This is a genomic window from Holdemanella sp. MSK.7.32 (assembly GCF_024460475.1).
Taxonomy (GTDB): domain Bacteria; phylum Bacillota_I; class Bacilli_A; order Erysipelotrichales; family Erysipelotrichaceae; genus Holdemanella.
The window spans coordinates 1-57,671 of sequence record NZ_JANFYN010000008.1; the positions used below are offsets into that span (position 1 = coordinate 1).

Genomic DNA, 57,671 nt, shown 5'->3' on the forward strand with positions numbered 1-57,671 from the left:
AAATGGCATTACAGACTACTGAAGAATTTTAACCTCTTCACGAATGAAGAAAGTATGATTCCAATTCATCTGTACTTTCGGCATTCCTGCCAAGGTCTGTGAATCGACCTTATATATAAATTAAGGCAATATGCCTTAAGAAATTTCTGATTCAATATCCAGTTTACGTAAGGCTTTAGAGCGTATTTTTTCAATCTCGATTTGATAGTCATAATAGGCAATCACAGCATTTTTGATCTCATTTAAAATCTTGCCAGCTTCCGTTTTATCACCATCGGCTTTCTGCAAAACATCTAATGCAATCAGGCATCCGCTTGGTTTATTTCCTCTTTCTAATTCCACATCGGCTAAAACCTCTTTTTCCAGTTCGTCTAAAGAATATTTATTCAACATTTCTTCAGCCACTGTAAAATCCATAACTTCAAGTTCTCTATGACCATAGTTGGTATATAAAATTTTTTGAGATGTTAGAAATTTTTCTTTTAACTCTCTTGATCTGATCTTATTCCATTCTTTTAATTCGTTTGCATCCATTGCAATTCACTCCTTTCTTTTCAAATTTATATCTACCTATATTTTACCATTTTGAATTCGCAAAAATGCTAGAAATTTGTGCGAAATGACAGGTATTTCATAAAAAAAACATACGCAAAATCTGCATATGTTTTAATTAAAGTAAAACACCCAGAGAACAAAGTTCTCAGGGTGGAGTAATAATTTCCCTAGGGTATGTAATATTTACTCTGGGGTACATCAACATACATCAATACTTCTTACATTCTTCACTACCATGTGAAAGTGTACTGTACTGCAACCTTTAATTTGATTTCCCTAATGTTCCTTTCCTTCACAACCATCTGAAATAGTGCTGTACTGTAACCTCAAATGGCATTACAGACTACTAAAAGATTTTAACCTCTCCACGAATGAAGAAAGTGTGATTCTAATTCATCTGTACTTTCGGCATTACTGCCAAGGTCCGTGAATCGACCTTGTTTAATACATCTATATTCTAACATATATCATACACAAAAATGCTAGAAATTTGTGCGAAATGACAAGCATTACATAAAAAAACATACGCAAAATCTGCATATGTTTTAATTAAAGTAAAACGCCCAGAGAACAAAGTTCTCAGGGTGGAGTAATAATTTCCCTAGGGTATGTACTATTTACTCTGGGGTACATCAACATACACCAATACTTCTTACATTCTTCACTACCATGTGAAAATGTACTGTACTGCAACTTTCAATGTTTTTGAGAAACCCTATTTCTTCCTTCACTACCATCCAGATTTGTGCTGTACTGTAACGAAAAAAACTATAAAAAGGCGGTGATCGTACCTTCACTACCATCCAGATTTGTGCTGTACTACAACCTTAAATGGCATTACAGACTACTGAAGAATTTTAACCTCTTCACGAATGAAGAAAGTATGATTCCAATTCATCTGTACTTTCGGCATTTCTGCCAAGGTCCGTGAATCGACCTTATTTAATACATCTATATTCTAGCATACATCCTACACAAAAATGCTAGAAATTTGTGCGAAATGACAGGTAACAAAATATATATCCTTAACCATTGAGCATATCGACATCTCGTATTGAATATTCTGCGTTCTTATCATATAAAAGAGGTGTGATACCGCCTTGATAGTCATATAACATTTCTCTAATACATTCATAATGAACAGCATCGACTGTTGGAAAAACAACAAAAATTCGTTTTATATCTGACATAGATTTCAGTTTCAACAAAGCAAACAATCCGGATGTTATAAAAAAATAGAGCGAATTATAAGACGGATTCATTAAATCCATTGTGTTTGAAACACAATCAGAACTATCCATAAAGGCTTTAGAAAAGCCTTTACTTATATTACACCAATCTAAAACTAAAGTATATTTTGCTTCTAATCCTTCTCGACGCATAATTGCATGGATAGATATTTGCTTTTCTATGTATGGTAGTCGGACTAAATGACTTTCAATAATAATATTGTTCTCCCAATATAATTTGTATTTAAAGTGATAATATAAAGATAAAGTGACAATTTTTAAATAGTCAGGACAATACTGGAAAAAGTATGGTGAATAAATATCACATAAAACATCTTCTGGTTTGCGTTGTAATGTTTTGGATAGTTGTTCCGTTAATTTTCTAGATGCGAAAATCGTATTATTTTGCATAGTATTTCCAATAATTCCGTATGTGACATTTAGAAATCTTGATAATTCTCTGTAGTTTTTTAAATTGTTTAGTTTCATTAAATTTAGAAAATATTCTTTTAATGGGTTGTTCACCATATAAATAGCACCCCACCATAATTAATCCAGTAAATCTAACATTTGTTTTTCAAGCTCTTCCTTTTTTCGTTCTAATTCTTCAGATGCTTTGACCATCTTTTTCAGATCGTCAATCTGTGCATTGATTTGTAAAATATCTGGGTCCGTTTTTAAAATTAGTTCAATCTGTTCATCTACTTTTCTTTGTCTGTCTTTTTCTAAGACACTGATTCTTGTTTTTAATTTTTCAATTGTTGATTTTCTAGCCATATTTTATATCTCCTTTTATCTAGTACATTTGTCTTGCATAGGCTTCTCTTTGTGCATTGCGTGTAGCTTCCTGCACTTTCTGCTTTATGTCCAGATTTGCATAATAAGCATTCTGGATTGCATTGCTCATATCATTTACAGTCGCATGACATATCATGTTTGATCTTCGATGAAAAACAGATTTTATAATCTTTTTTCGAGAATTTCTTTTCAAACTATTTTTTGATTTTTCGTCATGAACTTTGTTCACTGCGTATTCATTGGAATACTTTTTAGAATTGATCTCCCAATCCAAATTTGTTTTTCTATTTTCTAACTCATGTAATTTCTTTTTATCTTTTTCAATTCTGTCAACATCTTTTCTTCCATTAACAATCGTTTGTAAAATCATATTTCCTAAACGTGTTTCAAGCTCATACATCTTTCTACGATAATACTCGTCCTGTCTTTTTTCATCATTGCCTTGACCATGTACAATACCGCCATCCTCATCTTCGTACTCATCTTTACCCGTACCATAAAGTTCCTTCTGCATTTCCTGTGTTTCTTCTAAAATATTACGATATTCATCCACAAATGGTTTGATTTCATCCAGTTTATAGATATCCTCAATGATGTCACGAATCTGGTTGTGAAATGGACGGATATTTTTTGAATTGTATTTCATGCTTCCCTTTTCTGGAAGTACATTATTTAATGCAATCAACTTTTTATAAATATGTTCCAGGCCTTTCTGAGAACTATTTGACCTTTGTATCATATCTTCATACCCACGCATCATATTTTTACTGAATCCTATTCCAGCCAAGGAATCCATCAAATGATTCATGGCTTCATCACGTTTCACATACAGCAGTGTATTGATTTCCATTTCACTTGCAATAGACGATCTAAGGTGTTCTATCTGATGTTTAGATAGAGTCTGTTTTCGCTTTGTTTGTTTCTTTTCATAAAAATTAATGTGACAATGCGGATTATCCGTATTTGTATGATATGAAGATGTCCAAATAACATTATCAGGTTCTAGGTTCATTTTTTTTAAAATTGAATTCATAGATTTTGCAATCAGTTTATCCATGTTCCTTTTATCAATAATTTGATTTTTTACTGCAAAATCATGATCAAAAGAAATTATCATTCCATACAATACAGGTGGTTTGTACTGGTCACATATCATCTGCATACGTAATGCATCAATAGGCTTACCGCCATTTGTTATACTGCCCGCACTTCCTAATCGGTAATCTGCATAATTGAATGCTTCGCCTGTTGATACTAAGGTCTTATCGCAGGCTTCATCACGATCACAGTATTCAAATGCATCAGCTGTATTTACTGTGTTATTTTTTTCTACCGCATTGAGATTTTTGTTGGAGTACTGTGTATGCTGGAATCTATATTTAACAATTATACCTGCCATAGATTAACTCCAAGCATCCGAAAAAGCATTATCGTTATCAGTGATTTCAATATCATCTAAATTTCTTTTCACTTCATCCAAATCTTTATCAGAAACGTTGGTATCAATAGAGTGTAACCATTCAATGAATTCGTCTGACTTCATATAATTACGAATCAACGTCTGAACTGAAATCTTGGATTCTAAAAGATCTATCTTTTTTAAATATTCAATAACATGGGAAAAAACTGATTCCTCTAAATCATCACGTGAAGACCAATACCAGTACATATTTTTTGATAATAATGGTTCTTCTTTTCCGACTCCTCTTGGTGAAACACGAGAGGAGTCATTCAATCGCAATTTGATTCCTGCACTTGCCAAAATGGTTGGTGACAATACAATATAACGTGGAATTGCATACTCTAACTCGAATCCATCTTTGCGTACACGTACAATTTCATTTTCCATTTCCTTATACCATGAATATTGAGAACAGTCAGGCAAATAAACTTTGCATGGACCTAGCTTAGAACGATATACAATAATTCCATTTCCATCACTAACATCCATATTCTGAAGTTCGTCCGGTGTAATCAAAGGTTTTTTCTGATGTCCAATATTTACACCACTACCAGTGGAAGTAACATTGTTATTAAAATTATTACTGTACGATTCAACCATAATATCTTCTTCACCAATATTATCACTGATTGATTTACAAACATCATGGTCAGCGCTTGAAATAAAATACCACAAGTTACAGTTTGAACGAATGATGTGTGCAATATGATCACCGTACTTTTCGTTCATCTGTTCATAGTCCTGCAAATATAAATGGAACAGGATATTTCGTGAACGTGCTACAGTCATTTTCCCATCAAAGTTAGGGATCTTTGCCATGTTTCCAAACTCATCTAAAATAAAATGAACACGCTTTTCCAATTTACAGTCATCACGCTGGTTTGCTTCATAAACAAGTGTCTTATATGCACTTTCAATCATCATCGCTGTTATCGGATTATATCTTTTCTTTTCATCTGGATCCACAATAAACAGTGCATGTTTTCCATCCTTGAAACTACGGAAATTAAAATCTGATTTACTCATCACCTTCATCAATTTTCGACTAGTGAATGGTCGAATAGATGCAAGAGATGAAGTTATAAATGACCCTCTTGTTTTGTCTGGTGCAGTGGCGATTGTAGCAAAACTTAATCGAGATACAGATGTTTCATCCAATGACTCCATATATGCGGATAGTACCATCTTTTCTTCTCCATCAATTCTTTTTGTCTTACCAAGCAGAGATATCATTTGTACCAGTGAATAATAATTTTTTTTAGCACGTGCAATGGGAGCCGATGCGACTTCTAATAACGAAGAAATAATCAATGCCTTTTGTCCATCAATCCATATTGGTTCTGAATTTGAATTTCCATCAACAATAGATTCAACCTGATCCTGAGCATATTCATCTGCTTCATCCGGATCTTTAACGGCCCAGTCTGTAATATCATCCAATGGATTCCAATGATCTGAATACTCAGGATTACGGAAATCAATCACATGTACCTTGTAACCTTGCTTCTTCGAAAGGTATAAATGAAAATCGTTATACATTTCTTTTTTTGGATCATGGAAAATCATACTTTCACTTGCCATGCTTGCAAGCATGACCAACTGACGAACAATCTTTCTAGATTTACCAGATCCGGTAGTACCAACACAGTAATCATGAAATGAATCTGTTTCATATAATAAAGTTTTATCTGAAATCATATGCACGGGAGCACCGCCAACATCTAGATGTTGTGTTGTATCAATTGGTGCTTCACCAAAATATTTTTTTTGTTCTTTCAGGGTTCGCCAGCGTGCAGTAGCAATCACGTTAGATTGCTGAGGTCGATTTATTTTCAAGCCAAAAGCAACATAATAAAAACATAATGCCCACATACAAATACCTGTTATTGCACCATCCCTTTTATGATTTAAAAAAGAATCAACAAAAGAAACATCGAGCTTCAAAAGCATAGTATCAATCATGTAGAAAATCAGATAAGAAATCAAAAACATGACTGGAAAAAGACATATCAAAGATAAATAAAGACTTGTTGAAGTTGTCGTAACTGTACTTTGACTTTTGTTTTTTGACATGGAATAAGTCTCCTTTCTAAAGAAATTAAAGAAAAAGTGTGAGCACAAGGCTATTTATACCTTGAAGCTCCACTTTTGGGTCAAGAAAAGCGGGCAAATGCCCACTATAAGGAAAAATGCACCCTGAAGGCTTATTTAGCCTTCAGGAAGCACTTTTAAAGAAAAACAGAAGTGAGCAAATTTTGAGCATTGCCCAAAATGATGCACAAGAGGAAAATCAAGGAAGAAGGCTAAATATGCTTGCAACCACTGGTTGCAAGGCCCTTAAATGCTCACTGCTGATGCAGTGCTTATCCTGATGACTTTTAGAAGCGTGTTTTGCTCACTAAATTAAGCGAATAAAAGTCTAGAAATATGTGCTCTGTTTGAACCATTAGAGCACATCATAAGAAGATTAATTAAGGATGACAAACAAGGAAGATATTTAATAATTGAGTACATTAAAATACGAAAAAGAATATCAGGAATTGTTTGGTTTCACAGAAATTAAGGTACTTAATATCTGTGTTCATCCAAATTTTATAGAAAATAAAAAAGGTACAATATTGTACCAACAAGAGAAAGAAAAGCAGGCTGAACAGTTAACTGTTCATGTACTGTTTTTCAAGTTTTTTTATTTTTGATTGTGATAATTTAGGTAAAGTATAATCATCCTGCGATACATTAAAAGCATTCATTAGAATGGTTTTAAGTTCGTCTGTATCGTAGGCTAAGAAGCCTAACTTCTCCTTTACAATACGATTACAGAAATAAAGATGTGAAGCGTAAGGTTCATCCATAAAGAACACAATATTTGTTTCAGGATGAAGCAGTTTTACATACTTACAGATGTTAATACAAGTTGGATCACTGTACCATGATTTCTGTATTAAGAGTAAATAAATATCTTTTATACCATCCACTGGATTAAAAGCCAAATTGATAAAATCCTTGTCTAATACATGAAAATTGTCAAACTCATCTTCTGAAAAAAGGCTTCCAATAACAGCATCATTCTCGCTGTATTTTGGAAATGCCATGTTTAATTTTCGATAAAGATACTTATCACAAAACATAACGATTTTCATTTCAATCACCTCCTCAATCAATACTTTTTAGAATGTTTAATGTTAGCAAGATATTGTTCGATGTCGGTACGTAATTCATTTGAATTCGTGCCATATTTATCATCAAGATACTGTAGTATAAGTACATCCATCTCATGTGCATGGGAAAGCTTATCCATTTCCTGAATGAATGTGTTTACGATAGCTTCACGTACATCAATCATGATTTCAGTTGAAACATTTGATTTTGAAATATCATTTAATGTGTATTCAATGCAATATTTAATTGTTTCAGATATACTGCTGAAACCTTTGTCATCCTTCAAATGCACAAGGTCATTTCTTTTCTCTTTAGTTATATTAACTGTTAACCTAAACACGTTCCTGTTATTAACAAGTGTAAAATAATCAAGTTCTAAAACCTCAGCCAGTTTTCTTAACAAATTATCATCCACAGAATTCATCATACAACTTTCTATTCTTTGATACTTCTGTCTGGATATACCTACTAGATTTGCAATTTCATCTTGTGATAATTGCTTATGCGTTCTAGCATCTTTCAATTCGTTAGCCAGTACAGTATCCAACTCGATATTCATTTTATCCGCCATATCATCACCTCATCATTTATCTAATATCTATAATCTTTAAAATTAATTATATTTTGCTGACCTTAACCTTTCGTTCATCGTGTCTGCCCATTGCTTTTTTTATACACGAGCAGTACAGCTTACTGTAATAAAAATAAGTGACGATGCAGTAATCTTCGTCCCTGAATTTGCAAATGTTTATTTCACTTTTTAAGTCGATATTTGAACCAGATAAGTCGTTGATATTTTGTATCAATGCACATATTCTGCGTACCCAGTATTCTTTTTCAAATCTACCTTGGTATTGATTATGCATCCCCATTCTCCTTTCATTAGTTCAAAAACACACACTCATATCCAATTAATTCACCATTCTCATCGAGTGCAGGATTGACTGTGTAATTCTGTGAACTTTCATGTCCATAATTGTCTGCTTCCGCCATTGCACGTATAGCAATTTGGTCATAATCAGAGAACAAAAATATTTTATTTTCCTTTTTAGGTGCGTTACTCAATGCACCGTTTTGTTCTCCTTCCGGTGTGTAATTTACAGTCTTTACTTTTTTTAAAGTCAATTCCTTCTGTACAAAATGTCCCTTATCATCTGTTAAGATGTAAATGACTTTAACACTTTTTTTCCCTTTGTTTTTGACTTTATATGCAAGATGCTTTTTATCATTGATGTCCTTACCACGATAATCTTCAGCTTTAATCACATAATAATATGGATTAAAATTATCTTCCGCTACAGTCCTTAGATCCTTGTCCACAAATACAAGTTCTGGTTCATGACTTTTCTGTATACGAGTATAAATATCATAACCCCCAAAGCATACAATTATCAGGACTACAATTCCTATTAAAATCTTTTTTAACATATTTTTATCATCTACTTTCCATAAAAACCATTCAATTTAGTTCCCGCACCAAGGGTACGTTCTGCCCATTCTTTTACGCTCTTCCATTTCTGACAACGGAATCCATATTTTGGTTCGTTTCTGTTTGCGTTGCATTCCGAAATCACAACAGAACCATCTACGTCTACTCCTTCGATAAATGCAACGTGCATAGTTCCACCGCTCGATGAAGTAATCGAAACGATGGATTTAGGAATCGGATTGTTGATATCTTTTGAATACTTCCCACTGCCAGGTGCTACATGATCTACCGTTAATTTTTGATCCCAGTTTGTCGGCAATGGATAAGGTGAATCATGATAATTTACATCCCAGTATCGTCCAGAAGCGTATGAAGAACAAATCATTTTGTTAAATTTACCTGTTATTGATTGATTTGTACATGCTGCACCATATGGCCACCACTGTGGCTTATTTACCGCACATACGTTAGGGTTTCCTTCGTTAATATCGGCACTGTAAGTGTAGTACTTTGAATCAAAATCAATCATTACACCTTCTGCTGTAAGTATTCCACCAGAGCCTTCAGATTCACACGCTGAGTCTGTACTTGAGCCTGTATGAGTATCACGTATCATGTCATAGATGGTCTTGTAGGTTGTACTTGTATAATGCAGTCCGTCATTTGTTTGAATATTTCCTAAAAGTGAAGTATATGTATCAACATAAACGATTTTCTTTCTCAGATTCTTTTTGAGATATGTATTAAATTTTTCGATCTGGCTATTTTTTATAACATAGTTTCCTGCACATTTTGCTTCGTCGACTGGGTTGACTGACATAACCACAATACTTTTTGCTTTCTTCCAGTCTGAGTCAACTAATGCATTCAACTTAGTTACATATTTTTCGTAATTATTCAGATCATTGACACCTAGATTGACAACAATGGTATCTGTATCTTTCAATTCCTTGTTCACTTTACTGATTGCTGTATTTACTAGCCAGTTGTAACCTTTTCCTACAGAACATATCCACTTGTTCTTTCCTTCGGTAATTGCACTTTGCATACCTACAGTCCGTGAATCGCCTACCCATAATATTCGACCACTGATACCTGTTGAAGCAGAGTCCGCATCTGCACTCTGTCCACGAAACTGGTTGTATACTTTCATGCTGTACTGCGATCTTCTCTCTACAGTACATGAAACATAAGATGTGTTGCAACGCTCAAAACAGTTCATGAACGCTTCTGTCACCTTTGTAACGCTGTTACTTTTTTTAAGTTCTTCTGTATCCTTAAAATAAGTGGTTCCTCTTACAGACCATTTGAAAGTCGGCAACTGCTGAATACAGAGAAAGTCAAGCTGTAATTTTAAATCACTCGTTTCCTTTCCCTGCTGTGCAGCATAGTTTTTTAAAGCTGTTTTATAGCCTTGTGTTGTCCATTGAACAAGTCCGTACCCAGCTCCGCCAATCTCAGAAGCACCCGGCTTGAATCCACTTTCTGCATACATATTTCCCATGATGCCTGCTGTTGCTTCATCCGAATACCCAGAAGCTTTAAAGTAGTTCCAGATTGCCTTTTTATTTTCTTCTACAGTACCATCTGATGATACATCAATACTTCCAGTTGCTTCAGATGAGCATTTATCTTCCTGATCCATCATTATCATCTGTGATAAAACGATAGGTGGTATCATCATCGTTGCAACAGTTATTCCTGTGGCAATACCGATACATGCTTTCTTTATTTTTTTCGCATGTTTTATTAGACTTCCCATTATTGTCTATCGTCTTTCATTCGTGTGAATTTAGCAAAGGCTTCATCCCCAATTTGAATACGAACTCGCATGGCTGTACTTGTTCCAATCTTGGCATAGCATTCACCAATATTGGCAAACTGCACGAATTCCTGTTCTGATTCTGGAATCAAATGTGTTTTCTTGAAGTATTCGATACCCTCTGCACCTAATCCAAAATAAAACTGGTATACGGAGTTTTCAATGATGGCTTCACCCTGTTCCTTTACCGAATCTTTTAAAACATCACTAATCTGCTGAGTTGCGGGAGTCAAGCCTGCCATATATTTACGAACACGTTTGATAACTGTCTGGAAATACATCATGATGTCAAGATAACGAGGATCCATAATAACTGAGAATTCATCCGCATAAAGCTGTTTTCTGCGGTTGAATGGGTCAGAGATGATATCAGTCCAGATATAAGACAAAACGTTGTAATACTGCGTTGCAAGCACACGTGAGCCTGTGTTGTCCTGCAATGCACTTAAATTAAAGTTGATAACATTTGCTGATAAATCTACGTTCGTATGACCATTGAAAAGGTTGGCATCGGCACCATAGGCAATCGGCTCTAAGAATGCTAGACAAACCTTATGACGCTCAATTTCAGCACGATCAGGATGAGGTTGCTTTTCGATCTCTTTCAGCCATGCCTGAATCGTGTCATAAACATCTGAAAAGATAGGATAATCTTCGCTTTTGAAATTATCCAGAATATATTGAGCTGTTGTCTTAAAGTCTATGTTAATAAGCCCGTAAACGTGTGTTAAAGCACGTTCAATCAAGTTGGTATGAAGGATACCAATCTCATCAGAATCGCCTTTATATGCATTTAAAAATGATCTCAGGAAGCGGATATGCTGTTCAAGCGGATAAATCTGATCTAAAGGTACTTTACCATCCCCTGTATCACTGTCAGGTACGTTGAAACGTATCTGTAATGGATTGATACGACCTTTTTCACCATTTGAACAGTCAATATTCGCACCACCTAATTCATAAGTCAGCTTATTCAATTCCTTACCTTCTACATCCAGAATATATTGCTTGTAGCCTAGACCACAACGATTGTAGATCAGCCACATCAAAAAGAATGTTTTACCCATACCGGAGTTACCGACAACAAATTCGTTGTAGTTGGAACGATCGTCTTTCTTCGTAAAGTTGTCATAGAAAACAACACCATTAGTTTGTATCGTATTACCTATATATACTGGCGGGTAATGAACATCCTGAGAATACTGTGTAGAATCGTATAGAGCTTCAAAAACAAACGGATACATCCATCCTAGTGTAGCTGTAGTAGTAGTTTTGTAGAATCTGTCCTTTAATTCATAATCATATAGAATCGGAGCTGTACAGTTAAATAATTCCAAAGGTTCAAACACACCATCGCTAAATTGAATCCCCATCGAAACAAAAGAATCATCTAAATCCTTACAAATTTCATTGACCTGCTGAACACTGTCACCTTTGATACGCAAGAATACTGTGAAATCAAATGGTGTATCTCCTTCAGCCACCATCTTTTCAACCATTGTCTGTGTCTTATCAAACTGTTTCATCAGCTTTGATTGAGTAGATGCATCTTTTGCTTTCTGCATATTGCGTTCGATATTATGAATTTCCTTGTCAAGACTTTTTGTTAATGCTCCACTTTCAGCTGGCTTGAAATGCATAGAAAAATCAATATCACCTGCTGTAGCTAAATAACTCATTAATGCAAATGCCGGTTCTTTTCGATAAATATGAATGAATTTTGTTCTACAAAACACTCTGTCAAGTTCAACACATTGTCTAAAGCCTACATCTACCATACCAATGCGTGTTGGATATAAATAATCCATGATATCATCGGCTTCTTTTGCCATTTCAGTAAACAATTTCGATGCCTGTGGGTGATAGAAGTTATAGATCACAAGAAATGTATCCATAAAATCTAATATGCTTGTCTTTTGATAAGAACCAAGTGTAGCAACAATTTCCTGGCATCTCTGTTCTAATTGAAAAATATCCTGTCCTTTTAGGATAAACACAAAACAGCGATCCACAAGTTCTTTTGTCAATGCTGTATATTTCAATCTTCTTTGTGCTTCATCCAAAATTTCATATCGAATGCGATCCTGTGGGTTTGATAAATTTAAGCTATCTTTAAAATACTGAAAATCAGCTACATATCCATCCACATCCGCACCAACCATATACGAATAGATCTGCCCTGCACCAATCGAATTGTTGAAGATCCTTGAAAACGCACGTATAAATGCATACTGGTCATTGTCCTTGAAACCGAAAATATTTGTTCCTGCTGTACGAACCATCATGATATAGTTTCCATCAAGGTCCTTGAACATATTCTTTTCTTCGTCATATGCAAAAGGGATGGCATCTCTGATGTCAAATCTATCAATCTTCGGCTGTTTTTTCTTTTTCTTTTTTTTCTCCTTTTTGGAGTTTTTGATACTGTCGTTGACAAGTTTCTGTTTTTCTTTAACAGGATCTATATCCTTATTTTTATTTTTTCTTTTAAAAATCCCAAACATTAATGTACTCCTTTATATTAAAAAAAGAATGACTCAATCGGTCATTCTCTGCTTTCTTTAAGTTAAGGCAGATTGCCTTAATTTTCATTTGACAATCTGTTTTCCTGAATCATATTCTGATATTCAATCCATTCCTTTGAATCCTCATCAGAATTTGTTTTGACTGTACCATGTGTTCGTTCCTTTGGAATGTAAAAGTATTCTTTTGGCTGTTTATAACGGTAGTTATACCACATCTGTATATGCTGGATAATAGATAAATGATCTGGCATTTCAACAAGCAGAACACCTACAAGAGCAAACATAGCAACTCCCATAATCAATCCAATAAAATCATTGAAAAAGAATTTTACTGGATAATACACTACAAGGTATCCTGCAACCATGAACACACAATCTAAGCCAGAAAATTTCCAAATCAGAATCGGCTTGACGGATTCTTTATCAACGATGATTGTAGTTTTATTGTATCCCATTATTTTTTACCTCTACTTTCATTACTATTGTTTCTATTTCCTAATGAATTTCGAATTTCACCACTGCTTTTCATTGTATATGTACGTACACCTGAAGCACTTGGCTTTTGAGCTTGACTGCGAGGTTTAGTATTACCATTTGTACCAGACGATCTAACAGCAGGCTTTGTGCTTGATGAAGGCCTTTGACCTTGTGGCTGTGGCTTTGGACCTGAAGATTGTGCTCCGCCTAAACTGTTACGTGTCGAAGCACTGCTATGCATCTGGAAAGAATGAGCACCACCTGTACTGCCACCAACACCAGAAGAACCACCAGAACCTCCGCTTGTTCCGCCTGAACTTCCTCCACCAGAAGCACCGCCACCACCGGAATTAAAAGAAGTGTAATTTGGTGTGGATGTATCACTTCCGCCACCATCACTCGACTGGTCGCTACCTCCACCACCAGAGAAGCGATTACCTAAATCGCTTAAAAACATAGGCACTGGTCCTCTTTGATGTACTGGATCGCCCATCTGAGCACCGGTTTCTGGGTTAAATGCTATAGTATCTGACCCTCTGAAAGCCGATAATCGTCTTTTCTGCATTGAGCCTGTTTGTTGCCCTGCGGAGTTGAAAGAATCTGTTCTTTTCTTACCGCCAATGTTCGCCATACCACCAGCTCTTGTACGTTCAATACTGCCACCAACACCAGATGCCAACTGATCGTTACCAAAAATGGCACCACGAATACCACCTTGTCTACCAGTAACACCACCCATATTCATGGAATTACCTAATGCAGCACCTTTTATACCACCTGTACGATTACCATTACTATCTGGATTACCGAATATTGCTCCACGTGCTCCACCGACACGGTTTCCTTGACCGTTGACATCACCTAAAATCTTGCCACGTGCTCCACCTTCCAAGTGTCCTGTATGTGGGTTACTGCGACCAATTACAGAGCCAACAGCACCTGACACCAAGCTTTTAGCCATACCAAGTCCACCTCTGAACTGATTTAAAGTATCAAGAATACCAGAAGCATATCCACCAATCATAGCCTGTACAAAGTTTGGTGCAGTCATGATAAGAGAAAATGCACCAAAATAAAGTGCAACGGACGCTACTGGCATGGTTGATGTTGCTGATGATATAGATTCGAGAAGTCCTACAAACAGTGACAACAGAAATATCTGTGTCAGATTCTGTGCCCATGCTCCAAATATCGTCGCTTTCCACACATTAAATGCCTGCGGATTCTGAGGGTTTGTCATACTTGTACAGGCGAGCGGTCCTATGACATAATAAAAACCTATGGAAATGACTCGCACTGCAATCTGTATACATATGACAAAAAGCATTACTACATATACACACATTCCAACAATTGCCATAAAAATACTAAAGTCCCATACGTAATTATCACCATCACGTTTTGTGATCTTTAATTCATTTTTGTTGTACTGCTCTACAAATTTTGAAGCTCCATAATCTCCGTCTTTTGGTAATCCACCAAAGGAGATCAGAACAGATTCAATCAGAGAATCACCTAATTGGGATGTAGCTGAATCCGCTTTTACTTCATTTGTCAGATTTACATTTAAAATTGCTTTTGATGCATCCTGCATGACTGGATTGATAATTTTTGTAATTCCTACAGTCAGTGAACAGGCAATCGCAATACCTAAAGCAGTACTGCCCAATTTTTTATGTATATCCATACCTGCATCATCATCACGTATCATAGCTGAAACAATCTCCCATGTGATCTTAGCCGGAATTGCAAGAAACATCAGTGCTAATGAGCAGTTAAAAGCAGTCGATAAAAACTCATTGTGGGAAAACAGGTCAAGACCAATAACACCATTTACAATCGAATTCAAAAGTGAATTGACCATACCTAAAAGACCACTTAGAATACTCCAAAAAAATGACTGTAACAGATCCTGTGCACCACGAACAACATTATTTTTTACACCTTCAATCAATCCACCGAAAAGATAGTGGTTATTTGGAAGTGTTGCCACAGCAAATATTACATTATGTATCATATAATCATCCTTTCTTAGAATGCTACTTGTACAAGCTTTATAAGCAATACTGCTGTACCTAGTCCAGCAAAAAATGCTTTCGTAAGATCAAAGGCTGTAAACATCTTTTCCACTTTTTTAGGCAAAGCTTTATCAATTCTATCAACAACTGTCTTCATGGATTCAGATTTATTTATTAATCCTTTTACATCATTTGATAAACCTTCCACCTGTTCAAAAGAAGCTTTTTTCATCGTTTGCTTCTTCATCTGTTCCTTTAACAAACCTTCCATAGAAACAACAACACCATATGTTTTAGCACTGGCTTCTTCCTTTCTAAAATCCTGTACAGAAGTATTTGTATCTTTGGCTATCGTTGTTAAATCGGATAAAGATTCCATGATCTCACTGTTATCTACATGAACACAGGCATTTGATTCATTTTCATCCGCTGTGTCATGGTACAAATCATTTGTTGTATCCTGTTCTTCAGCCATTATTTCAACTTCTGTGTATTGTTCACGCTTTTTATCAAAAAACCAAACATAGAATTGTTTTAGAAGCGATGAAACATTGGATACATTAAAATTTCTCACATCAATGTCATTTTTTTCCTTATCAAACCAATCCATAAACCCACATACCTGTTTCGTGTTTTCCAGATAACCAATAACATTTTGATAATAGGTAATGATAATATTATTATCTTTATCCCATCCAAGTTCACTGATTTTCTTTTCGATCGGCTCAAATTCAAATTTCTTTTCCAGAGCCACTTTCGCAGTTTCAAACTTATTTTCTTCCATTACCGGCATATTTCTTATCCTCCTTGTAATATATGCACCTCAAAAATTAAGGCACATTGCCTTAATTTTAAGATTTATAGAACAACAGAATAATTTGTCCTATAAATCTTAAAAAAGAGAGTAGCGAAAACCCGCAACCCTCTTTATTTAAAATTAACTTTTCATAAATAATGTTTTGAAGATGTTAATCAACACTGGAATAATAAACACGAAAATCAATCCTATAAATACACCTTTAGTTTTCTGTGAATACATTTGATCTTCCTGTGGACCAGCAAACATCTCACGAATTTTGTAGTATGCAGCAAAGCATCCTGCTCCTAATACTGCAATTGCCTGCAAGAATGTCTGTAAAGATGTCAATGCAGGATTAAAAACTTCAAACAATTGACTCCAAGCTCCCATAAAAACCTCCTATAAGCTCATCATAAAGCTGACAACTAGTCCAGCAACGATACCGATAACAATACGTAACAATAAAGACTGACCACCTTCGATATCTTTTTCTTCTAATGGTTTTTTTAAGAAAACCCAAGAAACAAGTGTCATCATGGCAATGTCAAAAATAGTAATTGCAAGATTCATAAGTATATCCTCCTTTTAATTTAAAACAAGTCGCATTCCAAGATAGATGCCATTGCTATCCTGTAATGGTGTACATGACCCTGAACGTCCAGATGCCATTAATGCGGATTGACAGGCACTCGGTGCTGATGACATATCATACCCCTGTGAAAACAAATAATCCCTTGTAACAGGTGTACTGCTACTTGGCTGTTGAGTCTGGGCGGAAGAATTAGATGTTGCAGGTGAATTTGATACATTGTTATTTGTATTCGTAGAAGGTGCTTGAGATTGCTGAGCACTCTGCTGTTGTTGCTGTTGCCTTTCCGCTTCTCTTTGCTTTTCTTCTTCCTCTGCTTTTCTCTTTTCTTCCTCTTTTTTCCTTTCCTCTTCTTTTTGTTTTTCTTCCTGTTCTTTTTTAGTGTCTTTAATAATAACTGTTAGTTTTTTGGATGCTGTGTTTCCTGATGTGTCCCAAGCTTTGATTACTAACTTATAAGTCCCTGTCTTATTTTTATTCAATTTATCAATGTTTTTGACTTTTACCTTTACATCCTTGGAAGCATCATAATTGTCCGACACAGAATAATAGTTGTTGATACCTTTCATTTCGCCTACTTCAAAAGTCAAGCTATTGTCCTTGACCTTGATTACAGGTTTGACGCTATCAACAATATTTGCTTCTACTGTGTATTTTTCATCGCCAATCGTATAGATAAGCTCCTGCTTGCCTAATTTTTCCAGATCCCCTTTTTTTAACGATGGACAGACCATTGTAATGTTACTTACATGTATCTTGTTTCCGTCAATAGATGAGCCGGATATTGGGTATGAATCAATACGCTTCACATACTCTGCTGTATTTACATCCTCATCCCCTAAATCAATACGGATTGAATCTTGAAAAATCACATCGTGTGTCTGAGGTGTAGATGAGCTACAGCCAATAAGTGTCAAAAACATCATTAAGACACAACATAATCGTTCTAATTTTTTCATAAACTCCCCCTTACACATCAATTTAAAACATTAAAAAAGTCCTCACCATGAGGACCTATCATCTAATCTTAATCTATTTAGGTATATCAAACCCCTTTCAGTTATTATTAATTAATCACCGCATTTAATCAGTCACTGCAACTAAAAAAAGTCCTGTCAGGGTACAGGACTTGAACTATCTGGACTTACATCATGTGGAAAAAAGTCGATATAAGACATGAAAGCCAGAATATAAACTAATGCAAAACAATTAGTTAACTTTTTCTTTTAATGATTTTGAAGGTCTGAATTTAACATTTTTAGACGCTTTGATTCTGATTTTTTCCTTTGTTGCAGGATTGATTCCATCACGTTCTCCACGTTCAGTGACTTCAAATTTACCAAATCCAAAAACATCTACTGTTTCTCCTTTTGATAAGGCTTCTACCATATTATCAAACACACTGTTTACAATTTCGTCCACACTCTTTTTTGTTAATGTGGGGTTGCTCATAATAATATTTTGTACTAGATCTTTTTTGTTCATTTTAATTTCTCCTTCTGTTATGAATTCCTTTTTTACTTTAATATAAGATTAAAAAAAATACAAACAATTCAATCGTTAAGGCAATCTGCCTTAACGATTATATTCCTTTATACATAGATTTTAATATGTTTTGTTTTACATGACTTATCTGATCTTTATAACGATTATAACTATCTATGACATCTTTAGGTGCGTTAGGCAAAGGTTCATACATATCATCTAAATATATCCTGTTCTGCGATTCTCTCCAGAACGTATCAAATTTGATTTTTGAAAAATCGTACATACATTAATTTCCTTTTACCTGCAATACAGTGTTGCTAATTGGCTGACTATCACCATCTAAACCGGATATGGTATTGGATGAAATTTTAAAATCAAAAGTCTTTAAACATACATCCTTTAGGTCAGCTTTTACAATTTTATAATCTCCATCAGGAAGAACCACAGGCAAGACACACATGCCTTTTTTTAATGTAAATGTACTTATCCAACGTACACCGTCATACATACTGATATACCCTTTTTTATCTGTTTTTAAATAGTCATTTTTATAATTTTTCAACACCATCCCTTCACTGTTCAGCATTTTGATTTTAAATGTTCCATTATCTTCAACAAGCTTATCATTCTTATTTTTCAAAATGATTCTTGTTGCTGACTTAATATACTGGTTGCTTTCAATTATTTTTACTGTCCCTGTTTTATCAGAAGAAAACTCATATCTATTATTTAGATGGATATACGTATATGGAATGTCTTTGTTTCTAGTTACTATCAGCTCAAAAGGCTCAGATTCAGATTCATCATCCAATTTTTTAATAATGTAAGTGCCCTTTAAAAAATCTTTCGTTTGAAGTACTCCATTTTCATCAGACTCTAAAATTTGATAGTCATTTTCCAAACCATTTTCTTGTGCTAATTCAATAGCTTCTTCTATATTCTCATCTGTTTCTTCATAAAGGCTTTTTTTAACACAACCATATTTAACATAACCTGGCATTACTTCACCATTTTCATCGGTAGTAATTGATGTGATTTTAAAACGAGAATGCATCTCAGTCAGATTTATAGTCAAATTGGTATCCATATCCTGTGTCTTATAAGTAAATGTATAATCTTTTGCAGATATCTTTTCGATTTTTTTACCATTTTGTTTTAAGACGGAACTATCATCTTGTACGGAGTCGATACCATATTTTGAATGAATCGTTATTTTTAACTGTGTCCCCTTGTCAAAGGAAAAAGAATCATCTCCACCATCCACTGGATAGGTTATATCTTCATCCGTCATGATTTCTGCCGTTCCCAAACCACCCGTCAATTCTATGTGCAATGTACTGGTACTTTTCGCCTGTATGCCAAATGACGAAGATACCAACATTATTGAGGATAACATTCCAGTACATAAATATCTTTTTAAATGCATTCTTTGCACCACCTTCCCTTCATCCTGCATATTTCATAATGACAGTAATACCATCTTTACAATTTATTGGTCTGGATCAATATAATCCAGAACCATATGGAAATGACAGAAATCCCTAGGCTGATCGTTATGTACGATGATAAGAATCGGATAATAGTGCTTACACATCATATCCTTGATAATTTTCTGCATTTCCTTATGCATATTTTCATTCCATTCAAAAATGTCATCTCTAGGACATTCCACTACGGAAAAATAGAGATGATTTATATCCTGCTTCCACTGCTTATAGAAATTCTCTTTTATTGATTTGCGTGTATCCAGCTTAAAGCGAAATACACCTGTATCTGTTGGATCGCCAAGTGTAAATAATTCATTTTTTGAGGTTAAGTCATTCGTCCATCTCTGTGCACTGTCTGCGCGTAACAGACAGATCAAACAACTTTTAAAATCAGATTCGTTTTTAAATTTATTGATCTTAATATCATTATTAAAGTACATCATTTATCATCTCCTTACATCATTAAGGCAATTTGCCTTAAATAGATATATCTAATTCTTTTGTATTCAAGTAATCGCAACTTGACATTTATAAAATGAATACTTATCATCTAAAGTAGATAGAGCAAGCTCCAAATCATCCAACACTTGGAATTGGAATGAATTGATAATTTGCTCTTTTTTTTCTTTATCATGTCCTCGCTCATAATTTTTGTACCTCCTTTTTCTAAGGCAAATTGCCTTAGAAAACAATATATGTAATAAAAATAAAAAACTTAAGGCAATTTGCCTTAAGCTATAATTCATATTCTAACGTGTCATTCATTCTTGCTATTACATCTTCAACATCTTCATTCTGTATGTATTCTATATTAACACACGTACCTGCTCTGTCATATGTCGGTTTGAATGTAAAGCAATCTAAGTATTCATTCTGATTTTGCTCATCTAATTCAACACCATAAAGATCCCATAAGTCATATTTTATTTCCTGCAAAGCAATTTCTTGAGCATTACCATCTAGTTCTTTAAATGAAAGCTCCCTCTTATCATTTACAAGATAGTTTAAATTCAATTCTAATGTATTTTCCAAAATTGCTATTGCTCTATCATGTAAAACTTGATTGAAAGAATTCAATTCAGCTTCAGGAAGATTATATCTATCGTGTTTTTCAATTCTATAGTCTAGGATGTGTCTTAATTCCTTTTTTTGACGATTTCCTAAAAAAGTCTTTGCGTTTTCAGCAAATGATTTACCAAAAACAGGATCTAAAGTTTTAACATATTCATTTAGTTTTTCTGGTGACTCGTAAATATATTGTCTTGGCTCGTCAAACATACAATACCCATGATCGAACAAAGGTGCCATACACTTTATCTTGTTAGTTGCATTATCAACTAATACACCAAAATTATTCAGATGTCTATCTGTATTACAAATCAATGCATCAAAAACCATCATCGAGCAAAAATCCTGATAAAATTCATCTCCCAGATTTTTATAAAAATCTACGATGGCTTTCACTGTTTTTTTTCCTTTTAAGAATCTTGATGCAGGAACAAAAGATGTATCTATGTCAGTAAATAATTTACATGTACTCGATAATTCATCTTGCCATATATCTAAATCATAGGCAATTGCATTTAATCCCATTTGATGTGCAACTTTATAAGCATAATACTCAGCATAAGCTTCTTTTCCATGGTTTGTATACAAATTGCCATGAACATTTCCCTTATAAAGCACGACATCACCATTGATTCTTCTCCAAGCCTTTTTAAGAGAACCGTTCGTTGTCAATTCTGCGACTGTACCAATGCTATTTGAATGTCCATGACCTGTATATGCGATCAACGCAACAGATTTATTAAAATCATTCTCATATAGATTGTAATCTTTAAACAACCCCGTAAAATCCGGATCAACAATCCAATATGGATCATTCAACGAAAGACCTTTTCCAACTGTCAAAATTCCAATCAAATCATTCCCATGAAGTCCCAGACTTGCCAAAATCTCATTTACAAAGGCACGATTTTTAGGGATATTTCTTTCCTGTATCCATTCTAATAGTTCGTTTGAATCGTCGGCTTTTAATCCAACGGGATAAAGAAAATTATTTATGTTATATCTTTCAAGAATTGTCAATTCATAATCACCATAAAGTGAATCTTCAATTCTAAATTTTAGAATTTCTATGTCTTTGTTTTTTAATACAAAATCTTTATACATCCTTCATCACCTCATCTTTCACTTTTACATCATCATAATTTTAGCAACAAATCCTACTTAAGGCAATCTGCCTTAAATAGACATTTGTTTAATATTTTGTTCATTTCATTAGAAGATGTTTTATTAATGATATAAACATTGCTAAATAATATACGTAAAGAATTTAATCCATTCATAGATTTTACAGGTGAAAGTAGAATTCCTCGATTTGTAAATTTTAAGACAATATAATTAACTTTAGATAGCTTTTTTACAAATTCTATAATATTCTTTTCTTCTTGTTCTGTTAAAATTCCCATAGTATCAATAATGAATTGTATACAATTTTTTCTAGCACTAAAATTTTTAATAGCTAATAGAGCGTTACCCGTTGTAATGCGATCATTGATATCATCTATTTTATATATGTCTTCTAAAGAAATGATTTCAGCCTTAGCTCCTTCTTCATTTTCAGCAAAAGCATATTGTTTTAAGTTATTACTAATTTCTTTATTTTGGGATAACTCAATCCATTTTGAAAATGCGCCATATAAAGCATCTTTGCTAATTAATGATTGAGCTACTCTTAATACAAGGTCTCCTTTACGTATGTAACAATATAAATATAAATTATTTATATCTGCATCTGGATACATTGACAAATAGTTATTTTTCATTAGAGTATACTTTTCATCACATTCATTAATAACCTCATCAAATGTATTTTTAGAAATTTCACTATTTTCTAAATTTTCGTTATGCTTCAGATATTGTGTCATATATAGCATAGCCCGTATTTCTTCAATTCCGAATTTTGCAATAACAAGTGTTTCTTCATCTTGTAAATCAAATATATTTACTGGTTCATATGCAATTGTTTGTTTATTTTCTTCCATTTTTTTATCTTCCACTTCTTTGAATCTTGCCATAATTAACTCCTTTCAAAATTAAGGCAATCTGCCTTAAAATGTGTTTTCAACACATTTATCACATATGAAACTAACATATATATTTAGTTTCATATGTGATAAAAGGAAGGTGTGTACCTTCCTTTTAAAAATTAATCTTCACTTTTGCGAATCTTGCGAACAGTTGCAATTGAAGCACCTAATGCGATAACAACAATACCTAACATCATATACATCATGTCTTTGTTTTTAGCAGTACCTGTGTTTACACTAGGCAACAAGACATTCTGGTATACGATTGAATAACGATGATTATCATCTACATGTACTTCCTTGTCATTTACAAATAATCCTTCATCAGTAAATTTAACTTTTACCACTTCATCAGATAGCTTATATCCTTGAGGAGCACTTGATTCTTTGATATAAGTTGTACCATATCGAATCAAGAATTCAGCAGTACCAGTTTCCTGATCGCCTGCAATTGTTTCAAGTTTTGAACTTTCAGCACAGTTTTCTTGAGAATATGATGTGAACTCAAACTTATTTGACTTGATATTCTGTCCTGTCACACTATCAACTTTATTTACTAGGATATGTGGTAAAGCTGTATGTTTTGGATATACTGTTACATCATACTGGAACAATTCATCTTCATCATCCCATGTTGGAATTCCAACAATAAATGGAGTAATTGTTTCAAAATCAGATAAATCTTCAACATAGACTAGATATACACCTACTGGAAGGTCTTTGCAAGTTGCCTTGCCTTCTTCATCCGTTGTCATTTCATAGTCGGGAGTTTCGACTTTTTTAGCCATATCCTTGGCTACTTTGTCAATCTCGTCCGCTGTTTTAATCTCATTCAAGTCCAAATCCTTGTCTGCAAAAGGTTTATATTTAATGATATATTCTCCCTTTACGATGTCAGCAATCTGAACTACACCAAATTTAACATTTTCTTTAGAAAGGTATTTATCATATGGATCTGTTAATTCCACTGAAATTGACCCTAAACCATTGTCAGGTACTTTAGTCAAATCTTCTTCAGGTAGAATTGTTACGTCCCCAACTTCTGGATTTTCTGTAATATCTTTAGCCTGTAGATTTAAGCATGGTACTAAAACCAGCATCAAACTCAAGGCTAAACCGATTTTCTTCAGAATCTTCATGACTTTAACTTTCTCTCCTTTCTTCTATTTAAAATAAATCTAATAAGCAACAAAAAAAGAATCAAAAATGGAAGTGCTGTAAATAACAATTCTCGCCAGCTCATCATTTCTGGTTCAATGGCTTCTTTTTTCTTTTCACTGTATGGTACACGTTTACCAGTCAAAATCAGTCTGTGCGTGTTGATTCCATAAGGAGTACAAGTCAACAAAGTTGCAAGGTCCTTGCCTTCTTCTATCCCAAGAACATCAGGAGCTTCTTCTTTTTTTACGATTTCAATTTTATATATCTGGTAAGCTAATGTTTTGTTACCAACATGGATATAAAACAAATCATCTTTTTTTAATTCATCCAGCCTTGTAAAAAGCTTTGCGTTTGGCAAACCCCTATGACCCGTCAGAACAGTACGTGTATTTTCACCACCGACAGGAAATGATGAGTTCTGTAAATGACCTACACCGTTTGACAATACATCATCACTTGTTCCGTGGTAAATTGGAAGGTCAACGTCTATTTTTGGTATTTCAATTGAACCCATGATACCTTTGCCAGTCAGATTTAAAATACTTTCGTAGTTTTCGTCCGAAAGTATTTCAGTGTCAATGTTTCCGACCGATGCACCTCTGGTTTGAAATAACATATCATTGTACTTTTGAGCCGATTGTATCTGCTCTTTGACTTTTGATTTGTCAGTATGTTTTACTTCACTTTCATATGTGGAAATCATGTTGTTTTGCTGAATACCACTATGAATACTTGAAACAAGCGGAACCGAACACAATCCTATGCCAATAATAACAAGGATACGTACTGTCCAGCTCGTTTCTTTTATTGCTTTAAGAATCGACTTCAAAATTCAGCACCTCCAAAAATGGAAGGTGGCAGTACTGCCATCCTAACCATTTCATTCATTTTCTAATTAGTCTTTTTTGCTTTTACGTTTTTTATCTAATGCTAATGCACCAACGACTGTGATTGTTCCTGCACCTAAGCAAATCATTGTCAAGTTAGAACCTGTGATTGGTAATTTAGTTCCTACATAGTTGACTACAGTGATGTTAGCAGAACCATCTGTTACATCTGTTTTTAAATCTGTATCACTTTCTTTGTAAGCACCATTTAAGAATTCTTTAACATGAGCAGTTGCTTCTAATTTCTGTAATGTTTTTTCAGTTGCACCTTCACCTGCATTGTAACTATTACGTTCAGTAGTGAATGTTGGTTTGATTGTTATTACGATTGGGTCTAGAAGTTCTCTATATCCAGCAGGCGAATCCGTTTCTTTTAAGTAATAAGTTCCCTGATCTAAACCTAAGATTGTAAATACACCTTTAGCATCAGATGCCATTTCAACTGCATTACTTGGTCTTGTACCACCAGTGTGGTCAGTACCACCTAATGAATCACGGTTCATAACAACATAGCCGTCCGCTGTTTCTTTTACATAAACTTCATTTGTACAGTTTTCATCACTATATAGACGGAATTTAGCATTTTTCAACAATTTGTTGTGGTCATTGATTTTCAACCCATTAATTTTATAAGTAAAGCAAACTACTGTATCCCAAGGAGTTGTTCCTGTAGAACCATTTCCATCACTATCTGGGTTGTTGCTATATTCAAGACGAACTGTATTTTCAAATCCAGCACGACCTGTACGAGTTGCTGCATTGTCATTCAATGTTGCATTATAGGATAAACGAATTGACTGACCATAAGTGTTTTCGTAATTGTTATTCATACCTTCTGGGAATTGTTTATCAACAATTGCTTTTAAATCTGGAATCTCTGCATAGAATGTATCTTCCCCACTATTTTCAACAACATTAAATTCATTACTCTTCAATGTATATGATTTCGTAGTACTTGAAATTGTAATAGAAACAGAGTCTTTGTTGAATGTCAAAGCTTCGTCCATCTTGTCATGAAAAATCATTTTATATGTTTGATATCCATTCATGTTTGGCACATATGTATCGTGGTAGTAAGGTACTGTCTGTCCAATTTCATAATCCCCAATATCATTCCATCCGACATTGTTGTCATCTTCATTGATTTTCTTGATCAAAGTTGGATAATCTGATTTGATATTAACCTGAGCATCAGGGTTAGCTGTATTTGTCAAAATCAATGAAGCAGCTGAATGTGTATCCTGTACAGCAGAAACTTCATCTGTTAAATAATAGCCGTATCCTAAGCCACCAAATTTAACTGAGCCGTCCACTGGACTAGTTGCTGTTACATTAACAGTCGTTGGTGTAAGACCTTCTTTAACTAATTCATTTCTTAAATCTTCAACGAAGTAACGGTATTTGCTGTAACGACCTTCTAATTTCTGATCTGCCTGAGCACCTTCAACTTTGTTAGTATTCAATGTCTGAATATAGTCGATCACATCATATTCTGTTACTGAAGAAGCAGATTTGTTGATTTTTTTACCAACAACTGTTTGTAAAGCTGTCTTGTAAGCATCATTCCAAGTGTAGTTGATTGATTCCTGATCTACCGCATTTTCTGCGTCAAACAATTTGTATACATTGAATTTTTTACCTACTAAGCTTTGGCCATTATTTGGCTGAATTGTGATTGAAGCACTACCCTGACCAAAATCAGCAACACCATTTGGAGTTGCCAATGTTGATGGTGCCTGTGTTATAGCGTAAACTGGAGCAACTATTGGAGCTACGCTTGATACGACTGGACTTAACATCACAGCTAACGCAGAAAAGCCTGCGAAAACTACATTTTTAGTTTTCATTTTATATCCCTCTTTCTTCATTATTTAGAATTCAATTTTTCTTTTTTTGACATATATAAAGCAAAAGCAATTACAGCCACTCCTAATCCAATCAATAGGATCGTTCCGTTTGAACCTGTCTCAGGTAATAACTGTGTTGTTTTATTTGTGATATCTACCGCAACTACACGGTCATTTTTAGTTCCCTCAAGACGAATGTTGCCGGACGTTTTAGATGTGTTGTACTGCACATTATCAATCGTAAAATCAAATGTGTTTGTCTGAGGTGTAGCTGAAACATATACGGAATGTACATATGCCTTACCATTTTCATCCACTGGAATTCTATAGCCTTGAGGAGCTTTTGTTTCCTTGAAGTAGTATGTCTTTTCTACATCTAGATTTTTGAAAGTTAATAACCCTTTGTCATCTGAAGTCTGTGTATCTACTACATTTTTACATTCTTCATCACTATATAGACGGAATTCAGCACCTTTCAAGACTTTTCCATGCTCATTTGTTTTTGTAATTTTCAAATTGAAAGGATTTACCTTATCGGCAAATGTAGCATAGCCGTCCCCTGAATCCTTTGTACCATGTGTTACAAGACTGTTTGTTCCAGATGTAAATGTAATTTTACCTGTACCAGAAGCTACGTTGAATACAACTTCGTTTGGATTTAACTGATATCCATCAGGTGATTTGATTTCCTTGATCTTGTGTGTTCCCGAAGCCAAACCTGTGATCGTAATTTCACCACTTCCATTTGTCTCTAAATCTTCTGTTGAACCATTCGGTAATGTGTGACGGAATACTGCACCACTGACTGGTGTTGAAGTTCCTGCCTGCACTTTCTTAATATCGAATTTGATTACTTTTTCTAGAACCTCTGGTTGATTATAAGTATCAACACCTTCCACAGAGCCAGACGTTGTAATCTTTCTCACAAACACTTCATTATTAATAAAGTATCCCGTAGGTGCTTTTGTTTCTTGAATAGTAACCGTTCCAATAGGGAATGTTGGATCCCCATTAGAAGCATAATAGAAATCATCTCCGGAAACTTTATAATCCTTATTCAAGTATGCTTTACCATTAGAATTAGTCTTTAAAACCCATGAACGAGTTGGAACCTGACCTGATTTAGCTGGGTCGGAATCGTACAATCCCTTGTAGTACTTCACTGTGAATTCCGCACCAGCAAGACTTGCACTACCCTGCGGTTTGTTCTTGTTTGTTTCTTTATCGACTTTTCCTAACAAAATACGAACTGGGTCGGACTGAGGATAATCCTTCAATTCTCCATTAGTACCATACTGTGTAGTTTTCCCAGAAGTAACAGTGATCTTATTAATAGCCGAACTTAATGCATATCCTTTTGGAGGTGTAACCTCTTTTAAATAGTAAGTGTCTGCATTAAGTTCAATTGTATTTGACCAACCATTCTCATTTGTTTTCAAAGATGACACTCTATTCTTATCATTCTTTGCGTCACTTTCTGACTTATAAACACCATAAACAGCATTTGCTAAAGAATAACAACTGTTATTATCAGTAATAGATGTATTGGCTGATGTTTTCTTGATTTGTAACTTCCCTAATGGATTCCAAATACCGTACACAACATCCTGACATTTTGTAAATGTACCTTCCCAGTTTGTACCATTTTCATCATTTCTACATTTATATACTGTAAATCCACTTGGAAGTGGCAATGATTGAATATGATTATACATACCTTCAGTACCTGATGGAGACCACGTTCCACCAGCTTCACCTGCTGTAGCTCCTGAATAAGCTTTCGAAGCCATATCACTAGTCATACACACAGCTGCCGATACACCATATTTACCTGTTAAGATATCACCGTGTCCACCATATCCATAATAGAGAACCTTAGCTAATTTAGCATTATTTACTTTCTCAGGAGCACCTAAACTCTGCCCCTTACGAACCCCTGCTTGCATACCTTCGCCACAGAAAGCTGTCACACCATTGCTCAGTCCATATATAGCTTCATTATAATAATGACCGGCAGAATTATATACCCATGTATACTCGGTGAAACGATCTACTGTAACACCTCCAGCACGTGATAAACTAAATAATGAAACATTATCATCTTCTTCATTCGTATCATCAAGTCTATTAATCTCATTTAAAACATCGCTTTTAGTTTCACCTTTATCATTTGAAAGTTCAGGTACACTGTACTTGTCTAAAATTTCAAGATTATCATAATTCAACATATATCCATCATATTTTGAATAAAATGATTTCTTTAAAAAATAGTTAGAATCACAGTATTTCAATAAACCAGATTCTTTTGCTTTATCTTTCCTTTGCTCACTATATTTTTTATAGATGTTTTTTGAATAGTCTTTGAGAATCAATTTAGTTGTATCCGATTTATCCCAAACATTAAAATCAATATGAATTCCATCTTCTGAAAGCTCATCTTTAGCTTCATCAATCGAATTCTCATCAGATAATTCATCTTCATCATTAGAGGAGTTTAAATTCACACTAGCATTTGATTTATCATTAGAATTAACGATTTTATCTCTAGTAGAAGAATCTGATTTAGAATCATTACATTTGAATATCATACTAAAATTTGCATCCGCAGTTTTTGTTGTGTATACAAAACTGAAAGATTTTTTTCCACTAGTAAACCCTGAGATCGTACTGTTATTTAATGTAACATCATCAATAACCGCATTCTCATCGGATTTTGAGACAATTTTAATTTCTGTACCTTCTTCGTAGTCTGCATTGAAGATGTCACCATTCGACAAAGATTTTGTAAAATCTCCTGATGAAAGTGTGACTGTACCATCCCCTACAACACTCACTGAAAAGCCTGCTGAATCAACAGTCGGAGTGGTTGTTTCTTCTGCATACGCAGGAAGAACAAGATTCAATGATGTCAGTGCTGTTACGAAAAGAGCAAGAAATACGTTCTTAAACTTTTTCATATTTCAATCCTTTCTAAGGCAGATTGCCTTAATTATTTTATTTTCCCTTTTCTTTCTATCCCTTGAAAAAATCTCTAACGTTAGAAATCTTGATTTTTTTGAGTGTTTCATAACATCAATATCTTGAAAGGAAAAAATATTGATGATTTTTCAACTCAATTTAAGGTACATCCAATAAACTGTATTTGTTCATATTTATATCGCCTCCTATTCCATAAAATGGTGCAATAGTACGGGCGTTACCCGCTTTATTGCGTGTAAAACAAAAAGGAACTCATGCGAGTTCCTTTTTTTACATTAAACTTTGTTCATTGAATCTTTTTATTGAATCCTTCACTACCATCTAAATTTATATCAACCGGAAGCTCCGGTTGGTTACTTCATCAACACTTTCACTACCATCTGAATTTATGCTGTACATCAACCTCAAACAATGGCATTACAGATTACTATAGAATGTTAACTCCTCCACGAATGAAGAAAGTATGATTCCAATTCATCTGTACTTTCGGCATTACTGCCAAGGTCCGTGAATCGACCTTATTTAATCATTAAGGCAAACTGCCTTAATTTTTATCAACTTATATCAACAAAAAAAGACAGAATTTTCATTCTGCCTTTGATTTATATTTAGTTAGTTTTCGTTTTTCCACAGCTACTGCACTTGTAGCCTGTCAATTCCTGTTTTGTAGTAGCAGGTGAATCGACCACATATCTTGTTTCGTACACCGCATCGTGATGAACAGTCTTGTATCCTGTTACTACTTCTCTCCATTCAGAGTGATATCCTGAACAACCATCATTTGCTTCAAAATGTTCTATATATCTTCCCGTGATATCCGCTCCACATTGATTACAGATTGAGAACTCCTTCATCTCAGTAACTGGGACCTGTTCATCATAGGCAGCCTGCACCAAGACCTGTTCGTTGTGTCCTTTTTCTGGAACATTTACCGTCTTGTACTGTGCCACCCAGTTGTGTGTATGTTCAGCTGGTTTTGAACTGTTTGAGTTTGAACCACTGTTATTCGATGGTTTTGACGAACCAGAGTTATTGCTACTGTTGTTAGATGGTTTTGAAGTGCTAGAGTTATTGCTACTGCTGTTTGAAGGTTTAGAAAAACTTGTGTTGTTCTTATTCGAGCTAGTATTTGTAGTCGAAGCTGTGTTGTCCTTTTTTGATTCTGAAGTATTTGATTTATTAGATGAATCGGCTTTTGCGGTTTCTTCCTTCTTCTCCTCTTTCTTTTCTTCCTGTTTTACTTCCTGCTCCTCTTTCTTCTCGTCCTCTGTTTTTGCAGAATCTTCAGATGGTGTCAAAGTGGCAGTGCTGCCATCTTTTTTGGTTACGTCTAAATTGACTTTATCTTCTTTTAAAGAAACATCAACTTTCTTTGTATCTGTAGTATCTACATCCTTGAATACGAATGTTTTATCCTGATCTTGTAAACCAATCTTTATATCCAACTTATCGTTTTCTTTTACATCATAGTATAATGTACGTTCTTCTTTGTTTTTTACAGCGTCTCCATCTTCCAACAAGTTATCACTGAAACTTTCTTCTGTACTTGATTTCGTTTCAAATACAGTGATCTTCTTTCCAGTGCTGTTTGTCATCTTCAAGGATTTTGAATTCTTGCTTTTTTGACCAAGTGTTTTTACTTCCTTTTTCTTAGCGACTTCTGTTGTCTTTGTGTCTTTTGTTCCTGTCGATGAAGCAGAACATCCAGTCAAAATCATACTTAATGCAATCGCACCTGCTGTTAAAATTTGTTTTGTTTTCATATATAATACATCCTTTCCTGATCTATTTTGTTAAGGCAAATTGCCTTAATTTTTTAATCAATCTCTTTACACCCCTATTTTACCATGTATCCTTTCAAAAAATGCTAGATTTTTGTGCGAAATTCAGGGTGAATTTCATGCTTTTTGCTGTACTACACTGTGAATATAAAGAAACTCGACCTTATTTTAATATTAAGGCAATCTGCCTTAAGTTTTATTTATCCCATCCACTGATTTTTACATCATAGAGCACTTGAATCTTCTCAATGCATTCTTTTATGATTGGATGTCTATATCTAATAAGTGCAGACCATATTTTCTCCCATCTTCTTTCATCATCTTCATCATCCATAATCTTCTCACCAGCCAAACCAACCACGTTATCTAAATCTGTTTTCTTTAAATGTTTAAATAATTCTGCAACTGGAATTGTATTTTCTAAATGCTGTAGAACCAAGGATTGATATTTTCGTAAACAATCGTCATACTTTTCAAAGCAAGCTACTTCCTCAAATTCATCCGATCTCACATCATCATCTAGTTTACTTGCGAGAACATAAGGCTTTATAGTGCAAGCATAATATAGAATTGCAAAATTTGTTTCTCCATTGAATGCTAACAATTCAGGGGAATAACCTCCCTGATTGTAAAGTAAAATAGACTTCATTTTTTTCCTCCATTTTTAAGGCAAATTGCCCTAATTCTTGAAATCATAAAAAAAGACAGAATATTCAAATTCTGCCTTTTGCTTATGTCAAATTACTTTAAATGGGCACATACAATTTTTTAAGGAAAGATGTATAAAAGGGCTTGATCGTCATTAGTATATGTACCCATTTGATATAATGAGCAGGCTCATGTTTTCTGCTCTGTCCAGAACACTGGCTTATGGATCATTGTCCCATGTCTAAAATTCTGATGGATCAGATTCTGACATTCTCGTTTTAAAATCTGAAACATCTCTTGTTAAGTAAGCTTTTCACAGCTAACGTTTGTAGTACCACATTAAAGGTTACGTTGGAAAGCAGGAGATTCACCTCCCACTGAAAAAATTGTGTTACTACATTTGAAATTAAAAGTTGAAGGTTTCAGGAATTGCACCTGATAATACTAAAACCTTCATAAAAAAACTTATAAAGAAAAAAGCTGTTGTCTGTTTGATATATAGTGAACCAGAGAAACTATTCAGACATTTGCAAATTTCGTCATAAGTATGTGTCATTCGATTTTGAAGCAAAAAATAGTCTTTAAAAGGAGATTCCTCCCATCTGTTAGTTAAATAGTGCTTTAATCGAATAATGTCTGCCAAAAATAAATCTGAATGTGAGCTATCGTAGAAGGATCTTTCTCCTTATTTTATTTAGAACGATTTGAGTATTGGCAGGATGGTATTTGAGGATTGTGGGAGTTGCACCCACGGAACTTGCATCCTCATGTAATGGCAGGCTCATGTTTCTGCCGTGGTCATTTTTGATATCCGTTTATGGCAATCTGTTATATTAAACTGCAAGCGAAAAAAGTTTTACTTTCTATTATGATATCTCTATGTCCAAAGGGAGATAAACAATAGAACAGGTTCTAACAGATATCTGGGTTGACTTCATGTTTATTGTTTATCAGATGTAATCGGTGAGTAATTAGCATCTAACAATAAACAACCTCATGTCTTATCGTTTGGGTCGTGCATTGTAGGCGGTCGAACTACTTAGCACGGTATGAAAGCAGGACTTACGTGTATGCAGGAAAGCCACGTCATACAGTGCCCGCTTTTTGCTAAAATGTGCTGTACTACAACCTCAAATGGCATTACAGACTACTGAAAAAATTTTAACCTAGCCACGAATGACAAAGGTGTGATTTTAATTCATTGAATTGACTTTCACATAATTCCAATTAAGCCAAATAATATAGCAAGGAATCCACATAACACCAAACAAATCAGAGTACCATAAAGCAAATATGCAGGTAAATTCCAAAAAAAGCACCATTTTGACGAAAATGGTTCGCAAAATCCTAATGGTATATCATTAAGTATAAATGCAATACATGCTAGCACCATGAGAATCACTGATATATACACTAATCCGTGAAGAATAAAATAACACATGTTATTTGATATCATATTTGCCACACACCTTCTTTCAAATTTATATCTACCTATATTTTACCATTTAGAATTGGCAAAAATGCTAGATTTTTGTGCGAAATGACACTCAACCCTTGCGGAACATATGGATGTAGATCAGGTCATTTGCATACATTTTTTTCACAAAACGTATGCAAAAGTTTGCTTCATCCGTGGAAGCATAGAGCTGATATCGGCTTAGTCCAATCGTTTTTAAATTTAAGCGATTTACCAAATATTCGATGGACTCATATCCATTCGGTACGATCACATCTTTAATGTATTTACAAAAAGACTGCATTTTTTCTTCATAGCCTGAATTCAGAGTGTCATCAACATTCAGATGATATTGAAGTATCCATACTCCGTTACGAAAGGATAGATTCGTATAGCCTATCAGGCTGTCCTTGTTTCTGTTGAAACTGCATTGTTTCGATAAAACGTATTTCACGTTCATCCACCTCCATTTGCATAGAAAAAAGGACCTAAACGCACGTTTCAGGTCCTATGTATACACTTACTTGATGATACCATTATAGCACAACTCTCGGACAAAAATGCTAGAAATTTGTGCGAAATTTGTTCAGAGTAAAAATGAACATTGTGAACAAAAAAGAGCTATATACACTTTATATAAAGCATATTATGATTCAAAAATGTCCAAATAAAAAATCTAACAAAATTTTCACAAAAAAATTTATTGTTGACAAAAACAGGAAAATAAGCATTTTCACGCTGTATTACGCACAAAGAATAAAAGAATTAAGGCATTTTGCCTTAATTCTATAATTCCATACAGCTTTCATTTCTTTCTTCTTCTAAATCATCTTCAACAACTACTTTACTGTTTTCATTTCCAGAAGTATCTAATATCTTGTTGATCTCCTTTTGGCGATTTCTTGCACTTGTTAATTCATCCTGTAATTCAAAAGGTTTATTCACCATCTCTTTTGCAATTTTTAGATTTCCTTCGTAATTCTGGATGGTTTCAATCGTTTTATTTAGTGAATAGCGTATATCGTTGATACGTTTATACATTCGATTGAAATTTACTCGACCTACTGGATTTACCGAATCAACATTGATTGTCCGCAATGGTGTTTTCATTTTGATTACTATTCCTTCACCTGCCAAGCCTAATCCAATCAATACGTCCGCTTTCATAAAGCGACCCACAAATTTATTTTCTTTATAATCACTCAGCTTGTACCCCTTTGTACATTCCTGAATTGCATCCCAAGCTTCCTTCAAATCGTGATACTCATTCCCATTGACATCATAAAATGTAAAATGCTCTGTATCTCTAAGATTATTGGCTTCAATCTCATCTTTGAAATATTCACATTCCTCTGCAAGAATGGTGCGATATTTCTTTTCTGTTTCGATTCGATCTGGCAAAAGTGCAACATCATCCTGTGCCTGTAGTTTCTTCTTCTGCCATGACCTACGCATTGTTTCCAATCTTTTCACTTCATTGTCTACTTCAAATTTTTCCTTGATAATTGGATTACCAGATGCAATCGCCTTAACCTCGGCATATGAGAAACTATTCTGTGTATCTTCTTCAAATTCACGTGTATCTCCCGTACCTTCTAGAAGCTGTGTTACATAGCTTGATTTTGTTTCGACCATCTGCCATGAATATGCATCAAATGATTTTTTAGTAACGTAGCGGAATTCGTAAATTTTGTTATACATATTTCCCTGTCTGAATGCTCGTCCATTCTGCTGTTCAATATCACTTGCACGCCATGGAACATCTACATGGTGTATTGCTATCATACGTTCCTGAATATTTGTTCCTGCACCCAGTTTTGGCGTTGAACCAATCAAAACACGCATTTCACCTCTATTCATCTTTTCAAAAAGATTCTGCTTTTTTAATTCTGTGTCATAATCATGAATAAATGCGATTTCATTTTCGGGAATACCTAATTCTACAAATTTTATCTTTAGATCGTCATAGACATTGCTGAACACATAGCCAGTTTCTTCATCATTTTCCTTCTCATTCTTATGAGGTGTAGACGAGTCACAGAAAATAAGCTGGGTCGCTTTATCATTATCGTAATCCTTGTAAATCTGATATACCTGTTTTGCAATCGTCCATAGTTTTCCATTTTCTTCGTCTGGATAATTTGGATCAATCAATCGCATATCAATACTTGCTTTTTTACTGTCAGATGTAATCTTAAGCATATTGTCGATATGCGGATCCACATTTCCATTATGAATACTTTCGGTACGTTCAACAATTTCACTGATGTAGCTTTCCAGCACATCACTTGGCTCAATGGCAATAACGGTCGGCTTACCTCCAATATGTTTTGGTGGTACAGCTTTCACTCGACCTAGCACCGATTCTTCCAGTGATTTTCTCAGCATTCCGGCTGTCTGAATCTCCGCAACCTGTCTAAAGTGATTCATTAATTCCTCCATGTTGAAGAATTTACAGAAGCGGGAGCGATTGATAAAGCCTGAACCATCCACACTGATTTCAAAGCTGTTGGTTACTTTTCCAAAAGTCTTTGCCCATGCATCGAAGCAACGGATATTCTGCTTTCTTAGATCCTTTTCCTGCAAATATCTTTGCATAGTATATAGTTCTGCCATTGTATTCGTTACCGGAGTTCCTGTTGCAAAACAGATACCACCGCCATTATCCTCAATGATCTTGCACTTCATATACATATCCATAGCCTTTGCAGAATTCTGTTGTGGAACACCTGCAATATTTCGCATAGCTGTATAGCTGAAAAGATTTTTAAACTCATGTGCTTCATCTACAAACATATAGTCGATTCCCAGATTTTCAAATGGAACTACATTTTCATCCCGTCTTGAATCTGCTAATCTCTGTATCTGCATTTCAATTGATTTTTTCGTTCTTTCCAACTGCTTTACGATCTTTGTTTGGTTTTCATTATATGAGTTATCCATTTGTTCGATGGCAGCATTCATTTCATCCATTTGGTTTCTCATCAATTCGATCTGTAAATCAGTGCCAATTGAAATCATTTTAAAGCTGGAATGTGCCATGATAATTGCATCATAGTTTCCTATGGCAATCTTTGTTGTAAAAGCCATTCTACGTTGTTTTGACATATCTTTTTTTGTTGCCACCAAAACGTTGGCATTTGGATATAAACGCATAAAATCATTCGCCCACTGGGATACGATGTGGTTAGGTACAACATACAGAATCTTGTTTCTTAGCCCTAGACGCTTCATCTCCATTCCACTGGCAACCATTTCAAATGTTTTTCCTGCACCGACTTGCTGCCACAGCAATGTATTTGTATTCGTATCCATGATACGTGCAATCGCATTTTTCTGATATGGTTCAAGCTTGTAGGAAGGTGCCATTTCTGGAAAAGAAATGAATGAACCATCATAGACTCGGTTTCGGATATTGTTGAATCTACGGTTGTAAATGTCTACCAAATCTTTCTTTCGTTCATAGTCCTGATAAATCCAATCCTCAAACTCCTGTTCTAGATCTTCCGCAAGCTGTCGAGCCTGTGCTGTTCTTTCGGGATTGACTTCACTTTTTCGATGTATTTTCCCATCCTCATCTTCCTCCGTCCAGTAATTTCTAATCTCTGGCATTCTGGAATTAATAATATCTGTGAAAAGATCATATCCATTGTAATCCGGCTGGCTTTTCCAGAAGTCTACATTGTCTGTTTTCTGCACTCCCCAGTTTAGCGTTACCTCACTGTTGATGTTCCAACGACTAGGCTGTGTTGTAAAATATTTAGCCGAATATTCATCATAGTCGATTCTCATACGTGAATAATCATACCCAGACTCCTTAAAAATGTGACTACTGAATTCACGAATATATTCAATAGGAACCCATTGAGCACCTAACTGTACATGAATGTCCTCAGCCGACAAAGGTTCTGGTAAAACACTCTTTAATGCTTCGATATTGTTGTCAAAACCATATCTTTCTGCAATCTCAATCTTTTCATAGATATCTCCACTCAAATATTCATCCGCCATGAGTAATTTTCCAGACTCTGGCTGAATGAAGGCAATCTTTTTATCTAGCAGTTCCTTCTGTACGCTTTCTTCTGTCACAGAAAGCAGTGAACTCATGTATTCTAAATTTAAAGATGCATACGTATCTAAAGATACACGAACAGCATCTTCCAAACTTTCAACCGCTTTTATTTCACGTTTTGGTTGAATCGTTCTTTCTGAAAAAATTTGAGTTTTGCTTGCACGCTTTGTTTTGGTATCATAGTTTTCAAGTGAATCCAGCATAGCCAGACGAGGGTCGTTGTCTAAAAGATGGATGTTCGTTCTTTTATGGATAGGTCCATATTGCTTAACAAAATCATCATATAAAGCATTCAACTCTGCACGCTTTCCAAGGTAAAGAATCTCATCAACATCATTCACCTGCATACGAATTAATTCGTTGGCTGTATCGGCTAATTTGATAAGGCAAATTGCCTTAAGGCGGTCTGTTTCACTTTTGAACGATGCAATATCTTCATCTGGTTTGTTTGTAATCCCTACGGCATAGTAATAGTCAGCTTCTTTGAAATACAGTTTGTCATTCTCAACAAAAAACGCATTGACTGCCAGTTTTGAGTGCTGCACATCCATTGGAATAAACATTTGCTGTTCTTCTGATATTTGTTCTTCCTCATAGATTCCTTCAGGGAAATCATTAATGACAGCATCAAAATAATTCTGTAATGATTTATCTTTATCTGTTGTAACTTTCAGTACATAATTATTAAACTGTCCTTTTTCTTCAGAAACACGACCAAACACATGGTCTGAATGCATAACAAAATAATCATTCATCTGTCTGTGTTCTGTTACATATCGTCTTTGCGTGAATGATGCATCACGATTGACTTCCTTTTCATCGTTTCGTTTTAGAAAAACAATATCACACGCTACATCTGTATTTGCTCCGTTTTCATGGAACAAATTTGAAGGCAAACGCAATGCACCTAAAAAATCAGCTTTTTCATTGATGTAGGATAAAATGTCGCTCTTGCCATCCATAGTATCAGTTGATGTAATAAAAGCAACGATACCGCCATTCCGCACCTTTTTTAAAGCCTTGGCAAAGAAATAGTTGTGGATGTTCCAGTGATGTTCATTTAAATCACGTTCCTGCATATCATGCACTTGAAAAAAGCCAAATGGAACATTTGAAATAGCCAGATCAAAATAATTGTTTGGGTAGGAATTGCTTTCAAAGCCGGTATTTTCTACCTCTACCTTATCATAAAGGTATCCGCTTATCGTTGCACTCATGCTGTCAAGTTCTACACCACACAGTGTTGAGTCTGCATACATATCATTAGGCATTCGTCCAAAAAAGTTACCATTTCCCATACTGGTTTCTATAATCTTCCCATGATTGAATCCCATTCGTTCAAGAATTCGATAAATATTGTCGATTACATTCAGTGGTGTATAGAAGGATGTTAATGTTGATTCTTTTGCATTTGCATATTCATGCACTGTCAAAAGCTCCTTGATTTCCTTTCTTTCCAAAGTGTAATCCGTATCACTCTCGTTAAATACATGAGGACAGCCACCCCACCCTGAAAAACGTGCTAGTTTTTCTTTTTCTGGTAATGTAGCTGTCCTGTTTTCTTTCTGAAGCTGACGAACGATTTTTAAAGCTTCAATATTATATTGTATCTTTGTTCTTGTAGATAATCTTTCATCCCCTAGATGTACTCTCTCCAATACTTGGTTTGTAGTACTTTTAGAGTCGGAACCCACTGCCATGTTATTTCTCTGGCTTGACTCAAAAGCTGTTCCTTCTTCTGTAATTTTTCCATCCAGCTCAATTCCTGCGATACTGGATACGTTGTTTCCAATTCCTTCAACACCTGAGCGAAGTGTGAATTGATCTCCTGATAAAGCTGAAATTCCAGATTGCTCAACTGTTCTGGATCCCTCTCCTTCAAAATGGTATATAATAGATTGTTTTTTTCCTTCAGAAGTTTCACTACCTCTACTTGATTCATCATCCCCCATGCAGAGTTCAAATAAGCTGAGTTGCTCGAATCGATTGCTTTCATCCACATTCACACCTTTCTTTTTTATTTTCCTCATATATATTTTACCATGTATCCTTTCAAAAAATGCTAGAAAAATGTGCGAAAGCATATATACCTTCGCACATCGTCATTTAAAATTAAGGCAATCTGCCTTAAAGCTCGATATCCCCTTTTGAAAGATTATCATTATCCTCTTCCATATATCCTTCTTTAATTCGATCTGGAATATAAAAGCCACCTTTTGTGATGTTATAATAATATTCCTCCATAGCATCCTCGACTGTTTCATTTTCTAATTGAACAGTCGATAGAAAAAACGCACCATCCGCAGTCCAAATCTGTTTTACATTTTCATCAGGGTCCCTTAATAGCACATAATCATTATCACGATCAATCAGAATCTCATGTTCTTCCATCCAGTCTGGTCTTTCCACAGTCTGAGAATTCTTTGTATAGTCTGACAATCCGCATTTTTCTAAGAGCCAGGCAGGTAGAATTTCATCTTTATTCATGGAATTATAATGTTCCATTTCTTCATCTGATAAATATTTGCCTGTTGCAATCAGCCTTTCTATGCGTGAGCTAACATCTGCCCATGAGAAAGTTTTTGATTCAGAATCTTTAAATAATGATGCTGAATCTTTTGATGAAACACATACAGTCAATCCTTTTGAATCATGGTCAATGTAGCCTTTGTCTTGTTTTTTATTTTTAAAATCATAGGTTTGACCACCAATACCATATTCATTTTTAAGAAAAATTGCTTTGTCTTTTGCATTGACATTCATAGTTGTATACAGATGATAAATACGATATTTTCCATTCACAAAACCTGAACCAATTCTTAGAATATTGTTGATACTTCTGTCAGACCATGGACTAAAATCATTTGTATCTTCTTCATGGAAAACATCATCACTTACATCAAACAAATTGACTTCCGTATAATGTGGCTGTGATGTCGACACCTCATGACTTGGAGAAAGCGGTGTTTCTTTCACCTCTAAAGGAAGCGGAATCAAAACATCTTTCACCTGTTCATTAGAATGGATCACAAAATCATCATCTTTATTCAGTTCTAACGGATCACTCAAATAATTGTCCGTAATGTTCCAAGCATTCGTGTATTTCCCATCCTCGTCCACCATATCCTCAACATTGCATAGAATATCTTCTACACTTGGTAGTGTAGTTTCTTTTGCAGTGTCCAGTCCGGCTTTTAAAATACTGTCTTGTTTTATTCTGCAATTCTCAATAAAATGTTTCACTTTTGCCTTTCCTGCATCCGTCAGACTATATTCATTGCTACTGTATAGATCATGTTCCCATTCATCTTTGCATAGCCAGATTTCTTCATTATCAAATCCTTGTTCATATTCCAATCTTTCAAAAGCTTCATTCAGCATTACACGTGGATTTTGAATTTCATCTAAATTCTCATTCATCGCAATATCAGAAAGACGTTCCAATAAATCAGGCAATGAATAATCATGATCCAGCATCCACTGTAGCCTATATTTTTCGTACTCATTCATTTACAACATTGCTCCTTTTTTAAGGCAATCTGCCTTAAAGTTCCATTTCATTACTTTCCAGTTCTTGCGTTTTTGCATCCTTTTCATACTCATCCATCCAGATTTCTTCCTCATAGCTGTTTCCGTAATAGATGTTTTCAAAGGACTCCTGATAAGAATCCATTGCAAACTCACCTCTAGCAATGGTTTGACGATTTTCTAAGCCAACCATTAACACATCATCACTATCATGTAAATAGTATATATATTCAGTTGTTGCAAGTGTCGCCACATACAAATCATTGTATGCATCAAGTACTCGCATAGGAATTTGATAATCACCCATTGTTTCAACTTTATAAAACGGATCCTGAACAATACCGTTAATTTGATCGTTCACATAATTAAAATCAAAGCGTTTGTTCTGCTGTAAAATACCTGATACTGCATATCCACCTGCAAGTTCTGCATTTTCGCCCTGACGATAATCTTTATATTTGTAAAAACCTTCGTCACCTTTTTTCATCAATGTGCAGTTTTTAAATTCAGGGACTGGAAATTCTGTTAACACCACCTCGTCCCCTTCATCTACCAAGCATTTTTCTGACTTGGTTTCGACATCTCCATACAGCATATATTCCTGTATGTTGATATTATTTTCATCCCCTTCATTTACCTTGAAGTGTAGTAGTAAATCCATCTTTATTCTCCTTATCTTTAAAATTAAGGCAATCTGCCTTAAATCTCCATTTCCTGAATCTCCATTTCAACAGCGTTTACAAACAGACCTTGAATATCCTCACAATGTTCGACAAAATCTTTCAATTGATCTTTTCCTTCACATTTATTGACAAGTCTTGAAAGTTCGTAATCATCACAGATACCATCAAAAACTACTTCTGCAACATCCGATTCTTCAATCCCTTTTTCATAAACAAAGTCCGTTTCATCATAAATTTTATTTAAATTATTACTAATATTAAGAACATCAAGTTTAAACTCCTCATCACTAATCATCCTTTCGAGATTTGTGAATGGGTACTGCTTGTTAGGAAAAGTTGAATATCCTTCCTTTGCAAGCAACTCATTGAAATCATTTAATTTCATGTTTTGGTGAAGTCCATGACTAAAAACAAAATCAGCCACTGTCATCCCAATGAAAACACCATCCGGTTTTGTTTTACTATCCCATTTCAATGGAGCATCAATAATATCCTGTATTTTTAAATTTTCTCTCCGCTCATTTTCTTCAATGATATCCAATGCCATAGGCACGATTTCACGATCTAACAAAGATGCAAAATCATCATTCTGCATAAAGCTGTCATATGCCTGACAAACTTCTTCATCTGTTAAAGTGCGGGAAAGCATAGGTTCAATATCTCTACGCAACAAGTATTCAAACATTGCTTTCATAGGTATATCTGACTGCGTATGTTCGAGTACAGATGATTTGTATTTTCTTACACAATCCTCATAATTAGCAAAATACCCTTCCGAATTAGACCAAGTAGCTGATTCCGTATCCAGTCCCTTAACCACAACATAAGGTGTTGGTGAGCCAGTAGAAGTGCGATCTAAAATCGCAAAATTAGATTCTCCATCAAAAGCAAGGACATTAATATCAAATCCTTCTTTATCTTTGAATGTAATGTGATTCATTTTATATACCTCCTTAAGGCAAATTGCCTTAACTATAATTCCATTTCATCTGCATCTTTCTGTAAGTCATCAATTTCCAGTACATCTTTAACGACATCCTTGTACACATCATCTTGATTGTAAAGTGCTCGTTTATATCCAAACTCGCCATCTGCGTTGACTGCATTTTCAACTTGAGTTTTAAATAGAAAGTTGTTTTCCATATTATCCTTGATTCGTTCATATAAAGCTTCTTCAACTTCAGAAAGATGATTTAATACTTCATCATGAGTCTTTCCTGATATATCGCCATTGTTGTACAGCTCATCCATTTTTTCTTCTACTCGCATGACATCACGAGCTGTATCCACTGTTTCAAAATGTTCTCTTGTGAAATTGATTGTCTTATATTTCAATTCCCTTTTTAGCATTTCATCAAAAATATTGTCGACACGTTTGGCTTCCTCCACAGACAATTTACGTCCTGCTTCAGCTTCGGGAATAAAATCATTTTTAAAAAGTAATGCATTCTGATCGTTTTCATGTTCAATTTTCCAATCCAGATAATGGCTGATCGTATCAATGATATCTCCATTTTCACTTCCTATATCATATCTTCCGGAATAGACATAAGGTTCATCTTCGTTTTCCTTGTAAAGTGTGATTTCATAATCTGTTTTGTCATATCCAAGCATAGTATCCTTGAGATGGTCATTCATTCTTTTTAGCAATTCATTTGCTTCTGCAAAAGAAAGCTTATCTTCTGGGGCAATATTGCTTTCTTCTGAGTACTGAGCAACAGTCCCATTTTCTGACCAGTTGATTGCAATTTGAACATTAACTTTATTTTGCTCCTGCTGTGTCTGCATTTGTTCCATGTACGTATCAATTTTAGATGTTAGATCAAATGATGTACTTTTAATACACTTTAAATTCTGCTTTACATTCTCCAAGTCTGATGGCTCAGTCGATAATCCCCACGTAGCAACATACGGGAATGAATAGTCCGATGTATCAATACCTAAATGGCTGGATACGATATATGCGATCGATTCTGCCTGCACTTCTCTTTCATTTTTACTAAATTCGACATTCTCTTTCTGTTTGAGCTGATTTAGATTTTCCTCGCTGTAAACGATTGAATGTGCAATCTCGTGAATCATGGTCTTGATTGTCTGGACCTCACTCATGTTGGGTTGAATCTTGATTTCGTTTGTCAATGGATTATAGCAACCTTTTGCCGAACTTTCGAAAGCTTCGATTGTTATAGGCACTGGGCTGATCTCCATCAAAGCTTTTGTCAAAGCTTGATAATCCTTGACATTTCCTTCCAGTTCCTTCACCGGACTTAATTCAACCACTTCTTTTCCTTCAATCTGCTCTGTTTGAGATACATCGAATGTATATCCAATTTTAAATGTATGTTTTTTTACTACAACTTCTTCCTTTTTGAATTTTCCGTCATCGCCTAGTATTCGATTCCCATTTTCATCCAGAACATATTGATTTTCTTTTACTTTGATTTCAACAGGCATCCAAATCATCAAGCCTTTTTCACCTCTTTTGACCTGACGATTAAAATCCTGCTGCCACTTGTTATAGCCTGCAAGGTGAGTGGCACGAGGATTCTGTCCTAGAATCAGCAATGTGTTGTTCATGCTGTAATCGTGAAACTTTGACATTGTATCTAAAAGGGTTTTGAATCTGTCTGAATCTAGGTATTCATAAATCCCTTTATTCATCGTTTCAATAGCTTTATCTATAGTTTCCTGTCTTTTTTTATCTTCCTCTTCTTTTGACATTTTCTTCCAGTTTCTTGCCATAATTAACTCCTTTCAAAATTAAGGCAAATTGCCTTAACAAAAAAACTCTCAAGTCTTTAAACCTTAAGAGTTTATAAACATTCTTCTAAATCATCCTTTTCCAATTCATCCCCGTATAACATTTCTGTCATTTCCTTGACTTCCTGATTCTGGTTAACTTCTTTGTAGATGTAATCTTCATAATGTTTCATCGCCTGCTCACGTGAAAGCATATTATTAATCACTCTGCCATCCGGCAATGTAAGACATTCTTTATCCGCATCATATTCAATAGGATGCTGTTCGCACATCTCATCAAACAGAGTTTGACGAAGTTCATACCTTTCTTCTTCCATATCACAATAATCATCAAATTCGTATCCGCCATTGACACGATCCGAACCAACCGCAATACCAAAGTATTCTCCGTTCTCATCTTCATCCCACTCACATTCTGAATCGAGCACGTAGAAATCCCAGTTCATGTAATCGTAAATCTTGCTTAAATCCTCATCCGTAAGATTGATATCAAAACGCTCATTTGCAGTAAATCGTAGATCGTCTGTACTCACATAATAAAACCCTGTGGCTGTACGATCGTACACATACTCTAAAGTTTCATCCGCCAAGCAATGTAAAATCGCATCTTTTCTATCCTCATCCATTGTCATGTCTTTCATATCTGATTTCATTTCAACCATACCTATTTCGTCTTTGCGTAAATCATTCATGGTTTCCATTTCCTTTAATTTTGCTTCTACCTGACAAATACGTTCATCCAGAATCTTTTCATAATCTGTTGTCATCTTTTTAATATTTTCAACATTAATATTCTGATAGTTCATGCCTAGATACTTGTTGCGGTCAATAAGTCGACTCTCAGGTTCGCATATTCGCTCATACATTTTGATTTTATCTTTATACTCAACAAGGTCTTTTTCGTAATGTTCCTTGTAATAATTCATATCTTTCAAGAAGCAGTTTAAACTGCAACTTTCAAGATAGTATCCATTTTCGTATAGCTTCAGGTGATCCAATCTATCCTGTAAATAATCTATATGTTTATTAAATATCTCATTCACTTCGGGAGAAACACGTACAATAAAAAAATCTTTCAACATTTCCTTTGGAGGTTTAATAATTGTCTGCCATTCGTATCTGTAGTGTTCCAATTCCTTAGAACATTTGCTGATTTCTTTTTTCATTTCATGAAGCTTAAACTGGTCTGCTTCAAAAGCTTTTTTCAAAGGTGCCGTATCAACAAGTTCAAATGGTCTTGATTGATAGGTACTCCCTAAGCGATACGCATCCTTATTATGCTGATTTAAAATTTTATCCTTTACTTTTAATACTTCCATTACTGGATGTATGCTTTCTTCAAAATAAGGAAGTCCATTTTTCAGCATAATCAGATGTGACCTTAAATCCTGAAATGCTTTGTATTCACTTTCAGTGGGTACGCCTATTGTGGACTCCATCTTTCTTTGACTTCTTTTTAAAATACGAGCCATATACCATTTACCTTTCTAATAAAAACAGTTAAGGCAAATTGCCTTAACTATAATTCCATTTCATTCTTTCCAATCTCATCCTGATATTGTTCCAAACCATTTTCAAATTCTTCGCTCACAAAATCAAAATCATCTGGAGCATCTAAATACTGGTCAAACAATTCTTCCAGATGATAATGCAACTCATCATCGTCTGCATACAGATAAACTTGGTCACCTGCATCAAATTCATGTTTATTGATTGCACTCTTTAAAAGTGTATTTATATCGTGATCAGAAAGATTTGAATTGATTGCGTACAGCTCATCTTTAGTTTCATTCATTGCATACGAAACGCCATCTTTGATACAGTATGTTTCAAATGTACTCAACACATCTTCTGGAATATCCTTTTCTAAATGCAATATTGGCAATTCAACATTTTCTAGGGACATTTCCTTTTTCTGAATTTCATTTTCAGCTATCCGTTCAAAATTTTTAATAAATTCTGGATATGCTTTAACAAAGTGCTCATAAATAATTCCAGTACGCTTATTCTCGTCAATTGCATTAAATTCGACCATTCCATCTCCATTATGATATGAATATATACTCTGATGAGATATGATATGATTTTCCTTATTCAAATACATTTCTACAGATAAATAATTCCATTTCATTCCCCATTCTGGATCGTCGATTCTCATGCGTAAACATGGCATGGAAGCCATGCGACCACTGGCATTTCTTGTTCCAATACCGATTCGGTCCAAGTCTCGATCTTCCGTATAATCAGGTCCACCTTCCCATCTCGAATCTGGGCAAACATCTTTCCATTGTGGCATATTTTCAGTTGGATAATGACCAAGCGAATGTTTCCAATAATAATGTGGTTTTCCTAAAGCTGCGAATAAATCAAAAATTTCTTTCAATTCTTCAGCCTTGATCATATCGAAAAATTTATTCTGAGCCTTGTCACATCTTTCTTTCCAATATTTTTTTTCATTTTCTTTGTTTACCTCGTTCACATAATCCGTTTTAATTTTAGCCTGATTCGTTCTATCTAATAAAATATCCCATCTACTCATAAATTAATCTATCCTTTCTAAATAAAAACAGTTAAGGCAAATTGCCTTAACTATAATTCCAATTCATCTTCCTGTTGTTTTTCGCCTAGATCGAGTTCATCCTCGATCACTTCAAAATCATCTACTAATGGATCCAGATTCAAACCAGAGCCATTCTCCCACTTCACATGTACCAGCCCTGCATCATCCACCTGTTCGACAACACCACGTGTTCCGTCAGGTACAGGATGAGAAGGGTCCCGCATATGGTTGCATTGAATTACTGTTCCTTTTCCCAACATATCACGAACAGCACTGATGGAGATTGCGTAATGCGGATCAAATCGCTTAATGTAGTGTGAATCTACATTTTTTTCGAATTGCAGAACATCATCCAACAGTTTTTGAATCTTGTCATATTGTTCCAAATCGCCACCAGCACAAGTACTTTTATAATCTTCAAGGTCCGTGATGATATCGTCTGTATCTCCTGTAACTAATGCTTCATATACTGTGTGTTTTTGTGTGTCAATATCTATATCCCCACAATCCATAGCTTCATACGGGTCCATATCTTCAAAACATTCCATTAATCTGTCGCATAGACTATTCGCCTGTTTTGAAAGAGAAGCTGTCCACATCTGGTCTTTGTAAAGATCAATCATTTCATTGTTTATCCATACAGGCTTGTCCTGTTCGTCAAAACTTTCATAGATCATTTTCATTGCCTGTATGTGATTATCAAGATTATTGGTCAAGAGACAATTTTCACAACAATCTCCGCATCCTAAAAATTCTAGACATTCACATTGTAATTTTGAAAGAGTTTTATTTTTGTATTCATTACTCTGGTCAAGCACTTCATTCTTCAAGCTATTTTCAAATTCCATTTGAGCCATACGTTCAAACACTTCGTGGTACAGATAATTATCATGATAGTATTCCGCCTGCAAAGGTGACAACACATTGTTCACCTTTGTTCCATCTGGCAGCCATAAACATTCTGCCTTTGCATCGTATTTCATTGGATGTTTCTTTAAAAGGTCGGCGTATAACTGTTCCTTTTGATCGTATTCCGCTTGTTCCTTTTCCCACAAACCGGAAACCCCACCTTTCACTCGTCCATAACCTACTACTATATCTAATGCCTTCGATTCCAAAATGCCTGCATTATCATCTAAAGAAAGAAGATATTCATCCTTTGCAATCAGTGTTTTAAAGTTTTTGTAATGCTCATCCGTAAAGTCCATGTTGAATCTTTCTTTTGCTTCTTCCTGCAATTCTTCCATAAATACAATACGATTTCCATATTCACTTTGTGTGAATGTTTTCTGCATGGTTTCGTCAGCCAGACAGGCTACAACATCTTCTTTAAAATATGTTTTCTGTCCTCTTTTTAAAATACGAGTCATAAACTAATCAATCCTTTCCAAAAAAATAGTTAAGGCAAATTGCCTTAACTATTCCATGGCTCTTTCATCTTTATTCTGCTGATCCTGAAGCTGACCTGTCATCTCATCCATATCATCAATGAATTTACGGATATCTTTATATTCGACCTCATCATAATCTTCTTCTGAAACAGTATATTGAAATTCGCTGTTTGCGTTCATGGATTGAATATATGTTCTTTTCAATTCATCTGGTTCTACTTGCTTCATACTTCTGAATCGTTCATCTGTAGCTGTTTCCTTGATTCGGTTCACAACCAAATCCGATTTTGGTGAGTTTTCAAGAATATAGGTGATGTTCTTTACATCTTTCATGAATTCATATTTATCATTGTTTTCCTGATAATATTTAACCATATTATATAAAGTGGTAATGTCTTTTGAAGCAATTACACTTGCTTCTGTATCAATGCTTAAATAAGCCAACGCATTCATTGGTGAGTCGAAGATTATAATATCGCTTGCATGGTCTTGAATTTGTTTCCATCCAACTGATGTAAAAGAACCCGCAGCTTCGTGTTTGTACGGTGTATCTTTGATACCATATTCCAATGCAAAAGCTGGATTATTTTTTTCATCGTATCCAACAAATACTGCATTATGCATATTTTTGCTCATGTAAAGTGACTGATTTAAAATCAGAGTATCTATTACATTCCCTTCAAATGCCATTGTTTGTGTAAAATAATCCTTCATCTCATTAAAGTTACCACTTTCTCTATCAGGTAGACTGATTCCTGTATGCTTGTACACTGCATTTTTTGTATGAGAATATTCGTATAGAACAAGATTTCTTGGATCCCTTTCCATATAATATTGATTTACCTTTTCTCTGGCTTCCATAAAACTACAGTTTTCATAAAACTGCACAAAGTCATAGCAGTTCATCCCGTTTGTTGTTTTCGCATTATAGAAAACTAAGTTTTTCTGCAAATCAAAAATCAATGAAGGATGTTCATAACATACAAGGTATCTTGCATTATTTTTCTTTGAATATAATGTCAAACCATAAACATTGTCTGCAATTTCTGCCACAGACAATTGTCTGATATTTACAGCTAAATCTCTTAATTCGTTTTTTTCGTCCTTTGTATAAAATTTAACACTCATGATAGAGCCTCCTTATGTTGTTTTTTCTAATTCAATAAAAGAATTGTTTTGCAAATTATGCACACATCATATTTCGTAATAATAGTCAGCCAGTCTTTCTTCGGCTAGTTCTTCTTCATCTTTCGTAAAGCAATCTAGATCGACATCATCATAAATCTTGTTTATCACATCATCCCAAATACGATAGGATTCAATTTCATCCGCATTTTTAAGCTGTTCATTAATTTCCTGATGTTGTATTGAGTAGTGGAAAGCCTGTTTACTCAAAATTTCTGTTTTACTGTATTCCGCCATTATCAATTCATCAACATGATTGATCTGGTCCTGATCAAAATATACGTCCCTTATCTTTTCATTCTGTATATAGCCATAAAAATGACGGGATGGTACATTTTTGTTTATAAAATTGTATAACCCATCCTGTAATGGAATTTCTACATTTGCCATGTTACGTGTTATCGTATGCTCATAGCTTAACAGTCTTACATCCTGCACATCATCCGCTTGGATATTTCTGTAATCACCATTGCGTATCATGGACAGATAATCTTCGTATCTGTCCAAAGGTAATTTTGAAAATGTTTTATATAATTCCATAATTCTGCTTAGTGTTCAAACTGTCCTAATTCATTCAAGGTCAGCTGATCTTCCTTCTCATCCTGCGGAGATGGAGCATGGACTGTTCTCGCATATTCATTTTCAAGCTGAACACGTGTAGCTACATCATCAATCACCTGGTTTAAAATTGCAGGTGTAATAGGTTTAACGTAACCATAGTAGCGATACGTAAGTTCAAGTGAATTTTTTGTTCTTAATTCACATTGATTAAGGATATACTGAGATGCCTGCTTTCCATTGATACCAAAGCGTTGTAGATTTTTCACTTGATCGGGTGTTAAAAAAACACCCTTGTACATTTCAAATGCATCAGGGTGTTTTCCAATTTCTTCAATAACTTTTTTTGTTCGTTCATTCAGTGATAAATTGTTTTGGTTCTTCTTCAGGTACATCAGTCTTTCATACATCATGTCATAATCATCATAGGTCATCATACCGATACCTCCTTCCAAATAAAAAAAGATAAGCAGGGCAACAGGGAAGGTTGCAGATTAACCTACTTATCTTTTGTATAAAAATTGTGGATGATAATGTGTGTAATCCTTACAATTCCTCTACATTAGCATTATAACACATCAGAGAAACAAAAATGCTAGAAATTTGTGCGAACAATATTCACTTAATGCTCATAAAAAATGAGCAAAAATATGTAAACAACCTTTATATATCAAAAAAAGCATCCAAGACTCCGTTGATTTAAGACGGAGAGGGATGCTTTTTTGAATATCTACATAAGCCGTATACTTATGTCAATTCCAAAACATTATATCAACCAGATTATCATTTTTTTATATTCAGATAATCATGAGGTGTAATACTTAAAATTTTCGATTTTTCAAAGTCTTTTGTATTCCTTGTTAAAATATATTTAGCTTTTTGCCTTTCCGCAATTGCAGAAACAACAGCATCTTCAAAATCTGAAATGTCACTGGAAAGAGCTTTTTCAATATCTGCTCCCCTTGTATCTGATATCTTTATTAAATCTAAAAGATTTCTTATACATTCTTTTGCCTGTTCACTTCCAATATATTTTCTTGCAATATAGAATATGTCTGTGATTGCCGAAGCTGATACAATAATAGTATGATTATCAATACACTTATTTAGTGCATTATATGAATCTTCGAAAAACGGCTCTCTTTTACATAGAATATCTATAATCACATTTGTATCAACTAATATCTTCATTGCTTAGAAATCCTTTCGTTTTTTATATTTTCAATCTCTTTGTCAGTTAATGAAGGCAATATACCAACTAAATTATTTAATGATCTTTTCTTTGCCTGCTTTGGTGAAATAATACGTGCAATCTCTATTCCTTTATTTGTAATAATAATTTCTTCTTTGTTTGCCATAGTTAAATAATCACTAAGATGTGTTCTTAATTCTGTAGTATTGACTTTCATAGCAATCCCCTCCTGTACATTAATTATAATATAAATGTACATATGAAGCAACAATAATGTACATTCGTTCAATTAGTTTTTTTAAGGCAATTTGCCTTAATTTTGTAATTATCATTATTATTGGACCTCTTTATGTTATATTTTTTATTGGTATACAGGTATAATTTCATTATTTTATATATACTTTAAACAACTATCACAAATATTTAAAAGTAAGTATTCTAAAAAGTAAATATAGTAGTAATATCACAACTATATTAGCGACAATCTCAATAATTAATAGAACAAAATCTACTCCGTCTTTTTTTTCACCCTTCATCTCATCACCTTTCAACGTGGCAGTACTGCCATTTTTGTTTTACAAATTCAAAAGTGTATTATTTCTTTTTAACAAAGTAAAATGCTGTAATTAATTCCTGCATTGAAAGCAAAAACATAATACAAACGAAAATTTAAAAAGCGGAAAGAAGATAGAAACAAAATCATTTGCAGCCATGAAAGCAAACATTAACTGGATTCCTAAAGCCAATATAATTACTGAAACAACCACTTTAAAAATTATAGGCATATTTAAATCATCAACCGCAACATTTGCAACACTAAAACCACCTAAAAGAATAAACATTAAAAAGCCTGTAATACTCAATGAAAAAGATACTATATCTGTATTTGGAATATTCACACTTAATATTCTTCCTAGAGAATAAGCACCCATTTTCGAACACATTGAATTAATGTATTGGATACATTTAAATCTTCATTAAGTTCATCAGATTTTTTAGAAATTCTACGAACTATTGTGATATAGAATCCACAATACAATAAGAGAATCAATATTTCACAGATGACCATGACCATATAATTCTTTTTCAGTGTTAAAACACTCGCAAAAGCATCCTCTTCATTTACCATAACTATTAAAAAGGGATGATTCTGAATTAAACAGAAATCAACCCTTTCAATTAATTTAAGAAAATTTTTTATCTATAAAGATATATATAAAGACAAATAAGATTGCTAATACACTTCTAATTATGATAGGAATATTTAAACTTGAGAAATATTGAATTGATAAGAATAGAAATATTATATATTTTAATATATTCCAAATCTTAATCTTTTTATTGGAATCCACAATTATTTACTCCGAAAGCATAATTATAATCAAACCAAATTCCATCTGTAACATTATTTGCAGCAATTCCTAATGCTGCTGTTGCTGCTCCAATCGCTCCTGCAGCCCAACCTGAAGTTGCTAAAAACGCTAATGCTCCACCTAAGCCACCAACACCAACAGTTAGAGCAATTCTTAAATTACCTGCATCAATATAAACTCTTACAAAATTCCAATGAAATTCAATGTCATTTTTACCCCATGCCCTTGTCTGAACTCCACTTAAAATAGCCGTCTTAGTATTTGGATTAATTGTTAAATCATTTTCTCTAATAGCATTATTTGATTCCGTTAACATTTTTTTAACATTAACTAAATCATCATTCTCTAGATATACATTATCCGGAAGATTCAAGACATATTCATTATTTACAACTTCAATATAGCGATCCAACTCTTCATAATTCTGCGACTCAATTACTACTTTTTCCTTTGCACTTATCGGCATAATCGCTATAGAAAACACTGTCATAATTGATACTAATAAAGATAACAATTTTTTCATACTTTTGTCCTTTCATGAAATCTTTTTTAATTTTTCGCAAATATAAACTCTTTCTAAGCTAATGGTAATTATATAAATTACCTGACTAGCTTTTTTTTGATAACGTTATCTTCATCTTTGTTTTATAACATTTGTGTAATTTTGCAAGTCTTAATTTTATATCTTTTCTTGTTGATTTTCAAAAGCTTTGATATAATTTCTTTGAATGCAGAATAGTTTACTATGAGTTATACCCAATTAACAAAAAGAGAAAGTCAAGTCATGGATATTTTGTGGAAACATGATAAAAAAAGCCCATCAAATCATATAAAATGATTTGTATGGGCGCTTTTCATTTGCTAAGTCTTGTTTACATCTCTATTTAATTCTATACTTCAATTATAGACACTACTTATCATTCAAACATTCCAATTGAAACTCTATCATTATTAGATTGTGGTGTTCGAAACTTTGATTTCAATCATCCTATTAAAAGCATCTTCTTCGATAATATTGAATACATTCGAAAATTAGATGCTTCTGGTAAAGTTCGTCCTTGTATTTTAGACAATGTAGAACGTTCTCTTCTTTGCCACACATGTTATCTTGGTTTTGATCAGTTTGAATGTACGGATTGTGACAACTGGAATATTATCCCACATTCTTGTCATTCAAGATTCTGTAATGCCTGTGGTGTTAAATATGCCAAACAGCTTGCAGCCAAAGCCACTTCTTTTTGTCTTGACTGCCCTCATAAACACATTGTCTTTACTATTCCTGAAGAACTTAGAAACTGGTTCAGACAGGATCGTACTCGACTCAATCTTTTGTTTGTTGCAGCTAGAAATACAATATGTATACTAGTAAATAGATCATTATTAAAGAAACTGAAAACGAAACAATTAAGGAATACTCATTATATATTCAAAGATATTCCTATACGTAATGAATTTGGTATGATTGCCACTATACATAAACAAACGAACCTTTTAACTGTTCTCTCATTCTTTCATTTGAAAACTGTTCACTTCCCATGCTATATAAACTTCCATCCATACGATATTCTTTATAATCCAATTCAGACATATAATCATTTATTCTCTTTGTATATCCATAAATTTTAACTGTTGTATTCATGATATTTTCACCGAAATAACATTTCCTTATCTACATATATTATACCATGCTAGTATATACTAATCAAACGAAAAATGCTTTATATAAAAGAAAAATACAGACTACCTCTTTTTAGTCTGTATATCTTTGCGTATCAATTCCTTAATGTAACCCATCTTAGAATCAACCTTGTCTAGTTGTTCGATGATATCCTTATCATTATTGCAATTCAGCCTTATTAAGACTGTTTTTGTATATTTCTTATTATAATCGTTAATCAATTTAACCCGCTTTTGTTGTCTTGTTTCATCCATTCATTTGATCTCCCTGTTTGAAAACATTATACCATGTAAGTATATACTAAACAACAAAATTTAGTTAAGGCAATGTGCCTTAACATCTAGTGAACGATTATTGTTTCATCGTACTCTTCCAAAAAACCAGACAGCAATAATCTTCGATTTGAATTTAAACCATAATCCAGATCGCACGTTGATAAAGTAACCATAAGTGAATCTGTATCTATATCCTCGTTACAATAAAGTGCTTCATTTTTTAGTTTATTTAAGGTTTCCTGTCTTTCATCTCCAAAGTCTTTTACATAAAAAGTCGACTCGTTATCTGATTTTGAATAACAGAAAACATTACACTTATAGTTTTGCGCTGGTGTTAGTAAATAGAAATCTGGATGGCTGTCAAAAAATGATTTTGATGAAAAGTTCTTTAGTAAAGTAAACATTCCCCCACCCTGAACAGAATGTCCATAAATAGTATTGTTATCATCTGAGAAGTCTCTATTCGTATTGCAGTCTAGAAATGCTGAACCCATATAGTTGTATCCTTTGTAGATCGTATGATCTAAATAATAGGAGTTATTTGTCCCTTGCACTACAGGATATGATATAGCACAGTCTGGAACATATATCCAACCAACTATATCTTGATTGATAGCTTTTAATGAACCCCAGTCAGGAGCTAAAATCTGCTCTCCGTTCTCATCTTTTTTAACAACACATTCTTTTTTTAACTTGTCTGTCTGTAATTCAACTTCATTATCTTCATTGTATATCTGCCAAGCCTGATAGGCACAGAACCCACCAACGCATAAGCAAATTATCAATATGATTCCATAAATCCACTTTTTCATATTTCATTTCCCCTTTCACTCTATAAAAAAAGGCATCCAAGACTCCGTTGTTTTAAGACGGAGAGGGATGCCAGTTTGAATATATACATAAGCCGTATACTTATGTCAATTCCAGTTTAGTGTAGCATAACACGTAAGTCCTATAAGCACAAGCATACCCGCAAAAATAAAACCTGTTTTTATATTAAAATCCTTGTCACTTATACATAAGTGTGCCAACCATCCAAATGACAGTGCAACAGAACCTAAAAACAATAAATCTCTAAACAACATATCTATACATCCACTGTCTTTGATTCTTCATCAGCAGGCTTGAACTTATAACAATCATATTTCTCAGCCTTCTTTCTTTAAGGCAATTTGCCTTAACTTTGTAATTATCATTATTACTGGACCTCTTTATGTTATATTTTATGTATTGCAAGGAGGTAATATAAAATGCAATTCATTAAAACATTATTTGTAGCACTTATTCCATTGTTTATATCAATATATTTAAACCGCAAATATCAACTAGCTGATAAAGATAGAACAATTGTCGAAAAACAATTTGAAATCTATAATCTGCTATATCTAAATATTGCAAGAGATACATTAAATCAACCTATCAATGGTAATTTAGCAAAAACTAATATAATAAAGTTGATTAAAGAAATTCAAAAATCCACAACATTATGTAATTATTTAGGTCCAAAATTGTATGAATATTTATTATTCTGTAATTCAAATGGAATATCCAACAGCACACTTGGCAACATTCAACTTCAAATTGAGTCGGATTTAGAACAAATAAAATACAAACTTGGATATCCATGTAAATTGAAATACAAGAATAGATTAATAATAAGCCTTACAATACTATTTTCTTTGATATATATCGTTATCAATATTGTTAAAGAAATTAATGAAAACAATATATTATATCCACAAACCACGAAGCTACTTATATCATATGCTTGCTTCATATTATTCATAGTTTCATGCTATATATTTTGGATACTATTAAATAATTGGATCTTTATAAAAAAATACGTTGAATGGGTTAAAACATATGCAAAAAACAAAACAGAAAAATAAACATTGCTATTAAAAAAGAGATAAAACCAACAATTAATAATATAGTTTTAAAATTCATAAATCTGTCGTCAAAAAAGATATGTAAAAACCCAAACAGTGCTATACATCCCATTGCACTATACAAAAAGTAAATTACAGGCAACATTTTCTATTACACCTCAGAAACTACTTTCTCATCAGCAGGTTTGAATTTATACTGCTGTATCTTCTCACCATTTTCATAATAAATGGTGTTTTTTCTTTTTGTATTTTTATATTTCAATTTTTTCACATTCACTTTTGAATCATCGGCACTGGTATTTGTTATATTCAATCCACTGTCCATAGAATATAAACTTAAATCTGATAGCAACGAACTTTCCAACACAGAACCATTCGGTACTGCAAATACTACATCAGGATACATAGCTTTAAATGCCTGCAAGGTAGTTCGGTAAATATGAATATATCCATTATCACCATTGCTCAGCGTATAATTCCCTTCGCTGATCCACAGATTTGTTCCGTCAAAGGCTTCAACGAAACCAACATGACCATATTGAGGATAAAGCGTGTTTACCTGAGCCGAGAACACAGCACCTCCGCTTGGTGTACTGCTCAAACTAAATTTATCGCCATGAGCAGCAACTATCTCTCTGGCATTATCTTTTCCGTTTCCAAATGTACCACTTGAAAAACCGTACACCTGATAAAATCTAGACCATGCATAATACGTACACTGTGGCATTGCAAATGGATTGCCCACCAAAATAAATTTACTCCAATCCTTTGTCAGCAACGATTCATATTTCAGTGCGTTTTTAACCGAACTGATATAACCAGTTGCCACAGTTTGATTA

General features: G+C 34.2%; 49 protein-coding genes and 1 pseudogene (1 of these 50 running past the window's edge). 2 read left to right on the forward strand and 48 right to left on the reverse strand.

Features of this window, described 5'->3' with window-relative positions; translation table 11 throughout:
• Positions 1-135 precede the first annotated feature (135 nt).
• From NE544_RS03095 to NE544_RS03315, 44 genes are all read right to left on the reverse strand, one after another.
• A complete protein-coding gene (locus NE544_RS03095; RefSeq protein WP_256268284.1) occupies positions 136-534 on the reverse strand; it encodes a hypothetical protein in 399 nt (132 codons plus the stop codon).
• Between the two features lie 1,046 nt (positions 535-1,580).
• Complete coding sequence (locus NE544_RS03100) at positions 1,581-2,312, reverse strand: hypothetical protein (RefSeq protein ID WP_256268285.1); 732 nt, start codon at positions 2,310-2,312, stop codon at positions 1,581-1,583.
• A 21-nt stretch (positions 2,313-2,333) separates the two neighbouring features.
• Entirely contained in the window at positions 2,334-2,561 is a 228-nt protein-coding gene (locus NE544_RS03105; protein ID WP_256268286.1) for a hypothetical protein, read from the reverse strand.
• 19 nt (positions 2,562-2,580) lie between these two features.
• A complete protein-coding gene (gene mobL / locus NE544_RS03110) occupies positions 2,581-3,981 on the reverse strand; it encodes a relaxase MobL (RefSeq protein ID WP_256268287.1) in 1,401 nt (466 codons plus the stop codon).
• A 3-nt stretch (positions 3,982-3,984) separates the two neighbouring features.
• Positions 3,985-6,117, reverse strand: coding sequence for a VirD4-like conjugal transfer protein, CD1115 family (locus tag NE544_RS03115; RefSeq protein ID WP_256268288.1), 2,133 nt, complete (start codon positions 6,115-6,117; stop codon positions 3,985-3,987).
• 581 nt (positions 6,118-6,698) lie between these two features.
• On the reverse strand, positions 6,699-7,184 hold the full coding sequence (locus NE544_RS03120) for a hypothetical protein (protein WP_118114376.1): 486 nt from the start codon (positions 7,182-7,184) through the stop codon (positions 6,699-6,701).
• A 17-nt stretch (positions 7,185-7,201) separates the two neighbouring features.
• Positions 7,202-7,774: a helix-turn-helix transcriptional regulator gene (locus NE544_RS03125; RefSeq protein WP_256268289.1), complete on the reverse strand. Its 573-nt coding sequence runs from the start codon at positions 7,772-7,774 to the stop codon at positions 7,202-7,204.
• A 311-nt stretch (positions 7,775-8,085) separates the two neighbouring features.
• On the reverse strand, positions 8,086-8,631 hold the full coding sequence (locus NE544_RS03130; protein ID WP_256268290.1) for a hypothetical protein: 546 nt from the start codon (positions 8,629-8,631) through the stop codon (positions 8,086-8,088).
• 11 nt (positions 8,632-8,642) lie between these two features.
• Positions 8,643-10,394, reverse strand: coding sequence for a phage tail tip lysozyme (locus NE544_RS03135; protein WP_256268291.1), 1,752 nt, complete (start codon positions 10,392-10,394; stop codon positions 8,643-8,645).
• Positions 10,394-12,958, reverse strand: coding sequence for a VirB4 family type IV secretion system protein (locus tag NE544_RS03140; protein WP_256268292.1), 2,565 nt, complete (start codon positions 12,956-12,958; stop codon positions 10,394-10,396). Before NE544_RS03140 ends, NE544_RS03135 begins: the two co-directional genes overlap by 1 nt.
• A gap of 77 nt (positions 12,959-13,035) precedes the next feature.
• Positions 13,036-13,434, reverse strand: coding sequence for a hypothetical protein (locus NE544_RS03145; RefSeq protein WP_256268293.1), 399 nt, complete (start codon positions 13,432-13,434; stop codon positions 13,036-13,038).
• Positions 13,434-15,473: a conjugal transfer protein TrbL family protein gene (locus tag NE544_RS03150; protein ID WP_256268294.1), complete on the reverse strand. Its 2,040-nt coding sequence runs from the start codon at positions 15,471-15,473 to the stop codon at positions 13,434-13,436. The genes NE544_RS03145 and NE544_RS03150 overlap by 1 nt, the downstream gene beginning before the upstream one ends.
• Positions 15,474-15,487: 14 nt before the next feature.
• A complete protein-coding gene (locus tag NE544_RS03155) occupies positions 15,488-16,267 on the reverse strand; it encodes a hypothetical protein (RefSeq protein ID WP_256268295.1) in 780 nt (259 codons plus the stop codon).
• A gap of 144 nt (positions 16,268-16,411) precedes the next feature.
• The gene (locus NE544_RS03160) at positions 16,412-16,663 is read right to left on the reverse strand and encodes a hypothetical protein (protein WP_256268296.1); all 252 of its coding nucleotides are present in this window, start codon (positions 16,661-16,663) and stop codon (positions 16,412-16,414) included.
• A gap of 9 nt (positions 16,664-16,672) precedes the next feature.
• Complete coding sequence (locus NE544_RS03165; RefSeq protein WP_256268297.1) at positions 16,673-16,843, reverse strand: hypothetical protein; 171 nt, start codon at positions 16,841-16,843, stop codon at positions 16,673-16,675.
• A 15-nt stretch (positions 16,844-16,858) separates the two neighbouring features.
• Positions 16,859-17,821, reverse strand: a complete 963-nt coding sequence (locus NE544_RS03170) for a DUF5011 domain-containing protein (RefSeq protein ID WP_256268298.1) — start codon at positions 17,819-17,821, stop codon at positions 16,859-16,861.
• A gap of 250 nt (positions 17,822-18,071) precedes the next feature.
• Positions 18,072-18,347: an HU family DNA-binding protein gene (locus NE544_RS03175; protein ID WP_256268299.1), complete on the reverse strand. Its 276-nt coding sequence runs from the start codon at positions 18,345-18,347 to the stop codon at positions 18,072-18,074.
• 289 nt (positions 18,348-18,636) lie between these two features.
• Positions 18,637-19,776 carry a hypothetical protein gene (locus NE544_RS03180; protein ID WP_256268300.1) on the reverse strand — a complete coding sequence of 380 codons (1,140 nt, stop codon included), beginning with the start codon at positions 19,774-19,776 and terminating at the stop codon, positions 18,637-18,639.
• 63 nt (positions 19,777-19,839) lie between these two features.
• Entirely contained in the window at positions 19,840-20,280 is a 441-nt protein-coding gene (locus tag NE544_RS03185) for a hypothetical protein (protein WP_256268301.1), read from the reverse strand.
• Positions 20,281-20,572: 292 nt separating this feature from the next.
• Complete coding sequence (locus NE544_RS03190) at positions 20,573-22,009, reverse strand: XRE family transcriptional regulator (RefSeq protein ID WP_256268302.1); 1,437 nt, start codon at positions 22,007-22,009, stop codon at positions 20,573-20,575.
• Between the two features lie 53 nt (positions 22,010-22,062).
• Positions 22,063-22,917 carry a hypothetical protein gene (locus tag NE544_RS03195; protein WP_256268303.1) on the reverse strand — a complete coding sequence of 285 codons (855 nt, stop codon included), beginning with the start codon at positions 22,915-22,917 and terminating at the stop codon, positions 22,063-22,065.
• Positions 22,918-23,048: 131 nt separating this feature from the next.
• Positions 23,049-24,068 (reverse strand): SpaA isopeptide-forming pilin-related protein, encoded by a 1,020-nt coding sequence (locus tag NE544_RS03200; protein WP_256268304.1) that lies wholly within the window; start codon positions 24,066-24,068, stop codon positions 23,049-23,051.
• Entirely contained in the window at positions 24,065-24,919 is an 855-nt protein-coding gene (locus NE544_RS03205; protein WP_256268305.1) for a class C sortase, read from the reverse strand. The genes NE544_RS03200 and NE544_RS03205 overlap by 4 nt, the downstream gene beginning before the upstream one ends.
• Before the next feature lie 66 nt (positions 24,920-24,985).
• On the reverse strand, positions 24,986-26,824 hold the full coding sequence (locus NE544_RS12205) for an isopeptide-forming domain-containing fimbrial protein (RefSeq protein ID WP_305145697.1): 1,839 nt from the start codon (positions 26,822-26,824) through the stop codon (positions 24,986-24,988).
• Positions 26,825-26,844: 20 nt separating this feature from the next.
• Positions 26,845-29,781: a SpaA isopeptide-forming pilin-related protein gene (locus tag NE544_RS03220; protein WP_256268306.1), complete on the reverse strand. Its 2,937-nt coding sequence runs from the start codon at positions 29,779-29,781 to the stop codon at positions 26,845-26,847.
• 630 nt (positions 29,782-30,411) lie between these two features.
• Complete coding sequence (locus NE544_RS03225; RefSeq protein WP_256268307.1) at positions 30,412-31,566, reverse strand: hypothetical protein; 1,155 nt, start codon at positions 31,564-31,566, stop codon at positions 30,412-30,414.
• 214 nt (positions 31,567-31,780) lie between these two features.
• Complete coding sequence (locus NE544_RS03230) at positions 31,781-32,233, reverse strand: hypothetical protein (RefSeq protein ID WP_256268308.1); 453 nt, start codon at positions 32,231-32,233, stop codon at positions 31,781-31,783.
• A gap of 1,546 nt (positions 32,234-33,779) precedes the next feature.
• Positions 33,780-34,142 carry a hypothetical protein gene (locus NE544_RS03235; protein WP_256268309.1) on the reverse strand — a complete coding sequence of 121 codons (363 nt, stop codon included), beginning with the start codon at positions 34,140-34,142 and terminating at the stop codon, positions 33,780-33,782.
• Between the two features lie 332 nt (positions 34,143-34,474).
• Positions 34,475-39,790 (reverse strand): DEAD/DEAH box helicase family protein, encoded by a 5,316-nt coding sequence (locus tag NE544_RS03240; protein WP_256268310.1) that lies wholly within the window; start codon positions 39,788-39,790, stop codon positions 34,475-34,477.
• 97 nt (positions 39,791-39,887) lie between these two features.
• The gene (locus tag NE544_RS03245; RefSeq protein ID WP_256268311.1) at positions 39,888-41,270 is read right to left on the reverse strand and encodes a hypothetical protein; all 1,383 of its coding nucleotides are present in this window, start codon (positions 41,268-41,270) and stop codon (positions 39,888-39,890) included.
• A 34-nt stretch (positions 41,271-41,304) separates the two neighbouring features.
• Positions 41,305-41,949 carry a hypothetical protein gene (locus NE544_RS03250; RefSeq protein ID WP_256268312.1) on the reverse strand — a complete coding sequence of 215 codons (645 nt, stop codon included), beginning with the start codon at positions 41,947-41,949 and terminating at the stop codon, positions 41,305-41,307.
• Between the two features lie 38 nt (positions 41,950-41,987).
• Positions 41,988-42,911 (reverse strand): hypothetical protein, encoded by a 924-nt coding sequence (locus tag NE544_RS03255; protein WP_256268313.1) that lies wholly within the window; start codon positions 42,909-42,911, stop codon positions 41,988-41,990.
• Positions 42,912-42,943: 32 nt separating this feature from the next.
• Entirely contained in the window at positions 42,944-44,713 is a 1,770-nt protein-coding gene (locus NE544_RS03260) for a DUF3810 family protein (RefSeq protein WP_256268314.1), read from the reverse strand.
• 71 nt (positions 44,714-44,784) lie between these two features.
• Positions 44,785-46,203: a hypothetical protein gene (locus tag NE544_RS03265; RefSeq protein WP_256268315.1), complete on the reverse strand. Its 1,419-nt coding sequence runs from the start codon at positions 46,201-46,203 to the stop codon at positions 44,785-44,787.
• Positions 46,204-46,250: 47 nt separating this feature from the next.
• Positions 46,251-47,270 (reverse strand): hypothetical protein, encoded by a 1,020-nt coding sequence (locus tag NE544_RS03270; RefSeq protein WP_256268316.1) that lies wholly within the window; start codon positions 47,268-47,270, stop codon positions 46,251-46,253.
• Between the two features lie 50 nt (positions 47,271-47,320).
• Positions 47,321-48,661, reverse strand: coding sequence for a DUF4314 domain-containing protein (locus tag NE544_RS03275; RefSeq protein WP_256268317.1), 1,341 nt, complete (start codon positions 48,659-48,661; stop codon positions 47,321-47,323).
• A 48-nt stretch (positions 48,662-48,709) separates the two neighbouring features.
• On the reverse strand, positions 48,710-49,810 hold the full coding sequence (locus NE544_RS03280; protein ID WP_256268318.1) for a hypothetical protein: 1,101 nt from the start codon (positions 49,808-49,810) through the stop codon (positions 48,710-48,712).
• 66 nt (positions 49,811-49,876) lie between these two features.
• Positions 49,877-50,407 (reverse strand): hypothetical protein, encoded by a 531-nt coding sequence (locus NE544_RS03285; RefSeq protein WP_256268319.1) that lies wholly within the window; start codon positions 50,405-50,407, stop codon positions 49,877-49,879.
• 8 nt (positions 50,408-50,415) lie between these two features.
• Complete coding sequence (locus NE544_RS03290; RefSeq protein WP_117995916.1) at positions 50,416-50,862, reverse strand: hypothetical protein; 447 nt, start codon at positions 50,860-50,862, stop codon at positions 50,416-50,418.
• A 346-nt stretch (positions 50,863-51,208) separates the two neighbouring features.
• The gene (locus tag NE544_RS03295) at positions 51,209-51,616 is read right to left on the reverse strand and encodes a PIN domain-containing protein (protein ID WP_117995914.1); all 408 of its coding nucleotides are present in this window, start codon (positions 51,614-51,616) and stop codon (positions 51,209-51,211) included.
• Positions 51,613-51,834 carry a type II toxin-antitoxin system Phd/YefM family antitoxin gene (locus NE544_RS03300; RefSeq protein ID WP_158553700.1) on the reverse strand — a complete coding sequence of 74 codons (222 nt, stop codon included), beginning with the start codon at positions 51,832-51,834 and terminating at the stop codon, positions 51,613-51,615. The genes NE544_RS03295 and NE544_RS03300 overlap by 4 nt, the downstream gene beginning before the upstream one ends.
• Before the next feature lie 409 nt (positions 51,835-52,243).
• A complete protein-coding gene (locus NE544_RS03305) occupies positions 52,244-52,516 on the reverse strand; it encodes a hypothetical protein (RefSeq protein WP_256268320.1) in 273 nt (90 codons plus the stop codon).
• 14 nt (positions 52,517-52,530) lie between these two features.
• Positions 52,531-52,746 carry a hypothetical protein gene (locus NE544_RS03310; RefSeq protein ID WP_256268321.1) on the reverse strand — a complete coding sequence of 72 codons (216 nt, stop codon included), beginning with the start codon at positions 52,744-52,746 and terminating at the stop codon, positions 52,531-52,533.
• A 209-nt stretch (positions 52,747-52,955) separates the two neighbouring features.
• Entirely contained in the window at positions 52,956-53,513 is a 558-nt protein-coding gene (locus tag NE544_RS03315; protein ID WP_256268322.1) for a hypothetical protein, read from the reverse strand.
• A 500-nt stretch (positions 53,514-54,013) separates the two neighbouring features.
• Between NE544_RS03315 and NE544_RS12275 the strand changes: the two are divergent.
• Positions 54,014-54,256: pseudogene (locus NE544_RS12275) on the forward strand (transposase zinc-binding domain-containing protein); the annotation flags it as partial.
• Between the two features lie 202 nt (positions 54,257-54,458).
• On the opposite strand, the gene NE544_RS03320 reads toward NE544_RS12275, so the two are convergent.
• From NE544_RS03320 to srtB, 3 genes are all read right to left on the reverse strand, one after another.
• Positions 54,459-54,629, reverse strand: a complete 171-nt coding sequence (locus NE544_RS03320; protein ID WP_256268323.1) for a hypothetical protein — start codon at positions 54,627-54,629, stop codon at positions 54,459-54,461.
• Between the two features lie 101 nt (positions 54,630-54,730).
• Positions 54,731-54,922: a hypothetical protein gene (locus tag NE544_RS03325; RefSeq protein WP_256268324.1), complete on the reverse strand. Its 192-nt coding sequence runs from the start codon at positions 54,920-54,922 to the stop codon at positions 54,731-54,733.
• A gap of 86 nt (positions 54,923-55,008) precedes the next feature.
• A complete protein-coding gene (gene srtB / locus NE544_RS03330) occupies positions 55,009-55,755 on the reverse strand; it encodes a class B sortase (RefSeq protein WP_256268325.1) in 747 nt (248 codons plus the stop codon).
• Positions 55,756-56,193: 438 nt separating this feature from the next.
• Here srtB and NE544_RS03335 point away from each other — a divergent pair, with 438 nt between their 5' ends.
• Complete coding sequence (locus tag NE544_RS03335) at positions 56,194-56,832, forward strand: hypothetical protein (protein WP_256268326.1); 639 nt, start codon at positions 56,194-56,196, stop codon at positions 56,830-56,832.
• Positions 56,833-56,983: 151 nt separating this feature from the next.
• Here the strand turns inward: NE544_RS03335 and NE544_RS03340 are convergent, their stop codons facing one another.
• Positions 56,984-57,671, reverse strand: the 3' portion of a protein-coding gene (locus NE544_RS03340; RefSeq protein WP_256268327.1) for a CHAP domain-containing protein. Its footprint extends 461 nt past the window's final position; only the last 688 of its 1,149 coding nucleotides appear in the window; the start codon falls outside the window, past its right edge; it ends in the stop codon at positions 56,984-56,986.

Bases quoted from the DNA above. Each gene is read 5' to 3' on its own strand.
- NE544_RS03270 (WP_256268316.1), bottom strand. From the start codon at position 47,270: ATGAGTAGATGGGATATTTTATTAGATAGAACGAATCAGGCTAAAATT.
- NE544_RS03200 (WP_256268304.1), bottom strand. From the start codon at position 24,068: ATGAAGATTCTGAAGAAAATCGGTTTAGCCTTGAGTTTGATGCTGGTT.
- NE544_RS03225 (WP_256268307.1), bottom strand. From the start codon at position 31,566: ATGAAAACAAAACAAATTTTAACAGCAGGTGCGATTGCATTAAGTATG.
- NE544_RS03230 (WP_256268308.1), bottom strand. From the start codon at position 32,233: ATGAAGTCTATTTTACTTTACAATCAGGGAGGTTATTCCCCTGAATTG.
- NE544_RS03160 (WP_256268296.1), bottom strand. From the start codon at position 16,663: ATGGGAGCTTGGAGTCAATTGTTTGAAGTTTTTAATCCTGCATTGACA.
- NE544_RS12205 (WP_305145697.1), bottom strand. From the start codon at position 26,824: ATGAAAACTAAAAATGTAGTTTTCGCAGGCTTTTCTGCGTTAGCTGTG.
- srtB (WP_256268325.1), bottom strand. From the start codon at position 55,755: ATGAAAAAGTGGATTTATGGAATCATATTGATAATTTGCTTATGCGTT.
- NE544_RS03175 (WP_256268299.1), bottom strand. From the start codon at position 18,347: ATGAACAAAAAAGATCTAGTACAAAATATTATTATGAGCAACCCCACA.
- NE544_RS03310 (WP_256268321.1), bottom strand. From the start codon at position 52,746: ATGGTAAATGAAGAGGATGCTTTTGCGAGTGTTTTAACACTGAAAAAG.
- NE544_RS03295 (WP_117995914.1), bottom strand. From the start codon at position 51,616: ATGAAGATATTAGTTGATACAAATGTGATTATAGATATTCTATGTAAA.
- NE544_RS03275 (WP_256268317.1), bottom strand. From the start codon at position 48,661: ATGACTCGTATTTTAAAAAGAGGACAGAAAACATATTTTAAAGAAGAT.
- NE544_RS03265 (WP_256268315.1), bottom strand. From the start codon at position 46,203: ATGGCTCGTATTTTAAAAAGAAGTCAAAGAAAGATGGAGTCCACAATA.
- NE544_RS03260 (WP_256268314.1), bottom strand. From the start codon at position 44,713: ATGGCAAGAAACTGGAAGAAAATGTCAAAAGAAGAGGAAGATAAAAAA.
- NE544_RS03290 (WP_117995916.1), bottom strand. From the start codon at position 50,862: ATGATGACCTATGATGATTATGACATGATGTATGAAAGACTGATGTAC.
- NE544_RS03190 (WP_256268302.1), bottom strand. From the start codon at position 22,009: ATGTATAAAGATTTTGTATTAAAAAACAAAGACATAGAAATTCTAAAA.
- NE544_RS03115 (WP_256268288.1), bottom strand. From the start codon at position 6,117: ATGTCAAAAAACAAAAGTCAAAGTACAGTTACGACAACTTCAACAAGT.
- NE544_RS03105 (WP_256268286.1), bottom strand. From the start codon at position 2,561: ATGGCTAGAAAATCAACAATTGAAAAATTAAAAACAAGAATCAGTGTC.
- NE544_RS03250 (WP_256268312.1), bottom strand. From the start codon at position 41,949: ATGGATTTACTACTACACTTCAAGGTAAATGAAGGGGATGAAAATAAT.
- NE544_RS03130 (WP_256268290.1), bottom strand. From the start codon at position 8,631: ATGTTAAAAAAGATTTTAATAGGAATTGTAGTCCTGATAATTGTATGC.
- NE544_RS03255 (WP_256268313.1), bottom strand. From the start codon at position 42,911: ATGAATCACATTACATTCAAAGATAAAGAAGGATTTGATATTAATGTC.
- NE544_RS03195 (WP_256268303.1), bottom strand. From the start codon at position 22,917: ATGGCAAGATTCAAAGAAGTGGAAGATAAAAAAATGGAAGAAAATAAA.
- NE544_RS03185 (WP_256268301.1), bottom strand. From the start codon at position 20,280: ATGATGTACTTTAATAATGATATTAAGATCAATAAATTTAAAAACGAA.
- NE544_RS03155 (WP_256268295.1), bottom strand. From the start codon at position 16,267: ATGCCGGTAATGGAAGAAAATAAGTTTGAAACTGCGAAAGTGGCTCTG.
- NE544_RS03285 (WP_256268319.1), bottom strand. From the start codon at position 50,407: ATGGAATTATATAAAACATTTTCAAAATTACCTTTGGACAGATACGAA.
- NE544_RS03120 (WP_118114376.1), bottom strand. From the start codon at position 7,184: ATGAAAATCGTTATGTTTTGTGATAAGTATCTTTATCGAAAATTAAAC.
- NE544_RS03240 (WP_256268310.1), bottom strand. From the start codon at position 39,790: ATGAGGAAAATAAAAAAGAAAGGTGTGAATGTGGATGAAAGCAATCGA.
- NE544_RS03300 (WP_158553700.1), bottom strand. From the start codon at position 51,834: ATGAAAGTCAATACTACAGAATTAAGAACACATCTTAGTGATTATTTA.
- NE544_RS03125 (WP_256268289.1), bottom strand. From the start codon at position 7,774: ATGGCGGATAAAATGAATATCGAGTTGGATACTGTACTGGCTAACGAA.
- NE544_RS03335 (WP_256268326.1), top strand. From the start codon at position 56,194: ATGCAATTCATTAAAACATTATTTGTAGCACTTATTCCATTGTTTATA.
- NE544_RS03140 (WP_256268292.1), bottom strand. From the start codon at position 12,958: ATGTTTGGGATTTTTAAAAGAAAAAATAAAAATAAGGATATAGATCCT.
- NE544_RS03095 (WP_256268284.1), bottom strand. From the start codon at position 534: ATGGATGCAAACGAATTAAAAGAATGGAATAAGATCAGATCAAGAGAG.
- NE544_RS03150 (WP_256268294.1), bottom strand. From the start codon at position 15,473: ATGATACATAATGTAATATTTGCTGTGGCAACACTTCCAAATAACCAC.
- NE544_RS03165 (WP_256268297.1), bottom strand. From the start codon at position 16,843: ATGAATCTTGCAATTACTATTTTTGACATTGCCATGATGACACTTGTT.
- mobL (WP_256268287.1), bottom strand. From the start codon at position 3,981: ATGGCAGGTATAATTGTTAAATATAGATTCCAGCATACACAGTACTCC.
- NE544_RS03135 (WP_256268291.1), bottom strand. From the start codon at position 10,394: ATGGGAAGTCTAATAAAACATGCGAAAAAAATAAAGAAAGCATGTATC.
- NE544_RS03220 (WP_256268306.1), bottom strand. From the start codon at position 29,781: ATGAAAAAGTTTAAGAACGTATTTCTTGCTCTTTTCGTAACAGCACTG.
- NE544_RS03280 (WP_256268318.1), bottom strand. From the start codon at position 49,810: ATGAGTGTTAAATTTTATACAAAGGACGAAAAAAACGAATTAAGAGAT.
- NE544_RS03100 (WP_256268285.1), bottom strand. From the start codon at position 2,312: ATGGTGAACAACCCATTAAAAGAATATTTTCTAAATTTAATGAAACTA.
- NE544_RS03245 (WP_256268311.1), bottom strand. From the start codon at position 41,270: ATGAATGAGTACGAAAAATATAGGCTACAGTGGATGCTGGATCATGAT.
- NE544_RS03315 (WP_256268322.1), bottom strand. From the start codon at position 53,513: ATGAAAAAATTGTTATCTTTATTAGTATCAATTATGACAGTGTTTTCT.
- NE544_RS03180 (WP_256268300.1), bottom strand. From the start codon at position 19,776: ATGCATTTAAAAAGATATTTATGTACTGGAATGTTATCCTCAATAATG.
- NE544_RS03170 (WP_256268298.1), bottom strand. From the start codon at position 17,821: ATGAAAAAATTAGAACGATTATGTTGTGTCTTAATGATGTTTTTGACA.
- NE544_RS03320 (WP_256268323.1), bottom strand. From the start codon at position 54,629: ATGAATACAACAGTTAAAATTTATGGATATACAAAGAGAATAAATGAT.
- NE544_RS03145 (WP_256268293.1), bottom strand. From the start codon at position 13,434: ATGGGATACAATAAAACTACAATCATCGTTGATAAAGAATCCGTCAAG.
- NE544_RS03325 (WP_256268324.1), bottom strand. From the start codon at position 54,922: ATGGATGAAACAAGACAACAAAAGCGGGTTAAATTGATTAACGATTAT.